The organism is Candidatus Pelagibacter bacterium nBUS_27 (assembly GCF_051200985.1).
GTDB lineage: Bacteria > Pseudomonadota > Alphaproteobacteria > Pelagibacterales > Pelagibacteraceae > Pelagibacter.
The window spans coordinates 1-57,671 of record NZ_CP172845.1; the positions used below are offsets into that span (position 1 = coordinate 1).

51 protein-coding genes and 3 tRNA genes (1 of these 54 running past the window's edge) are annotated in these 57,671 nt (G+C 28.9%); 34 read left to right on the top strand and 20 right to left on the bottom strand.

What is annotated here, in order from left to right; genetic code table 11:
• Positions 1–100: 100 nt before the first annotated feature.
• Together dnaA and dnaN are read left to right on the top strand one after the other, a co-directional pair.
• A complete protein-coding gene (gene dnaA, locus ACIJYG_RS00005) occupies positions 101–1,525 on the top strand; it encodes a chromosomal replication initiator protein DnaA (protein WP_435096913.1) in 1,425 nt (474 codons plus the stop codon).
• On the top strand, positions 1,515–2,627 hold the full coding sequence (gene dnaN, locus ACIJYG_RS00010) for a DNA polymerase III subunit beta (protein ID WP_435096916.1): 1,113 nt from the start codon (positions 1,515–1,517) through the stop codon (positions 2,625–2,627). The genes dnaA and dnaN overlap by 11 nt, the downstream gene beginning before the upstream one ends.
• On the opposite strand, the gene ACIJYG_RS00015 is transcribed toward dnaN, so the two are convergent.
• The 3 genes from ACIJYG_RS00015 to argH form a co-directional block, all read right to left on the bottom strand.
• The gene (locus ACIJYG_RS00015; protein ID WP_435096919.1) at positions 2,624–3,325 is read right to left on the bottom strand and encodes a lysophospholipid acyltransferase family protein; all 702 of its coding nucleotides are present in this window, start codon (positions 3,323–3,325) and stop codon (positions 2,624–2,626) included. The genes dnaN and ACIJYG_RS00015 overlap by 4 nt on opposite strands.
• A gap of 5 nt (positions 3,326–3,330) precedes the next feature.
• Complete coding sequence (gene lysA, locus ACIJYG_RS00020; protein WP_435096922.1) at positions 3,331–4,545, bottom strand: diaminopimelate decarboxylase; 1,215 nt, start codon at positions 4,543–4,545, stop codon at positions 3,331–3,333.
• A 124-nt stretch (positions 4,546–4,669) separates the two neighbouring features.
• A complete protein-coding gene (gene argH / locus ACIJYG_RS00025) occupies positions 4,670–6,061 on the bottom strand; it encodes an argininosuccinate lyase (RefSeq protein WP_435096925.1) in 1,392 nt (463 codons plus the stop codon).
• A 24-nt stretch (positions 6,062–6,085) separates the two neighbouring features.
• Between argH and ACIJYG_RS00030 the strand changes: the two genes are divergently transcribed.
• Positions 6,086–6,595: a TlpA family protein disulfide reductase gene (locus ACIJYG_RS00030; RefSeq protein WP_435096928.1), complete on the top strand. Its 510-nt coding sequence runs from the start codon at positions 6,086–6,088 to the stop codon at positions 6,593–6,595.
• Here the strand turns inward: ACIJYG_RS00030 and ACIJYG_RS00035 are convergent.
• Positions 6,592–6,795: a twin transmembrane helix small protein gene (locus ACIJYG_RS00035; RefSeq protein WP_435088458.1), complete on the bottom strand. Its 204-nt coding sequence runs from the start codon at positions 6,793–6,795 to the stop codon at positions 6,592–6,594. The genes ACIJYG_RS00030 and ACIJYG_RS00035 overlap by 4 nt on opposite strands.
• Positions 6,796–6,844: 49 nt before the next feature.
• Between ACIJYG_RS00035 and ACIJYG_RS00040 the strand changes: the two genes are divergently transcribed.
• Both ACIJYG_RS00040 and ACIJYG_RS00045 read left to right on the top strand, forming a co-directional pair.
• Entirely contained in the window at positions 6,845–7,495 is a 651-nt protein-coding gene (locus ACIJYG_RS00040) for an alpha/beta hydrolase (protein ID WP_435096931.1), read from the top strand.
• 47 nt (positions 7,496–7,542) lie between these two features.
• Positions 7,543–8,112, top strand: a complete 570-nt coding sequence (locus tag ACIJYG_RS00045) for an HNH endonuclease (protein ID WP_435096934.1) — start codon at positions 7,543–7,545, stop codon at positions 8,110–8,112.
• Here the strand turns inward: ACIJYG_RS00045 and ACIJYG_RS00050 are convergent.
• Genes ACIJYG_RS00050 through ACIJYG_RS00060 form a run of 3 tightly spaced genes read right to left on the bottom strand, consistent with a single transcriptional unit; the run spans position 8,109 to position 9,709 of the window.
• A complete protein-coding gene (locus tag ACIJYG_RS00050) occupies positions 8,109–8,642 on the bottom strand; it encodes a demethoxyubiquinone hydroxylase family protein (RefSeq protein ID WP_435096937.1) in 534 nt (177 codons plus the stop codon). The genes ACIJYG_RS00045 and ACIJYG_RS00050 overlap by 4 nt on opposite strands.
• Positions 8,626–9,111, bottom strand: coding sequence for a disulfide bond formation protein B (locus tag ACIJYG_RS00055; RefSeq protein WP_435096940.1), 486 nt, complete (start codon positions 9,109–9,111; stop codon positions 8,626–8,628). Before ACIJYG_RS00055 ends, ACIJYG_RS00050 begins: the two co-directional genes overlap by 17 nt.
• Positions 9,104–9,709: a YqaA family protein gene (locus ACIJYG_RS00060; RefSeq protein ID WP_435096943.1), complete on the bottom strand. Its 606-nt coding sequence runs from the start codon at positions 9,707–9,709 to the stop codon at positions 9,104–9,106. The genes ACIJYG_RS00055 and ACIJYG_RS00060 overlap by 8 nt, the downstream gene beginning before the upstream one ends.
• 63 nt (positions 9,710–9,772) lie before the next feature.
• Between ACIJYG_RS00060 and ACIJYG_RS00065 the strand changes: the two genes are divergently transcribed.
• The 3 genes from ACIJYG_RS00065 to ACIJYG_RS00075 all read left to right on the top strand — a co-directional run bounded on the left by ACIJYG_RS00065 (position 9,773) and on the right by ACIJYG_RS00075 (position 11,561).
• Positions 9,773–9,857 (top strand) — tRNA-Leu (locus ACIJYG_RS00065).
• A 7-nt stretch (positions 9,858–9,864) separates the two neighbouring features.
• Positions 9,865–11,226, top strand: a complete 1,362-nt coding sequence (locus ACIJYG_RS00070) for an AMP-dependent synthetase/ligase (protein WP_435096946.1) — start codon at positions 9,865–9,867, stop codon at positions 11,224–11,226.
• A gap of 35 nt (positions 11,227–11,261) precedes the next feature.
• On the top strand, positions 11,262–11,561 hold the full coding sequence (locus ACIJYG_RS00075; RefSeq protein ID WP_435098865.1) for a hypothetical protein: 300 nt from the start codon (positions 11,262–11,264) through the stop codon (positions 11,559–11,561).
• Positions 11,562–11,929: 368 nt separating this feature from the next.
• On the opposite strand, the gene ACIJYG_RS00080 is transcribed toward ACIJYG_RS00075, so the two are convergent.
• Genes ACIJYG_RS00080 through ACIJYG_RS00095 form a run of 4 tightly spaced genes read right to left on the bottom strand, consistent with a single transcriptional unit; the run spans position 11,930 to position 16,011 of the window.
• On the bottom strand, positions 11,930–12,835 hold the full coding sequence (locus ACIJYG_RS00080) for a CarD family transcriptional regulator (protein WP_435096949.1): 906 nt from the start codon (positions 12,833–12,835) through the stop codon (positions 11,930–11,932).
• Positions 12,792–13,118 carry a ferredoxin FdxA gene (gene fdxA, locus ACIJYG_RS00085; protein ID WP_435096952.1) on the bottom strand — a complete coding sequence of 109 codons (327 nt, stop codon included), beginning with the start codon at positions 13,116–13,118 and terminating at the stop codon, positions 12,792–12,794. The genes ACIJYG_RS00080 and fdxA overlap by 44 nt, the downstream gene beginning before the upstream one ends.
• On the bottom strand, positions 13,118–13,531 hold the full coding sequence (locus ACIJYG_RS00090; protein WP_435096954.1) for a TerB family tellurite resistance protein: 414 nt from the start codon (positions 13,529–13,531) through the stop codon (positions 13,118–13,120). The genes fdxA and ACIJYG_RS00090 overlap by 1 nt, the downstream gene beginning before the upstream one ends.
• 5 nt (positions 13,532–13,536) lie before the next feature.
• The gene (locus tag ACIJYG_RS00095) at positions 13,537–16,011 is read right to left on the bottom strand and encodes a helicase-related protein (protein ID WP_435096962.1); all 2,475 of its coding nucleotides are present in this window, start codon (positions 16,009–16,011) and stop codon (positions 13,537–13,539) included.
• Between the two features lie 173 nt (positions 16,012–16,184).
• Between ACIJYG_RS00095 and ACIJYG_RS00100 the strand changes: the two genes are divergently transcribed.
• From ACIJYG_RS00100 to ACIJYG_RS00110, 3 genes are all read left to right on the top strand, one after another.
• Positions 16,185–17,411, top strand: a complete 1,227-nt coding sequence (locus ACIJYG_RS00100) for a pyridoxal phosphate-dependent aminotransferase (protein ID WP_435097010.1) — start codon at positions 16,185–16,187, stop codon at positions 17,409–17,411.
• A gap of 73 nt (positions 17,412–17,484) precedes the next feature.
• Positions 17,485–18,489, top strand: coding sequence for a TAXI family TRAP transporter solute-binding subunit (locus ACIJYG_RS00105; protein WP_435088470.1), 1,005 nt, complete (start codon positions 17,485–17,487; stop codon positions 18,487–18,489).
• Between the two features lie 74 nt (positions 18,490–18,563).
• Positions 18,564–20,885 carry a TRAP transporter permease gene (locus ACIJYG_RS00110; protein WP_435097013.1) on the top strand — a complete coding sequence of 774 codons (2,322 nt, stop codon included), beginning with the start codon at positions 18,564–18,566 and terminating at the stop codon, positions 20,883–20,885.
• Here ACIJYG_RS00110 and ACIJYG_RS00115 read toward each other — a convergent pair whose 3' ends face one another.
• Both ACIJYG_RS00115 and ACIJYG_RS00120 read right to left on the bottom strand, forming a co-directional pair.
• The gene (locus ACIJYG_RS00115; protein WP_435088472.1) at positions 20,886–21,311 is read right to left on the bottom strand and encodes a PaaI family thioesterase; all 426 of its coding nucleotides are present in this window, start codon (positions 21,309–21,311) and stop codon (positions 20,886–20,888) included.
• Positions 21,312–21,430: 119 nt separating this feature from the next.
• Positions 21,431–21,507 (bottom strand) — tRNA-Arg (locus tag ACIJYG_RS00120).
• Positions 21,508–21,581: 74 nt separating this feature from the next.
• On the opposite strand from ACIJYG_RS00120, the gene ACIJYG_RS00125 reads away from it, so the two are divergent.
• From ACIJYG_RS00125 to ACIJYG_RS00140, 4 genes are all read left to right on the top strand, one after another.
• Positions 21,582–22,769, top strand: coding sequence for an acetyl-CoA C-acetyltransferase (locus ACIJYG_RS00125; protein ID WP_435097016.1), 1,188 nt, complete (start codon positions 21,582–21,584; stop codon positions 22,767–22,769).
• Between the two features lie 128 nt (positions 22,770–22,897).
• Entirely contained in the window at positions 22,898–25,936 is a 3,039-nt protein-coding gene (aceE, locus tag ACIJYG_RS00130; RefSeq protein WP_435097019.1) for a pyruvate dehydrogenase (acetyl-transferring), homodimeric type, read from the top strand.
• The gene (locus ACIJYG_RS00135; RefSeq protein WP_435097022.1) at positions 25,936–27,201 is read left to right on the top strand and encodes a 2-oxo acid dehydrogenase subunit E2; all 1,266 of its coding nucleotides are present in this window, start codon (positions 25,936–25,938) and stop codon (positions 27,199–27,201) included. Before aceE ends, ACIJYG_RS00135 begins: the two co-directional genes overlap by 1 nt.
• A gap of 8 nt (positions 27,202–27,209) precedes the next feature.
• Positions 27,210–28,103 carry a DMT family transporter gene (locus ACIJYG_RS00140; RefSeq protein WP_435097025.1) on the top strand — a complete coding sequence of 298 codons (894 nt, stop codon included), beginning with the start codon at positions 27,210–27,212 and terminating at the stop codon, positions 28,101–28,103.
• Here the strand turns inward: ACIJYG_RS00140 and ACIJYG_RS00145 are convergent.
• Positions 28,100–28,864 carry an undecaprenyl-diphosphate phosphatase gene (locus tag ACIJYG_RS00145; protein ID WP_435097028.1) on the bottom strand — a complete coding sequence of 255 codons (765 nt, stop codon included), beginning with the start codon at positions 28,862–28,864 and terminating at the stop codon, positions 28,100–28,102. The genes ACIJYG_RS00140 and ACIJYG_RS00145 overlap by 4 nt on opposite strands.
• 182 nt (positions 28,865–29,046) lie before the next feature.
• On the opposite strand from ACIJYG_RS00145, the gene ACIJYG_RS00150 reads away from it, so the two are divergent.
• Together ACIJYG_RS00150 and gltB are read left to right on the top strand one after the other, a co-directional pair.
• Entirely contained in the window at positions 29,047–30,486 is a 1,440-nt protein-coding gene (locus tag ACIJYG_RS00150; protein ID WP_435097031.1) for an NAD(P)-dependent oxidoreductase, read from the top strand.
• Positions 30,486–34,991, top strand: coding sequence for a glutamate synthase large subunit (gene gltB, locus ACIJYG_RS00155; protein WP_435097034.1), 4,506 nt, complete (start codon positions 30,486–30,488; stop codon positions 34,989–34,991). Before ACIJYG_RS00150 ends, gltB begins: the two co-directional genes overlap by 1 nt.
• On the opposite strand, the gene ACIJYG_RS00160 is transcribed toward gltB, so the two are convergent.
• A complete protein-coding gene (locus ACIJYG_RS00160; protein ID WP_435097037.1) occupies positions 34,988–35,731 on the bottom strand; it encodes an alpha/beta hydrolase in 744 nt (247 codons plus the stop codon). The genes gltB and ACIJYG_RS00160 overlap by 4 nt on opposite strands.
• A 42-nt stretch (positions 35,732–35,773) precedes the next feature.
• Between ACIJYG_RS00160 and ACIJYG_RS00165 the strand changes: the two genes are divergently transcribed.
• The 11 genes from ACIJYG_RS00165 (at position 35,774) to ACIJYG_RS00215 (ending at position 48,888) form a co-directional block, all read left to right on the top strand.
• A complete protein-coding gene (locus ACIJYG_RS00165) occupies positions 35,774–36,928 on the top strand; it encodes a glycosyltransferase family 4 protein (RefSeq protein ID WP_435097039.1) in 1,155 nt (384 codons plus the stop codon).
• Entirely contained in the window at positions 36,928–38,844 is a 1,917-nt protein-coding gene (gene thrS, locus ACIJYG_RS00170; protein ID WP_435097042.1) for a threonine--tRNA ligase, read from the top strand. Before ACIJYG_RS00165 ends, thrS begins: the two co-directional genes overlap by 1 nt.
• Entirely contained in the window at positions 38,845–39,390 is a 546-nt protein-coding gene (infC, locus tag ACIJYG_RS00175) for a translation initiation factor IF-3 (RefSeq protein WP_028036189.1), read from the top strand.
• Between the two features lie 53 nt (positions 39,391–39,443).
• The gene (rpmI, locus tag ACIJYG_RS00180; RefSeq protein WP_008545827.1) at positions 39,444–39,650 is read left to right on the top strand and encodes a 50S ribosomal protein L35; all 207 of its coding nucleotides are present in this window, start codon (positions 39,444–39,446) and stop codon (positions 39,648–39,650) included.
• 2 nt (positions 39,651–39,652) lie between these two features.
• Entirely contained in the window at positions 39,653–40,009 is a 357-nt protein-coding gene (rplT, locus tag ACIJYG_RS00185) for a 50S ribosomal protein L20 (protein WP_023649116.1), read from the top strand.
• A 43-nt stretch (positions 40,010–40,052) separates the two neighbouring features.
• Positions 40,053–41,120, top strand: coding sequence for a phenylalanine--tRNA ligase subunit alpha (gene pheS, locus ACIJYG_RS00190; RefSeq protein ID WP_435097046.1), 1,068 nt, complete (start codon positions 40,053–40,055; stop codon positions 41,118–41,120).
• Positions 41,117–43,525 carry a phenylalanine--tRNA ligase subunit beta gene (gene pheT, locus ACIJYG_RS00195; protein WP_435097049.1) on the top strand — a complete coding sequence of 803 codons (2,409 nt, stop codon included), beginning with the start codon at positions 41,117–41,119 and terminating at the stop codon, positions 43,523–43,525. Before pheS ends, pheT begins: the two co-directional genes overlap by 4 nt.
• Positions 43,526–43,530: 5 nt before the next feature.
• Positions 43,531–45,339 (top strand): translation elongation factor 4, encoded by a 1,809-nt coding sequence (gene lepA, locus ACIJYG_RS00200; RefSeq protein WP_435097052.1) that lies wholly within the window; start codon positions 43,531–43,533, stop codon positions 45,337–45,339.
• Between the two features lie 2 nt (positions 45,340–45,341).
• A tRNA-Ser gene (locus ACIJYG_RS00205) sits at positions 45,342–45,431 on the top strand.
• A 113-nt stretch (positions 45,432–45,544) separates the two neighbouring features.
• On the top strand, positions 45,545–47,605 hold the full coding sequence (locus ACIJYG_RS00210; RefSeq protein WP_435097055.1) for a DNA gyrase subunit B: 2,061 nt from the start codon (positions 45,545–45,547) through the stop codon (positions 47,603–47,605).
• A gap of 2 nt (positions 47,606–47,607) precedes the next feature.
• Positions 47,608–48,888 carry an ActS/PrrB/RegB family redox-sensitive histidine kinase gene (locus ACIJYG_RS00215; RefSeq protein WP_435097058.1) on the top strand — a complete coding sequence of 427 codons (1,281 nt, stop codon included), beginning with the start codon at positions 47,608–47,610 and terminating at the stop codon, positions 48,886–48,888.
• Here the strand turns inward: ACIJYG_RS00215 and ACIJYG_RS00220 are convergent.
• From ACIJYG_RS00220 to ACIJYG_RS00230, 3 genes are read right to left on the bottom strand one after another with little or no spacing between them, the layout of a single operon-like run.
• A complete protein-coding gene (locus ACIJYG_RS00220) occupies positions 48,885–50,684 on the bottom strand; it encodes a cobaltochelatase CobT-related protein (RefSeq protein WP_435097061.1) in 1,800 nt (599 codons plus the stop codon). The genes ACIJYG_RS00215 and ACIJYG_RS00220 overlap by 4 nt on opposite strands.
• Positions 50,685–51,659 carry a cobaltochelatase subunit CobS gene (gene cobS, locus ACIJYG_RS00225; RefSeq protein ID WP_435097064.1) on the bottom strand — a complete coding sequence of 325 codons (975 nt, stop codon included), beginning with the start codon at positions 51,657–51,659 and terminating at the stop codon, positions 50,685–50,687.
• Positions 51,631–52,176 carry a J domain-containing protein gene (locus ACIJYG_RS00230; RefSeq protein ID WP_435097067.1) on the bottom strand — a complete coding sequence of 182 codons (546 nt, stop codon included), beginning with the start codon at positions 52,174–52,176 and terminating at the stop codon, positions 51,631–51,633. Before ACIJYG_RS00230 ends, cobS begins: the two co-directional genes overlap by 29 nt.
• 21 nt (positions 52,177–52,197) lie before the next feature.
• Between ACIJYG_RS00230 and ACIJYG_RS00235 the strand changes: the two genes are divergently transcribed.
• Positions 52,198–52,458 (top strand): BolA/IbaG family iron-sulfur metabolism protein, encoded by a 261-nt coding sequence (locus ACIJYG_RS00235; protein ID WP_435088492.1) that lies wholly within the window; start codon positions 52,198–52,200, stop codon positions 52,456–52,458.
• Here ACIJYG_RS00235 and aroB read toward each other — a convergent pair.
• Entirely contained in the window at positions 52,447–53,553 is a 1,107-nt protein-coding gene (gene aroB, locus ACIJYG_RS00240) for a 3-dehydroquinate synthase (RefSeq protein WP_435097070.1), read from the bottom strand. The two genes, ACIJYG_RS00235 and aroB, sit on opposite strands and share 12 nt — an antisense overlap.
• Positions 53,540–54,052, bottom strand: a complete 513-nt coding sequence (locus ACIJYG_RS00245; protein ID WP_435097073.1) for a shikimate kinase — start codon at positions 54,050–54,052, stop codon at positions 53,540–53,542. The genes aroB and ACIJYG_RS00245 overlap by 14 nt, the downstream gene beginning before the upstream one ends.
• 57 nt (positions 54,053–54,109) lie before the next feature.
• Here ACIJYG_RS00245 and ACIJYG_RS00250 point away from each other — a divergent pair, with 57 nt between their 5' ends.
• The 5 genes in view from ACIJYG_RS00250 to truA are tightly spaced (at most 23 nt apart) and all read left to right on the top strand, a layout consistent with a single transcriptional unit that may run on beyond the window.
• Positions 54,110–54,292: a hypothetical protein gene (locus ACIJYG_RS00250; protein ID WP_435097076.1), complete on the top strand. Its 183-nt coding sequence runs from the start codon at positions 54,110–54,112 to the stop codon at positions 54,290–54,292.
• Positions 54,267–56,030, top strand: coding sequence for a hypothetical protein (locus tag ACIJYG_RS00255; protein ID WP_435097079.1), 1,764 nt, complete (start codon positions 54,267–54,269; stop codon positions 56,028–56,030). The genes ACIJYG_RS00250 and ACIJYG_RS00255 overlap by 26 nt, the downstream gene beginning before the upstream one ends.
• A 23-nt stretch (positions 56,031–56,053) precedes the next feature.
• Positions 56,054–56,569: a peptide deformylase gene (gene def, locus ACIJYG_RS00260; RefSeq protein WP_435088497.1), complete on the top strand. Its 516-nt coding sequence runs from the start codon at positions 56,054–56,056 to the stop codon at positions 56,567–56,569.
• A 3-nt stretch (positions 56,570–56,572) separates the two neighbouring features.
• Positions 56,573–57,496, top strand: a complete 924-nt coding sequence (gene fmt / locus ACIJYG_RS00265) for a methionyl-tRNA formyltransferase (RefSeq protein WP_435097100.1) — start codon at positions 56,573–56,575, stop codon at positions 57,494–57,496.
• Positions 57,497–57,671, top strand: partial view of a tRNA pseudouridine(38-40) synthase TruA gene (truA, locus tag ACIJYG_RS00270; RefSeq protein WP_435088499.1) — the 5' end (the start) only. The gene runs 566 nt beyond the window's last position; the window shows 175 of its 741 coding nt (coding positions 1–175); it begins with the start codon at positions 57,497–57,499; its stop codon lies beyond the right edge, outside the window.

Below are 57,671 nucleotides of genomic sequence, written 5' to 3' on the forward strand. Positions count from 1 at the left end.
GATTAATTCTACAATCATAGATTTAATTTATTTTTAAAAAAAAATATTAAGTAGTTGCAAATTTTTTTATTTCGTTCTAACTGAGATTTCCTTAAAAGTTATGAATAAATCTACAAATATAAATAATTTAAATAGTTTTAAGTCTGAAAATTTTGATTGGAAATTAGTTCAGTCTGAAATGAAAAATAAGCTAGGACTAGATGTTTATGAAAGCTGGCTTAAAAAAATTACTTTTGTGGATGAATTTAATAATTATTTATTATTGTCTGTTCCAACAAGATTTATTAGAGACTGGATTACATCAAGATACATTGATCAAATTTTGCAAATAATTCGTTTATATAAAAAAGATATTATTAGAATTGAATTTAAAATTGATGACAAAAATACAGATCAAAATCTTGAAAATGTAAATGTTAGTGAGCAATTACCTGATAGAAGTGAAAATGTATCATTTATAAAAGATTCTTATCTGCAGTATAATCGAATTGATCCAAATAAAAGATTCGACAACTTTATAACTGGCACAAGCAATAAACTAGCTTATGAAGCATCGTTAAAAGTTTCAGAAAATATATCGCATTATAATCCACTTTACATTTATGGTGGTGTGGGAATGGGCAAAACCCATTTATTAAACTCAATTGGAATTGAACTTAAAAAAAATAACAAAGTAATGTTTATATCAGCTGAACGGTTTATGTATCAGTTTGTTAAATCGATCAAAGCTAATGATATGGTTAAATTTAAGGAATATTTTAGAAATACAGATATTTTATTAATTGATGATATTCAATTTATAAGTGGTAAAGAGGCGATGCAGGAAGAATTTTTTCATACATTCAATGCATTATTAGATAAAGGTTCTCAAATAATTGTATCAGCTGACAGAGCACCAAATAAACTATCAAGAATTCAAGATAGAATTAAGTCTAGATTTTCTGGTGGTTTAGTTGTCGATATTCAAAAACCTGATCTTGAACTTAGAAAAAAAATTGTTGAAAAAAAAACTGAGGAATTAAATAATTTATATGCAGACCAACTACAAGTATCAAAAGAAATACAAGATTTTATAAGTACTGAAATCACAGCAAGTGTTAGAGAATTAGTTGGAGCAATAAATAGAGTAGTTTCATTTTCTAGAATCTACAACAAAGTTCCAAATTTGGCCGAAACAAAGGTTGTTTTGAAAGATTTGTTAAATCTGGCTGAAAATAAAGTAACAATAGATTTAATTCAAACAACAGTATGTAAATTCTTCAAAATAAGTAAGAATGAAATGCTTTCATCAAGAAGATCCAGATATTTAGTTAGACCTAGACAAACCGCTATATATTTAACAAAAATTTTGACATCAAAATCTTTACCAGAAATTGGAAGAGAGTTTTCAAATAGGGATCATACAACCATAATACATTCAGTTAAAACTATTGAAAAAATTAAAGAAAAAGACCCCGAGATGGTAGATAATATTAATAAATTAAAAAACCAGATATTATATAATAATAAAGATAATGAAATTTAACATAAATCAACAAGATCTTCAGCAGGCATTGAATTATTGCCAAGGTGTAATTGAAAAGAGAAGCACTCTACCTATATTGTCTAATATTTTATTAGACGCAAGTAATTCCAGATTAACAATTACAGCAACAGATTTAGACTTAATATTTATTCATCAACTAAATAATGTTGAAGTATTAGAAGAAGGAAGAACAACAACAACTTCTTCAATTATGTATGATATCATAAGAAAATTCTCTTCTGGAAAAAAAATTAATTTATCTTTGACAGATGTTAGTAAATTACAAGTAGAGTCAGAAAAATCTATATTCAACTTAAATTGCATTAGTGCAACAGAATTTCCATTAACTGATGAAAATTTTAATCAAAATGAATTTACAATAAAATCTAAACAGCTTTTAAAATTATTAAATAAATGTAAATTTTCAGTTTCTAATGATGAAACAAGACATTATCTAAGTGGGATTTATTTTCATCAGACAGAAGTTGAGGATAAAAATTATTTAACAGCTGTAGCAACTGATAGTCACAGAATGTCCATTTCAAAAATAAGATTAGATCAAAAAATTGATTTTGAACCAATTATACTTCCAAAAAAAACTATTTTTCAATTATGCTCATTGCTAGATAGTTATGATGGAGATGTTAAAGTATCTAACATTAAATCAAAGATAAAATTTGAGTTAAATAATAGCATATTGATTTCAAAACTCATTGATGGAAAATTTCCCAATTATATTCAGGTAATACCAAAGAATAATCAAAAAAAACTAGAAATAGATTTAAAGTTATTTTTAAATTCTGTTGATAGAGTTGCCTCTGTATCTTTGGATAAAAAAGATGGGGTTAAATTTAATTTATCAAAAGATACTTTAGACCTTTCGGTCAATAATACAAATAGTGGTGATGGTAAAGAAACATTAAATGTAAAATTTGATCATGATTTAGAAATAAGTTTTAACTCAAGATACTTAATTGATGTTGCTTCGCAATTAGATGGAGAAAGAGTTGAAATATTTTTTAATGACACAGGCTCACCAGCTTTAATAAAAGATCCAGGTGATTTTGATAGTATTTTTGTAGTTATGCCTATGAAGGGTTAGTTTAACAAATTAAGCTCTTCATAAATATTATTTTCTAAAATTTTGATAAAATCCTTCTTTGAGTAACCTGCTATTATTGGTTTTAAGATTGAAATAGTTATTACTTTATTGCTATGTTTTAGACCCTTTTTAGGCCAAACATAACCCGAATTAATAGCAACTGGCTGGCAAGAAATTTTTAATTCTTCATAAATTCTTGATGCACCTTTTTTAAAAGGGGGTCTTTCACTTGGCAGAACTCTAGTACCTTGTGGAAAGATTATTAATGGTCGTTTAGACTCATCAATTATCTTAGAGATATCTTCAAAGAAACCCAAGTTATCCTTGGTAACTTTATTTCTCTTAATTGATATTGATCCAATTTTTTTAAGATACCAACCAAAAATTGGAATTAAAAGTAATTCTTTTTTTAAAATGAAAACTGGTGAATTGAAAATAGTTTGAAGATAAAATGTTTCAAACATTGACTGATGAGATGCAGCAATAAAAAACTTTTCATTATTTAAAATATTTTCTTTACCTTTTATTATTATTTTTGTGGATAAAAAAAACTTTAAACAAAAGCTTGTCCAATAACCCATCAATTTACCACCAAATAAAACAACTTTTTGAGGTAAAAGAAAAGCAGGTAAAAAAAATAATGAAATAATAATTATTCCAGAAAAAAAGAATATTGAAAATATAAAGTTTCTTATCATTAAAGCTACATCAAATCTTTGTGCTTTTGCCTTTTTTTAATAATTCTAATTTTTGATTCTTCAATTAGTAATTCTGCTGGTTTTGGCCTTACATTATAATTTGAGCTTAATGACATCCCATATGCACCAACATCACACATTACAATAATATCTTTTTCCTTTAATTTCTGAAAATTTTTTAATGACGTAAATTTGTCTGTACTCTCACAAATGGGACCTACAAATTCATAGGTTTTTTTTGATTTTCGACTTGTTTTGATTGAGGGTAATGTTTTGTGATTTGCTCCATATAAAGCGGGTCTCATCAAATCATTCATGGCCGCATCTAGTATAACAAAATCTTTCTCATCATTTTCTTTAATGTAAATGACTTTAGAAATTAAAAAACCTATATTTCCGACTATAGATCTTCCTGGTTCAAAAATTATTTTTGTAGAGTGTTTTTTTAAAAATTTTTTGATGGCAATATTGTATTTGGTGTAACTAAGTTTTTTATTATTATCACCATAAGAAATTCCCATTCCTCCACCTAAGTCAATAAATTCAAAGTTATGTTTAGTTTTAACAATAATTTTATCAATCACATTAAGCATTTTTTCATAAGGTTTATGGTTTAAAATTTGACTTCCAATATGAACACTTAAACATTTTAGACTAATATTTTTTGAACCCGTACAGTAATTAACAAGCTCTAAAAATGTCTTTTCATTTACACCAAATTTATTTTCTTTTTTACCAGTTGAAATTTGACTTAAAGTATTTGCATCTGTATTTGGATTTAATCTAATACCAATTTGTACTTTCTTTTTTTTATTTTTTGCTATTCTATCAATTTCTTTGATTTCACTTTTAGACTCAGCATTTATTAATAATATTTTTTTATCAATAGCATACGCTATTTCCTTTGATGTTTTGCCAACACCTGAAAAGACAATTTTTTTTGGATTAATACCTGCTTTAAGAGCCATCATAAGTTCTCCTATTGATACAACATCTGCTCCTAAACCAAATTTTTTGATTTCTCTAATTAAATTTACATTCGTATTAGATTTAATTGCAAAACAGATTAATGGAGAAAAAGATTCAAAATTTTTTTTAAAGTCATTAATATTTTTTTTTAACTGATTATAAGAATAACAATAAGTTGGTGTATCAAATTTTTTAGCAATATCTCGAACTTTTACTTTTTCAATTGTTAGTATTTTTTTGATATATTTCATCAAGCCTTATTGGTAAGGATTTTTATTTCAGCTTTTTGTTTTGGATCTTTATATTCAGGATCTCCTTTTTTTCCACAAGAGATCAATAAACAACTAAGTAAAAAGGTAAAGATAATTTTTTTAATCATTTTTGTTTCTTATATTTTATTATCATTTTTTTAATATTTTCAAAAGCTGTTCCTCCATAAGATTTTTTAGAATTTACAGAATTTGTTAAATCAAACACTTTTAAAACATCGCTAGTTAATTTTGGCTCAATTTTTTTTAATTCTTCTAAACTTAACTCATTAAGTTTCTTTTTTTTCTTTTCAGCCAAATTAACAACAGCAGCTGTTTTTTGATAAGCTTTTCTAAATGACATGGAGTGTTTTTTTACAAGATAATCTGCAAGATCTGTTGCAGTAATGTAGCCCGTATTAGCAAGTTCAAGCATTCTTTTTTTATTAGGGCTAGAATTCTTAAGTACTTCATCAAATATTTTTAGACTATTTATTAAAATGTCATTAGATTTAAAAACAATTTCCTTATCATCCTGAAGATCTTTGAAATAAGATAAAGGCAATCCTTTCAAAATCGTAAGCATAGAGAATAAATTTCCATAACTGCTCCCAGATTTTCCTCTTAAATATTCTAGAAGATCAGGGTTTTTCTTTTGTGGCATTATGGAGGAGCCTGTTACGATTTTATCTGATAAATTTAATAAACCAAATCCATCTGAGCTCCATATGATTAATTCTTCTGCAATTCTTGAAATATGCATTGAACATACAGAAATACTATACAAAAAATCTAAAACAAAATCTCTATCTGAAACAGTATCAATTGAATTATTTGTTGGTCTTTTAAAACCAAGTTTTTTACTAGTATAATTTCTATCTATATTAAAAGAAGTGCCTGTCAAAGCAGCAACTCCTAATGGATTTTCATCTAAGCTATCTAAATTATTATTAAATCTTTTTTTGTCTCTATTAAACATTTCAACATAAGCCATTAAATAGTGGGCAAATGAAATAGCTTGAGCATTTTTAAGGTGTGTAAAACCAGGCATTATGGTGTTAATATTTTTTTCAGCTAATTTTAATGTACTTTTAATTACTTTATCTAAATTAAAGTTAATCTCTTTGGTTGCAGATCTCATCCAAATTTTAAAATCTGTAATAACTTGGTCGTTTCTTGATCTTGCTGTATGAACATAACCTGCTTCATCACCAATTATTTGAAAAAGTCTTTTTTCAATATTCATGTGAATATCTTCATATTTCTTATTAAACTCAAATTTTTTATTCGATATTTCTTTTTCTATTTTATTTAGACCATAGATAATTTTATTTTTAATTCTAAAAGAAATAATTTTTTGTTTAAAGAGCATTTCAACATGTGCAATGGACCCTTGAATATCTTCTAGGTAAAGTCTCTTATCGATATCTAAAGAACTACCTACTTTTTGAAATAAAGTCGAAGAACTTTTTTTAATTCTAGTATTCCAAATTGCTTGGTTGTTTTTATTTTTTCTCATGTTATTTAATTATACCTATTTAACATGAGATTCTTAATATTATTTATTTTTTTGATAACAAATGTTGCGGCAAATGAATTGTCTGAAATAAAAAATATAGTCATACATAAAGACCCAAAAACATACGATAATCTAATTTTTTTAGACAAAAAAGATCAAAAAATTAATATTAAAGATTTTAATGGAAGCTTGGTTTTAATGAATTTTTGGGCAACTTGGTGTGAGCCATGCAAGGAAGAAATGCCATCATTGGATAGACTTCAAAATAATCCAAAACTTAATAATTTAAAAATTTTTGTAATTAATATTGAAAAAGAAAATTTAAAAAAGGTTAATAAATTTTTACAAGAATTGAATATTAAAAATTTAGAACCTTATTTTGACAATCCAATAACTTTAGCAAAAAAACTTTCACTACGTGGAGTTCCAACAACAGTACTTTTTAATACTGAGGGTAAAGAATTCGCAAGGATTATGGGTTCAATAGATTTTGATGATTTAAAATTTATTGAGTGGTTAAAAAATTATAATTAGTTTTTAAAAAAATAAGCAAACGCAACAAGAACAAGTATTGCTATAAATTGCAAAAGAACTCTTAATTGCATTAATTTATTAGAATATTTTTTACTAGTCTCTCCACCTTTAAATAGAGTTCCAATACCTAAAATTAATACAATTCCAACTGCTAATAAAAGTACAATAGATATTATTTTAACTAATATTCCTGAAATCATATAATTATTGTAGTGTGTTTTAAAAAATAAAAAACATAATTAATTGACTATGACATTTTGCCTAAACTCTATAATTATAAAACCAGAAAATGGGAACGAGATCAAAAATGCTATAATCTTACTTCATGGGTATGGTGGTGATGGCAAAGATATAAGCATGCTGTCTTTAAATTGGAAAAGACATATGCCAAATACAGTTTTTATTTGTCCTAATGGACATGAAACTTGCTCAATTAATCCATCAGGATTTCAGTGGTTTGATTTAACTAAGGATGATCCTGAATACATCCTTGAACAATCTATAAAGGCTGAAAATAAAATTCAAAAATTTATTCACGAAATTAAGCAAGAATTTCATTTAACCAATGATAAAATATGTTTATCAGGATTTAGCCAAGGATGTATGATGTCAATTAATGTGGGTTTAACTTCTGAGAAAAAATTTTCATGCATTGTTGGTTTTTCAGGAAAAATTATCGATCAGGATAATCTAAAAAATAGAATAAAAAATTCTACAAATACTTTATTGATACATGGCGAGTCAGATCAAATAGTACCTTCAACAAGTTTATTAGAAGCAAAAGACTTTTTAATTAGAAATAATATTGAAGTTGAGACTCTATTAATTAAAAATTGTGATCATCATATTCCTATGGAAGCATCAAGTACAGCTCTTAATTATATTTTAAAAAAATTTTAATACCTCTTATTATTGATAAAATAACTCAACTAAGTTAAAAATAGTTAATGAATAATTTTTTTGAACAAAATGTTTCATTAGAAAAGTGCCCAGCTTTAGTTCTTAATGCTGATTACAGACCATTAAGCTATTATCCATTATCTTTATGGTCTTGGCAGGATACTGTTAAATCTGTTTTTCTAGATAGAGTTATAATTGTTAGTAATTATGATCGAACAATCAGAAGTCCATCATTTGATATGAAATTACCAAGTGTTATTGCTTTAAAAGATTATATCGTACCACAATCAAAACCTAGTTTTACAAGGTTTAATGTATTTTTAAGAGATAAGTTTTCTTGTCAATATTGTGGAAGCAATGAAGAGCTTACTTTTGATCACTTGTTACCGAGATCAAAAGGAGGTGAAACAAATTGGGATAATGTGGTTACCGCATGTTCTTTGTGCAATGTGAGAAAAGGAGGAAAGTTATTAAAATATTCAGGCATGTCGCTTAATCAAAATCCTTACAGACCTTCAACTGAAGATTTACACAAAAATGGTAAAAACTTTCCACCTAATTTTTTGCATAAAAGTTGGATGGATTATTTATATTGGGATGTTGAGTTAGAGTCTTAAATTTTTTCAGAAATATTAATTGCAATTTTAGAACCAGTTTTAATCATTAAATCTAAAATTGAATATGCACCCTTTTTTGTTGCACCTTTTTCGTATGCTATATCTTTGTGATTTAACTCATCTTGTCTAAATTTAGTAATCTTTTTCTTTAAATTTCTTTCATTGCTTCCAAGCTGTTTTATTTGATTTAAGTAGTGTTCATCAATTACCTCTTCCACAGAAGCTGTACACAGCATTGCCGCTTTTTTACCAAGTAAAGTTGAACCAAAACCTAAACCAACGCCAAGCAAATCCCAAAGAGGCAACAATTTTGTCGGAGGAATTTTTCTTTTTTTAATTTCATTTTCAAAAAATTCACAATGTTCTTTTTCATGTATTTTCATTTCCTCAATAGTTTTTTTTAAACTTTCATCTTTTACAAATGTATTAAGAGCAAGTAATTGACCTTCATATATTTTAACTGCTCCACGTTCACCAGCATGATCAACTCTTATGAATTCTTCAATTTTTTTTTTATCTATTTTTGTCATATTCAAAATACATTTTTATTAAGATAATAGTTATTAAACATGAAATAATTATATTAAATGTTGTAAGTGATAATCCAAAGATTTTAAATGTTACATCTTTGCAACTAACACTTTTTTGTTGCAATTGCTTGAGTATTTCTTCTTTTGATAGAGTTTCAGATGCATTTTGGAGATCACACACAAGTGATTCTTGTATTAAGCCTTGCTCAATACCGAAGTGGTATAAAGATAGTAGTGTTGCACCTAGAAACACTATTATTAATAAGAAAATAAAAAATTTTTCAAAATGATTAAATTTTAAATTTAGAATAATAATAATTATTGAAAAGAAATATGGTATTCTTTCCAATAAACAAAGATTACAAGGTTGATGGCCCAGAACATGCTCAATAAAGTAAGCTGAAATTAATGCAATTAAACTAATTAGAAAAATAGTTTTGAATAAATTTTTTTGAATTAGACTAAGCATTTAACTTGTGAATTAAATATATAATAACAAATATTAAAACTAATAATATGCCAACAATAGTAAACCATTTAGAACCATATTTGCTCATGAACTGTGTAAATAAATGACCAAATCTATATGATAAATAAGCTATGATAAAAAATCTTAAACTTCTTGAAATTAAGCTGACCAATATAAAGCCTAATAAATTAAAACCAATTAATCCGCTTGCAATAGTAAACACTTTATAGGGTAATGGAGTAAAGCCAGCTAGAAAAAGTATCCCTAACCAAGCCAGAAAACCTTCTTCAAGTGTTAGACTATTTTTTAAGGCAGAAACTTTGTTTTCATAGCCATAAAACTCAATTACTCCCATTGCTATATCAAAAAATATAGCACCTAACATGTATCCGAATATACCACCCAAAACTGAAAAAATAGACGCTATTATAAAAATCTTAATATATTTAATCTTTTTAGCAATGACCATTGGAATGATCATAACATCAGGAGGAATTGGAAAAAAAGAACTTTCAGCGAAAGAAACTATACCTAAAAAAAAATTAGAATTTTTATGAGAAGCCAAATCTAAACATTTTAGGTAAAGAGTTTTAAACATTTTTTGGTTTTATTATAATTTTAGTTCTTATACTATTTAAAATATTATTTTATTAATAATTAAGGGCGAATGGCGGAACTGGTAGACGCGCACGACTCAAAATCGTGTTTCGCAAGAAGTGAGAGTTCGATTCTCTCTTCGCCCACCAAGAATTTATGAATATAGATCAATATAATAACCTTTTAGAATTGTTTCATTATCAATTTGTAAAAGAAAAACCTGATCAAATTTTTCTTCAATCACTAAAAGACCATAACTTGAAATTTACTTGGCAAGATACATACCTAAATATTTTAAAGTTGGCTGAAGAATTAGATAAAATTATTGATAATAGTGATCGATGCTTGTTAATTTCAGAAAACAGGCCAGAGTGGATGATTTCCGATTTAGCCATTATGTTATCTAAAGGCGTAACAGTTCCAGCTTACACAACCTATACCGAAAGAGATTATGAATATTTGATAGATGATTGCGAACCATCAGTAATAATTGTTTCTGATGAAAATCAATACAAAAAAATAAAGAATTTTATAAGTAATAAAACATTTATTAAGAAAATAATTTCATTTGAAAGCTTCAAAAACGATCATAAAATAATTTGCATAAAAGATATTTTTAAAAAAAAACAATTTAAAGAAAAGAATTTATTAAATCTTGAAATAAAAAGAAAAGATTTAGCATGTATAATTTATACATCTGGTACACAAGGTAACCCAAAAGGTGTAATGTTAAGTCATGGAGGCATACTAAGTAATTGTGAGGGATCAATTTCATTATTGAATGAAATCATTTCAGTAAAACCAAAATTTCTTACTTGGTTACCTTTATCTCATTCATATGAACATACCGTACAATTTGTTCAGATTGCAATTGGTGCTCAGGTTTTTTATGCAGAAAGTATTGATAAACTAATTAAGAATATGAGTGATTGTAGCCCTGATATAATGACGGCTGTGCCACGGTTTTATCAAAATTTGTATCAAAAAATTGATACAAGCTTTAACAAGACCAAGGGTTTCAAAAATTATCTAATAAATAAAACATTACAGCTAGGTAAAAAGAAACTATTAAAAGAAAAATTTTCCTTACTTGAGTCTTTACAAAATTTAGTTTGTGAAAAATTAGTTAGAAAAAAAATAAAATCTCAATTTGGAGGATCATTAAAAGCTTTTATATCAGGTGGAGGAGCACTTGATAAGGAAGTTGGAGTATTTTTAAACTCAATAGGACTTCCAACGCTGCAAGGTTATGGTTTAACTGAAACCTCTCCAGTTGTGAGCTGCAATCCAATTCACGATATAAGAATTCAAACTGTGGGACCTCCCTTCACAGGAAATCAAGTTAAAATAGCTAATGATGGAGAAATTTTGATCAAGGGAGAAAATGTAATGTTGGGATATTGGAATAATAAGGCAGAAACAGATAAAGTGTTAAAAGATGAGTGGTTATATACAGGTGACATTGGTCATTTTGATAATAGATATTTAAAAATTACTGATAGAAAAAAGATATTATAATTACCCTTGGAGGAGATAATATTTCTCCAGTTAAGATAGAAAATGATCTTGCTAAAATAAATTTTATAGAACAGTCATTAGTATATGGAGATAGTAAACCTTATTTAGTTGCTCTATTAATCTTAAATAAAGAATTTAAAAAAACTTCTAACAACGAAATTGATCGTGAAATAGAAATAATAAATAAAAACTTACCAAAAATAGAAAAGATAAAAAAATTTATTGTTGTTGAAGAACAATTCACAATTGAAAATGGATTAATGACTCCAACGTTAAAATTAAAAAGATTTAAAATAATTAATAAATATAAAAATCAATTAGAAAAACTTTATTAAATATTATTATTAAGTGTGTTTATTATCCGCATAAACATTAATTAAATTGATTAAATAAAATTTTAAATAAAAAATAAAAAATAAAAAATTTATTTAAAAATTCAGTTTTAATTAAAGAATTGACATAACTTACATAAAAAAATAAAAATATAGTATTAGCGAATCAACTTGATTCGTTTAACTTAAACAGGGAGCTAAAGATGCCTAAGAAAAGAAAAAAAGCTGCTAAAAAAACTAAGAAAAAAGCAGCAAAGAAAACTAAGAAAAAAGCAAAAAAGGCTAAAAAAGCTAAAAAAAGAAAAAGATAGTAATTTACTAATCTTTACTAAAAACGCTTCTCATTACAAACTGTATGAGAGGCGTTTTTTTTATTCGTCTAAATTTTCGTCTGGATCAGTTGTAGGCTCTTCAACAGGTAATTCTGCTGTAGGTGATTTTGGTGCAGAAGCTATTGGTTGTACCTGTCCACCTAAATTTCTTTTTAACGCCTTATCAAGTTTCTTTTGTGTATCCTCTAAAGATACATTTAACACAATTTGAAACTCTGATAAAATTCTTTCATATGCTTTTTCAAACAATTGTCTTTCACTATAAGATTGGTCAACCATAAGATCATCCCCTTTATTTAAATCCCTAACTACCTCTGCTAATTCATAAATTTTACCAGAAGAAATTTTAGCTTCATATTCTTGTGCTCTTCTACTCCACATAGATCTTTTAATTTTTGGCTTACTTTTTAAAATGGAAATGCATTTATTAACTTGATTGATTGTTGCTAGAGGTCTCAAGTGAGATTGTTTATTAACTGGAACCATACCGTTGGCTTTATCTTTTTCAAATTTTATGACGTATGTTTCGACATCAATACCACCAATATTTATCTTTTTAAATTCTGTGATTTGACCAACGCCGTGCTTTGGATAAACAATGTGGTCTTTTATTTTATATTCTCTTTTTTCAGTTTCTTGTTTTTTAACTTTTTTTATTTCAGGTTTTATTTCATTACTTTTAGAAATTCTTAAGTTATCAACTTTTGGCTCCTCTTTGGTTTCAGAGGCTTTTGCTGTTTTTTTTATCTTACCTAGTTTAGGAGCAACTTTTTTTAAAACTTTCGTTGTTTTTTTAATTACAACTTTTTTAGTTGTTTTTACTTTTTCTTTTACTAATTTTTTAGCTTTAGCCACTTTTTTAATTGGAACTTTCTTCTTCACTTTTTTCTCAGGTTTAGCTTTAAAGATTTTCTTTAAAATATTTTTCGTACTTATTTTGCTCATTTTTAAATTTTTCATGATCCGTTGGAGGATCTTTTCTTTCACTTATGTTTGGCCAGATTTCTGAATATTTTTTATTGATTTCTAACCACTGTTCACTCCCAGACTCAGTATCTGCTTTAATGGCATCAACTGGACATTCTGGCTCACAAACGCCACAATCTATACACTCATCCGGTTTAATTACAAGCATATTTTTGCCTTCATAAAAACAATCCACTGGGCAAACATCAACGCAGTCAGTTAATTTACACTTAATACATTTATCATTAACTATATAAGTCATTATAATTTTTCTTTTTTAATTCTGTCTTTAATATCGCCCATTGTTGAACTGTCAATATAAAGTAAACCGGCTAGACGTCTCATTAAATTTGTCTCATAAATATCAGCTTCATTGTTAGAGTAAATAATAGACCATAGAGCTTCAATTATTTTAATTTTGTCAGTTTCAGGTAAGTTTTTTACTTCTTTTGTAAAATCTAATATTTGATTTGAATTTTCTTCAATAGTTTTTGCCTCTTGAATAATTTTAGATATACCTTTCTTGTCTGCACCTAATTCTAGAAGAGTTTTTTTAATAATTTCTTCTTCACTTTCAGTATAATTTTCATCAATTTTAGCTGCATGAATTAATAATGCGCATGTTTTAACTAAAAAGTTAATTTCAGTGCCAGGTAAATCTTTTTTAAAAAACATTAGAATTAACTGAGATTTAAATTTTTTAAGATTTTAAATGGATTTTCACTTGAAACTTCTTTTGTTGAATTCTTTTTAAATTTTTTAATTGGATTATATTTAAAAAAAGTTTCATCATTTTTATCAAATATTTTATAATTCATTTTTTGTAAAAGTTTCTTAAAATTATCTTTGCTACAACCTAATAAATTAAGCATTTCTGGTATCATCTTAATTTCTTTTGAATTTGATGAGTTTATGATTAGCATAAATAATCTTTCAAGGATGTCTATTCTTACAAATAGTGTATCAAAATTTTCAAACCCACATAAAAGCATAAAATTTTTATTTCTAAGCTCTTTATCGTCTAAAAAATTTAGACCAAATGTAGGTGGCTTGATATTATAATATTTCTGATGGAAATTTTTCCACAATAATGTTCTTAATGATACTGCTTCTGGCTTAATTAATTGGTATAAAAATACGTGGTATCTTCCAAATTTTACACCCAAATCTCTTAAAATTTTTCTTTCATTTTGACCAAGTGACTTAAGATATTCGGAAACTTGTTCTCTTTTTAATACCCCATTATTTTCATAAAGTTGATAAGCTAAAGCTTTGATTGATGAATTTTTATCTTTAAGATTCTTTAGATCTACTAAGCTTTTAAGAACCAAGTTAATTTTATCTTGTATCCATTTATTTATATAGTCACTAAGTTTTTGTTTTTGAATAGGTTCAATAATATCATCAACTATGAGTTCAAAATTTGGATTTAAATAATCATGCCCAGAAGATAATTTTGCAATTGGAAAATCATTCCAATAAATTTTAAAATCATCATTTAATTCAATCAATCCCGTGTCAATAATAATTTGAATTCTTTTTTCTAGCTCTGGTCCAATAGTCTGTCTTGCGGCTTTTTTTAAAGATTTGATATCTGTTTCTAAAGCACCTTTTTTTAAATCCAGTAACAATTTAAGACCATTTATTTTGCCAATAAATTGGTCATCAATCATTACATCGTTATTACTAAGTATATCTGTTTTGAATTCCATATCTTGTTTTAAACCTCTTGCGAGAACACTTGCTCTTTTATCAATAAATGTTTTGGTAAGTTCTTCATGAAGTCTGTCTGAAAGTTTATCTTCTAGGTGTTTTGTTTTTTCAATCCAATAGTCTTGATTTTCTGTCCAATTATTTTTATTTGAAACATAAGACCAAGTTCTTACATTTGCAATTCTATTTGATAGAGAATCAACATTTCCCTCCAATTTATCAAGCTTTATAAGCTGTAATCTCATAAAATCATCTGTGATTTGGTGTTTTCCACTACTGAGATATTTGAAAACATTTCCTATGACTTCATAATGATTTCCATATGTTTTTTTGACAAAATCAGGAATTTGACAACATTCCCACAAAAGACTAAGTAATTTTTTATCGAAATTTAAATTTAATAGGTTTTTATCTTTTAGAAAATATTTAAGAGCTTTTTCATCTTCACATTCATGAATTTTACGTAACCATCCCATCTGTGGTTTTTCTTCTAAAGATTTTATTAAACTAAAAGTATTATTAAAATTTAAGTTTGAATTTCTCCAAAATAAAGTTCTTATATCTTCAAATTTATGGCTTTCTAATAGCTCTACATCTTCAGCTGTAATCTCTTTACAATCACCAGTAACACCAAAACTACCATCATTTAAATATCTTCCAGCTCTACCAGCAATTTGACCTATTTCAGATAAATTTAGTTTTCTTAATTTTTTTCCATCAAACTTTTTAAGATTAGAAAAATAAACATAATCTAAGTCCATGTTAATGCCCATTCCTATTGCATCTGTTGCTACTAAAAAATCAACATCACCAGATTGGTAAAGTTCTACTTGAGCATTTCTTGTTTTTGGACTTAAAGACCCCATGACAATTGCTGCTCCACCTTTTTGTCTTCTAATTAATTCAGCTATTGCATAAACTTCCTCAGCAGAAAAAGCTATAATTGCTGTTTTTCTATTTATTCTTGAAATTTTTTTATGACCTGCATATGTTAATTTTGACAATCTTTCTCTATTTATAAATTCTATATCACCATCTAATTTAGAAATTATATTTTTGATAGTATTAGAACCCATAAGCATTGTAAGTTTTTCACCTCTCATGTTTAAAAGTCTGTCTGTAAAGATATGACCTCTTTCGTGATCAGCACACATTTGAATTTCATCAACACCAACAAAATCTAAATGTTTATCAATTGGCATGGACTCCACTGTGCATAGGAAATATTTAGCATTGGTTGGAATAATTTTTTCCTCACCAGTTATTAAAGCAACTTTATCTACACTGACTTTTTTTATGACTTTGTCATAAACTTCTCTGGCTAATAATCTTAAAGGAAAACCAATCATGCCTGACTCAAATGAAAGCATAGTTTCAATAGCCAGATGTGTTTTTCCAGTGTTAGTGGGTCCGAGAACAGCAGTAATTTTGTATTTAGTCATTTCTACCTTTGGTGTACTTTTTTTTATACCTACCAGATATTGTTGGTGTTAAAGAACAAAGATAGACTAAAACATGACCGAATCGGAGGATAAAAAGTTCTCATTTTACTACAAGCTATACTTAGATTAGCATAATTAAGATTAATTCTATAATAGTAATTTAAAAAAAAAGAATGCTAAAAAATTTAGTTAAAGATTTAAAACCATCGTCTACTTTACTGATCAATGAAACTTCAAGAAAATTAGAGGAACAAGGAAAAAAAATATATAAATTCGGCTTTGGACAGTCACCATTTAAAGTTCCAGAGGATGTTGTTGAAGAACTTAAAAATAACGCACATCAAAATAAATATCTACCAATGCAAGGTCTTTTGGAATTAAGAAAGGCAGTAGCAAAATATACATCAAAAAGAAAAAATCATGACTATAAATCTGAAAATGTAATTATTGGACCTGGTTCAAAAGAATTAATGTTTTTATTACATGTTATATTTGATGGAGAAATAATATTGCCTGCTCCTAGTTGGGTTTCATACGCTCCCCAAGCAATATTGGGCAGAAATAAAACACAAATTTTACAAACAAAAAGAGAGAATAATTGGTTTCCAACCGCTTCGGAAATTGAGGAGATTATTTTAAAGGATAAAAATAAAAATTATTTATTATTCTTAAATTCACCAAATAATCCATCAGGTCAAATTTGTGAAAATTTAGAGGAAATTGCTGATATTGCTAAAAAGTATAATCTTATTATTTTGTCCGATGAAATATACTCAGAATTAAGTTTTAAAGATAATTATCAATCTATTTCAAATTTTTGCCCTGATAAAACAATTGTTAGTACTGGATTAAGCAAATGGTGTGGAGCTGGTGGATGGAGATTGGGTTATTTTTTAGTACCAGACTCATTAAAACAAATTAGAGATATGATTAATGTCTTAGCCAGCGAAACTTTTTCTGCTGTTAGTGCACCTATTCAATATGCAGCGATAACAGCTTATAATAATGATCACTCACACTATATCAATATATCCAGAAAAATTTTAAGTGCAGTTGGTAAATATGTTTATGAAAATCTAAAATCTAATAAAATTTTGATCAATGAGCCTCAAGGAGGCTTTTATTTAATGCCTGAGTTTTTAAATAAAAAATTTAATACTTCATCAGAAATGTGTGACAGTATATTGAATGGTACAGGTGTAGCCTTGCTACCTGGATCTGATTTTGGTTTTGATCAAAACAAAATGTTGGCAAGATTGAGCTTTACTGATTTTGATGGTCAAAAATTTATGAATAAAATTGATGTAAATCAAAAAATTGATAATGATCTTATAAATGAATTTGCACCTAAAATTATTGAAGGTGTTGATAAGTTAAAAAAATGGTCTGAATCAATATAAAATCTTACTATACATACCTAAACATTTACTGTTAAAATTAATTTATAAAAATAACGATATAGAGGGAGAAATAATGAAAAAAATAATTACATCTCTATCAAGTGCTTTACTGATATTGGTTGCATCTTTGTCTTTAACTGGTGTAGCAAAATCAGCTGAGTTCTTCACGATAGGAACTGGTGGACCTACTGGAGTTTATTTCCAAACAGGTAACGCTATTTGTAAAATGTTACACAAATCAGCAATAAGTGCTGAACATGGAAGAAAAAAAGGTACAGCTAAAGCATATAGGTGTACTGCACCATCAACTGGTGGATCAAATTATAATATTGGTCAAATAGCAGCTGGTGAATTTCAATTTGGTGTAGCTCAGTCTGATTGGCAATATCATGCTGTAAATGGATCTAGCAAATGGGAAGGAAAACAGTACAGTGATTTAAGAGCTGTTTTCTCAGTTCATAATGAGCCTTTTCAAATTTGGGCTAGAAAAAAAGCAAAGATTAAAGATTTTGCTGGATTAAAAGGAAAAGTTGTTAACATTGGTAACCCTGGTTCAGGACAAAGAGGAACTATGGAAGAATTAATGAAAGCAATGGGTGTTGATAATAGTTATTTCAAATCAACAACTGAACTTACATCTTCTGAACAAGTAAAAGCTTTGTGTGATGGTAAAATTGATGCTTTTGGTTATTCAGTAGGTTTTCCTAATGGTGCCATGGAACAAGCTGCAACTTGTGCTGCTAAAGCATCGCCAATAAATTTAACAGGTTCTGAAGTTCAAGGTTTAATAAGTGGTGCTGACTATTATGCACAAGCTATTATTCCTAAAGGAACTTATACAGGTCAGAAAAAAGATGCTACAACTTTTGGTGTAAAAGCTACTGTAGTAACTTCTGCCGATGTTTCTGATGAACTTGTGTATTTAGTTGTAAAAGCTGTGATGGAAAATTTTGATGATTTCAAAAAACAACATCCTGCTTTTGGATTTTTGGAAAAGAAAAACATGATTAAAGATGGTTTATCTGCTCCACTACATCCAGGTGCAATTAAATACTACAAAGAAGCTGGATTAATGTAATCCAATTAAATAATTTAATTAAAAGGCCTGATTTTTATCGGGCCTTTTTTTTATAATAGAGTATCTTTTTCATAATGAATCAAAGTATTAATGAAAATGTAAAAAGTAAGATTAACGAAGATTTGTCACCAACTAGAAATCTTACAGGCTTTCATTTAAAAGTGGTTGCAGCTATTGCAATCATTTGGTCTTTATTTCAACTTTGGTATGCATCACCATTTCCTTTTATGTTTAATGTTGGAATGTTTAAAGGGCTACCAGCTAGAGCTATCCATTTAGGTTTTGCTTTAACTTTAGCATTTTTAATTTTTCCAATTACCAAAAATAAAAAAATCTCAATATTTGATATTATAATTAGTTTGGTTGCTGCTTTTTCATGTCTTTATATATATTTTTTTTATGATCAGCTTGTTGATCGTGGTGGAGTACTTTTAAATTTTCAAATTGGAGACAACATTAATCTTCCAATTGAATTAATAATTGGTAGTTGTGGCATTATAATTTTACTTGAGGCAACTAGACGTGCAATAGGTTTGCCTTTGGTGATTATTGCAATATGTTTTTTATTATTTTCTTACTTTGGTAGATACGCACCAGAAATAATTTCTCATGGTGGGCTTTCATTAAATAGATTAGTTGGTTTTCAGTGGTTAGATCAAGAAGCTATCTTTGGAATTCCAATAGGTGTTTCTGTAGATTTTATATTTTTATTTGTATTATTTGGAGCTCTTCTTGAAACAGCAGGAGGCGGAAAATATTTCCTAGACTTAGCTTTTGCAATGGTAGGAAAAATGAGAGGTGGACCTGCAAAAGCTGCAATTCTAGGCTCAGGAATGACAGGTTTAATTTCAGGCTCATCCATAGCCAACACAGTGACCACAGGAACTTTTACTATTCCTATTATGAAAAAAACCGGTTTTTCAAAAGAAAAAGCTGGTGCTATTGAAGTTTCATCATCTGTTAATGGTCAATTGATGCCACCTGTTATGGGTGCTGCAGCTTTTGTAATGGCAAGTTTTATCGGAGTTACGTATTTTGAAATAGTGAAGCATGCTTTTTTACCAGCAATAATTTCATACGTAGCGCTATTTTATATTTCTCACTTAGAAGCTTTAAAATTAAATTTAAAAGGAATGGATGAAGAAGACGTACCAAATTTGAAAAAAACATTTCTTTCTGGTCTCCATTTTTTGATACCTATTTTTGTATTAATTTATATGCTGGTTTACCTAAGGTTTACCGCTTCCTATTCTATTTTTTACGCAACTATTTCGCTCATTATTGTTAATTTAATTTACCTATCTATTAAAGGTGAGGATTTAAAAAACTCACTTAAAGTTTGGTTTAATCAAACTATTGTAGGTTTTGAAAAAGGTGCCTTAAATATGGTTGGTGTTGGAATAGCTATAGCAACAGCAGGAATAATAGTTGGAGCTGTTGGATCAACAGGATTAAGTACAAACTTAATTATAGTTATAGAGTCGATAGCAAAAGATAATGTTACAATATTATTATTTTTAACTATAATTTTATGTTTGCTATTAGGAATGGGATTGCCAACAACAGCAAACTATGTGGTTGTTGCTTCATTAATGGCGACTGTTTTAGTTGATGTTGGTAATGCATCAGGGTTTATCTTTCCATTAATAGCAGTTCACCTATTTGTATTTTATTTTGGTTTAATGGCAGATGTGACGCCTCCAGTGGGTCTTGCCTCATATGCTGCTGCAGCCATTTCAGGAGGTGATCCTTTAAAAACTGGGCTACAAGCATTTTGGTATAGTTTGAGAACAGGAATACTACCAATTGTTTTTTTATTTAATCATGAATTACTTTTAATAGGAATAGAAAATATTTGGCATGCATTAGTTGTTATTATTACTTCTTTAGCAGGAATATTAGTGTTTACTTCGGCAACACAAGGTTGGTTTATTAATAAATTAAAATGGTATGAAATAATCATTTTTTTAATAATTTCTATCTCATTATTGTCCCCCGAGTTTGTTCTTAATAAATTTTATCCTAAATATAATTATCAGAATATGAGTGTAATTAATTCAGTTATATTAGATCCAAAAAAGGAAGTGCGATTTAAAATTATAAGACCTAGTCCATATGGAGAAAGATATAAATTATTTGTAATTAACAAAAATACTTTTGAAAAAGAATATAATTTAGAAGAATACGGAATTAGTTTAGTGAAAGAAGAGAATAGAATTATCGTTGATAATCTAAAATGGAATGGAGAAGCTAAAAAAAGTGGATTTGAGATGGGTGATTATATAAGTGAATTTAAAATAGAAAATTTAAATAGACCTAATAAGGGTGTTATTTATCCTATTGCAATTTTGCTTTTAATTTTCTTTGGTTATCTGAATTATAGACGAAAAGAATAATTAACCACCTGGACCTAAATTTGAAGGTTTAACTTTTAAAATTTTCCAAACCCCAGAGGCTGAAGTAATGATCTTGTCATTACATCTTAATTCACAAAATAAAAATACAAGTGTATTTGTTTTTTTTAGTATTTTTGTGAATCCCGTTATTTCATCACCTTCTTTAGAAGCGCCAATAAATTTTAAATCTAAAGAAATAGTTACGCAAGGTGCATTGCCAGATGTCCTATGAGCTGCTGTGCCCGCTCCAGCATCTATTAAAGCTGATAAATAACCACCATGAGTTATTCCAGCAGCATTTAAATGATTTTCATTTATAGTAGATTTAAATTCATATTCTGTTTCTGATATTGTTTTAAACAAAACACCCCCATTGTGTTTCATAAATCCTGGCTTAATGCTTATTTGTTCATAATCATTGCTCATAGTTTTTTATAATACAAAAGTTAAAATTAATAAAATTATTAAAACAATTATAAAAAAATAAATAACTGATTTTTGTAATGATGCTTTTAACAACCAATCTAACATTTTAACTCCTTTTTTGGTGGACCGCCCAGAACTCGAATCTGGAATCTCCCGGTTCGTAGCCGAGCGCCTTATCCAATTTGGCCAGCGGTCCTTATTAAATAATTATCTCCATATATCAAAGTTTTTGATGTAATTTAACTTATTAAATATTATGTTGAGCTATCAATGAGCAAAAAACTAGATGATGTTGTTATAACATCTGCACTAAGAACACCTATAGGTGCATATAAGGGATCTTTAAAAAGTATTAGTGCGGATAAATTAGGTGCACTAGTTATTAAAGAAGTTATTCATAATTCAAAAATAAAAGCAGATGAGGTTGACGAAGTAATAATGGGACATGTTCTTACTTCTGGTTTAGGTCAAAATCCAGCTAGGCAAGCATCTATTCGTGCTGGGGTACCTGTTTCAAAACCTGCACATATTATCAACCAAGTATGTGGATCTGGATTAAGAGCTGTAATTTCAGGCTATCAATCGATTAAACTTGGAGAAAACAAAATAATTATTTCAGGTGGGCAGGAAAATATGTCAAGGGCACCACACTCAATATTTTATAGAGAAGATAAAAAATTATTGGAAAAAAAATTAGTAGATACCATGATTAATGATGGGTTATTAGACTCTTTTAATGATTACCATATGGGAGTTACAGCAGAAAATGTTGCTGAAAAATTTCAAATAACAAGAGATGAGCAAGATATCTTTTCATTAAATTCTCAGGAGAAAACTCAAGAAGCAATGAATAAAAATAAATTTAAAGATGAATTAATTAAATTACAAATAAATAATAATGAAGAAAGCTTTGAACTTGATAAAGATGAGCATCCAAGAAGTAATTTAAAACTAGAAGATTTAAAAAAGTTAAAAACTGTTTTTAAAGAAAATGGAACAGTTACACCAGGTAATTCTTCAGGAATAAATGATGGTGCAGCAGCAACAGTATTGATGACAAGAGAACAGGCGGAACATAAATCACTAGAACCATTAGTTAAAATAACTTCCTGGGCCTCTTGCGGTGTTGAACCATCTTTAATGGGTCTTGGCCCAATACCAGCTGTTAAAGAAGCACTTAATAAAGCAAATTGGAGTTTAAAAGATGTTGATCTGTTTGAAATAAATGAGGCATTTGCAGCTCAAAGTATCGCCGTGATTAAAGACTTAAAAATTGATCAGTCTAAAGTAAATGTAAATGGTGGTGCAATAGCATTAGGACATCCTATCGGTGCATCAGGGACTAGAATATTAGTTACACTTATTCATGAAATGATTAAACAAAATAAAACAAAAGGATGTGCTGCACTCTGTATCGGAGGCGGAATGGGTATCGCAATGTGTGTTGAAAGAACCTAAAAAGTGCCAATTTGTTTTATTTTTACAACTTTTTGCTCAATTAAAATACATGTTCTCAAAAAAACCTAATTAATGTGCTAAAATAAAAATCAATAAATTTTTTTTAGGTATATAAAATATTAAAAATAATGAGTGAAAAATTACTTGTCCCTGATATTGGAGATTTTGACGAAGTTGAAGTTATAGAGATTCTTGTAAAACAAGGAGATCAACTAAATATAAATGATCCAGTAATTACGATCGAAAGTGATAAATCGAGTGTTGAAATTCCGTCAACAGTCTCAGGTAAAATAGAGACAGTTGAAGTTAAAGTAGGAGATAAAGTTTCAAAGGGCAGTTTAATCTTAAACATTGTTTCATCAGGTGAAAATAAACAAAGTGCTCCAATCCCAAAAGACACTGAAAGCATCATAAAACAAGCTGAGGTAGCCATGACTAAGAAAGAGGAAGAGATTGTGGTTTCTAAACAACCAACTCAAAAAAAAGAACAATCAATTATTCAAGTAACTAATGGAAATGATATTGATCCTTTAGAAACTCAAGATTGGTTAGAATCTTTGTCGGAAGTAATTTCAAAAGATGGAAATCAAAGAGCTCATTTTTTAATTAAAGAATTAATTAATAAAGCATATCGTGAAGGAGCAAACATTCCTTATACGCAAAATACACCATATATAAATACAATCCCACCAGAAGCAGAGGTTAAATCAAATGGAGACCAAAATATTGAAAGAAGAATTAGGTCTTTAATAAGATGGAATGCAGCTGCAATGGTTGTAAGAGCAAACAAAAAGTTCCCAGAACTTGGTGGACACATAGGAACATTTGCATCGGCTGCTACATTATATGATGTTGGAATGAATCATTTTTGGAGAGCAAAAAATAATAAATTTGGTGGAGATTTAGTTTATTTTCAAGGACATAGTGCTCCAGGAGTATATTCTAGAGCATTTTTAGAGGGAAGATTAAACGAAAAACAATTGGATAGTTTTAGACAAGAAGTTAATTCTGGTGGACTTTCCTCATATCCTCATCCATGGTTGATGCCTAAGTTTTGGCAATTTCCAACTGTCTCAATGGGTCTTGGTCCTATGCTTGCAATTTATCAGGCAAGATACATGAAATATCTTATTAATAGAGGTCTTATAAAAGATGAAGGTCGAAAAGTTTGGGCCTTTTTAGGTGATGGAGAAATGGATGAACCAGAATCTATGGGTGCAATAGGATTAGCTGCTAGAGAAAAACTAGATAATTTAATATTTGTGATTAATTGCAATCTACAAAGACTCGATGGACCTGTACGAGGAAATGGAAAAATTATTCAAGAATTAGAGGGCAGTTTTCGTGGAGCTGGTTGGAATGTAATAAAAGTAATATGGGGTTCGTATTGGGACTCGTTGATAGCAAATGATAAAACAGGTCATTTAGTTAAAATAATGAATGAAACAGTAGACGGCGAATATCAAGCGATGAAAGCTAGAGATGGTGCTTATGTAAGAGAAAAGTTTTTTGGTAAATATCCAGAAACACAAGAATTAGTTTCAAGCTTATCAGATAAAGATATTTGGAGATTAAATAGAGGTGGTCACGACCCTCATAAGGTATACGCTGCCTACGATAAAGCCACAAAAAACCAAGGAAGCCCGACAGTTATTATTGCTAAAACTATTAAGGGATATGGAATGGGTAAGACAGGCGAAAGTGTAAATACCACTCACCAAACAAAAAAATTAGATGTAGATGATTTGTTGTATTACAGAGATCGTTTTGATGTTCCTCTAACAGATGAACAAGTTAGAAATATCGAATATTTTAAACCAGATGAAAAATCACCAGAAATTAAATACTTAAAAGAAAGAAGGTTGAATTTAGGTGGCTATTTACCTGAAAGAACAACTTATGCAAAACCAATTAAAGCGCCATCAAAAGATATTTTTGATTTTATGAAAGTTTCAACTGGTGAAAAAGAGATGTCAACAACAATGGCAATGGTAAGAATGTTTACTAATTTACTAAGAGATAAAAATATTTCACCAAGATTAGTTCCAATCATCCCTGATGAAGCAAGAACATTCGGAATGGAAGGTTTTTTCCAAAAAATTGGAATATATGCACATGAGGGACAAAAATATGAACCAGAAGATGCTGCACAGTTAAGTTCTTATCGTGAAGATAAAAGTGGCCAAGTATTAGAGGAAGGAATTAACGAAGCTGGAGCGATGTCATCTTGGATTGCAGCTGCTACAGCATATACAAATCATGATATAGAAATGATACCAATTTATATTTTTTATTCTATGTTTGGTTTTCAAAGAATAGGTGATCTTGCATGGGCTGCAGGCGATAGTCAAGCAAGAGGATTTTTAATTGGTGCTACTGCTGGGAGAACAACTTTAGCTGGAGAAGGACTTCAACACCAAGATGGACACAGTCATTTAATAGCCTCTACAATACCAAATTGTGTAACTTATGACCCAACTTTTCATTATGAACTAGCTGTAATTTTTCGAGAAGGCCTAAGAAGAATGCATGAGAAGAAGGAAAATGTTTTTTATTATATTACTACAATGAATGAAAATTATTCTCACCCTGAAATGCCAAAAGATAAAAATTGTGAAGAAGGTATTCTTAAAGGAATGTATAAGATTAAAGAATTTAATAAGTTTAAGAAGACAAAAATTCAACTTTTAGGATCAGGCACTATTCTTCGTGAGATGATAGCTGCAGCTGAAGTGCTTCAAAATGATTATCAAATTGATAGTGAAATTTGGAGTGTGACAAGTTTTAATGAATTAAGAAGAGATGGAATGGAGGTTGAGAGATATAATCTTTTAAATCCTGACAAAGAACAAAAAACTTCATTTGTTGAAAAATGTCTAGGAAAATCTGAAGGTCCAATAATGGCAGCATCAGATTATATGAGAATGAATTCAGATCAAATAAGACCATACACTAACAAAAGTTTTTACTCTCTAGGAACAGATGGTTTTGGTAGAAGTGATACTAGAAAAAATTTAAGAAAGTTTTTTGAGGTAGATAAAGAGCACTTGGTTGCTTATAGTTTAAGTGTTTTGGCTAAAGAGCAGTTGATAGCCTCAAAATATGCAGAAGAAGCAATAAAGAAATATAATATTGATGGTGAAAAACCAATGCCAACCAAATTATAATGTCAGAAATTGAAGTTAAAGTACCAAATATTGGAGATTTTAAAGATGTTGAAGTAATAGAGGTCTTAGTTTCAGAAGACCAAATAATTAAAAATAACGATCCCTTGATAACGATTGAAAGTGACAAATCTAGCGTAGAGATCCCTTCTAACTTTGAGGGAAAAATTAAAAATTTAAAAATAAAAGTAGGAGATAAAATTTCAGAAGGTGATTTGATATTAACTTTAGATAGCAAGTCACAAATAATCCAAGTAGCTGAAAAAAAACCAGAAATTGAAAAAGAATTTAAAAGAATTAAAGTAATTAAACCTGAAATAGAACAAACTACAAAAATTCAAAATAGAAATACATCCAACGATATTTCTTATGCAAGTCCAAAAGCTCGAAAATTTGCAAGAGAACTTGGAGTAGATATTAGTCAAGTTGTGGGAAGTGAAAAAGATGGAAGAGTTATTGAGGACGATATTAAAAAATTTGTTTCTTCTAAACCTAAAAATATTGATGAAGTTAAAGAAAATAAGTCAAATAAAATTAAAAATGAATTTGAGCATTCTGATTTTGGAGAAATTGAAATTAAAGATATTCCAAGAGTAAAGAAATTATCCTCAACCTATTTAACTAATTCATGGACAACCATACCTCATGTTACAAATCATGATGAGGCAGATATAACAGAAATGGAAAACTTCAGAAGTTCTCTGACCAATATGTATACAGGAGAAAAAATTAAAATTACTCCTTTAGCATTTATAATTAAAGCATTAGTCGCATCTTTAAAAAAATTCCCAAGTTTTAATTCCTCTATTGATGAAATTGATACTGGAAAAATGACATTAAAAAAATATTTTCATATTGGGATTGCTGTCGATACACCAAATGGTTTAATGGTTCCTAAAATCAGAAATGCTAATAACAAAAAAATTTCATTGCTCGGCAATGAATTAAAAGAAGTTAGTGAACTTTGTAGAAATCTCAAAATCGATAAAAAAGAATTATTTGGTGGATCTATGACTATTACAAGTTTAGGTGGAATAGGTGGGTCATTTTTTACTCCAATTATAAATTATCCAGAGGTTGCAATCTTAGGAGTGGGTAAATCACAAAAAAAGCAAATTTTTATTAATGGAAAATTTGAAACAAGAATAATGTTGCCAATCTCTTTATCTTATGATCATAGAATTATAGATGGTGCTGAGGCAGCACGATTTAATAATGACTTAAAAGAAAATTTAGGTAAAAATTTTGCCTACAAACTAGCTATCTAATATAAGTCATGTCAAAAACTACTTCATTATTAAGTGCCTTGTTATGTACTTTTATTTGGGGCACAACATTTATTGCTCAAGATACAGGTATGGACAACATTGGCCCATTCACATTTAATGCAGTTAGATTTTTTATTGGTTTCCTAGCTATCACGCCGTTAGTTTTGTTATTTGAGTTAAAAAAATTTAAGTCAGAGTTTAAATCTGACATTAAATCTTTCATCAATCTTTCAATTTTAATTGGTTTGTCATTGTTTTTGGGTTCCGCATTACAACAAGTTGCACTTCTTTATACAGATGTTGCAAATGCTGCATTTTTCACAATTTTTTATGTTCCGATGGTTCCAATTATAATTTTTATATTTAAAAAAAAGTCAATTCATTGGAGTGTTTGGCCATCTGTTATTTTGTGTTTAATTGGAGGTTATTTATTGACAAATTTTTATGATGCAACAGTAAGACTTGGAGATAGCCTGGTAATTCTTGGAGCTTTATTTTGGAGTACTCATATTATATTCACAGGAATAATTGTTAAAAAGTATGATCTTCCTTTAACCCTTGGTGCTATTCAAACTCTTATTGTTTCTTTATTTTCTTTTGCAATAGGACTTTTCTACGAAGAGTTTATTTATATTGATATTATGAAAGAAATAAACTCTATCTTATATGCTGGTATTTTATCAGGAGGTTTTGCTTTTGTTTTACAAATCTATGCTCAAAAAAATATAACCCCTGCCCCTGCAGCTATAATCTTTTCTTTAGAAGGAGTATTCGCAACTATTGCAGCTTGGTATATTTTAAATCAAATTTTAGATATAAATAATCTACTTGGCTGCTTTTTTATTCTTTGTGGTGTTTTATTGTCCCAACTGCTACCTTTAGTTAAAAAAAAATATTCTTAATAAATCACAGCAAATAAAATTAATGCTATGATAACTCTATAAATTACAAAAGCATTCATCGAAAATTTATTTATATAAATTAGAAAAAACTTTACTGTTAAAAAAGAAAAAATAAATGAAGTCAATATTGCAATAATTGCCAAATAACTAAATTCAACTGATTGAGAAAATATATCTTTTAAACCTAAAAAACTTGCACCACTTAAAGCTGGGATAGAAAGTAAAAATGATATTTTGCTAGAGTCCAATCTATTAAATCTTAAAATCCTTGCAGCAGTAATGGTTATACCTGCCCTACTAACCCCAGGTATTAATGAAAGAATTTGAAAAATACTTATAAAAAAAATTGATCGAAGATTTAAGTTTGAAGATATTTTTTTATCAAAATGATTTCTATCTGCCACATATAAAACAATTCCAAAGATTAAAGTTGACCATGCAATGACCTTAACATTTCTTAATTCATAAATAATACCTGTTGAATACAAAATATATCCAACAATAATTAATGGAATTGATCCCACAATAATAAGACCTAAAAGTCTCTTATTATTTTTAATATCCATTAAATCCTTTTTGAAATAATGGATAATTGCAAATAAAGACCCCAGATGGAGGCTGATATCTATTAATAATGAGCTAGATTTAAATTCATACAAACTTGAAACTAATATTAAATGTGCCGATGAACTTATGGGTAAAAACTCTGATATACCCTGAATAGCTGAGAGTATTAAAACTTCTATTATGTTTTGAAACATTTTATCTAACTAACTTAAAAAATAATTATTTAAAACAATTCGATTTAGACATATTAGCTATGCAAATGTTAAAAATCCTATAATTTTCAAAGTTATATAAGTTAATAAGGTCATAATAACTGACCTATTTTTTACTTTAATTAATAAAAACAATATATAACTTGCCAGAACAAAAATAATTTATGACTGACAAAATGCTAAAATTTGTAAAAATAGGTCAACAAACTCCACCTAAAAGAGAGAGTGATGTCAGAAAAAAAGACTTCAATGAGATTTATGATGAGTTTATTAGCGGTCAAGCAAAAGAACAATCAAGTAGATGTTCTCAGTGTGGAGTTCCTTTTTGTCAGGTTCATTGTCCATTAAGTAATAATATTCCAGATTGGCTTAAACTTACTGCTGAAGGAAGACTTCAGGAGGCTTATGAACTGTCTCAAAGTACAAACAATATGCCAGAAGTTTGTGGAAGAATATGTCCACAAGATAGATTATGTGAAGGTAATTGTGTAATTGAGCAATCTGGTCATGGAACAGTAACAATTGGTTCAATGGAAAAATATATAACTGATAATGCGTGGGAACAAGGTTGGGTAAAACCTATAAATATTTCTAATGAAAAAAATGAGAGTGTTGGAATAATTGGAGCTGGTCCAGCTGGTTTAGCAGCTGCTGAGGAATTGAGAAAAAGTGGATATAAAATTACAGTTTATGACAGATATGACAGAGCTGGAGGATTATTGATTTATGGAATTCCAAATTTTAAACTTGAAAAAGAAGTTGTTGAGAGAAGAACTAAACTTTTAAGAGATGGAGGAATTGAGTTTATTCAAAATTTTGAAGTAGGAAAAGATGCAAGCTTAGAACAATTGAGAAAAAAACATGATGCTATTTTAATAGCAACTGGAGTTTACAAAGCTCGAGAGGTAGAACTTTCAGGTAATGATTTAAATAATATTTTTCCTGCAATGGATTTTTTAACGGCATCAAATAAAAAAGGATTGGGTGATAAAGTAGAATTATTTGATAAAGGAATTTTAAACGCAGAAGGAAAAGATATTGTTGTAATTGGTGGTGGTGATACAGCAATGGACTGTCTAAGAACATCAATAAGACAAAAAGCTAAATCTGTTAAATGTTTATATAGAAGAGATAAAGAAAATATGCCCGGATCTGCAAGAGAAGTAGCCAATGCTGAAGAAGAAGGTGTTGAGTTTGTCTGGTTATCAAGTCCCAAGGAATTTAGAGGAACCAACAAAGTTGAAAAATTAATAGTTGATCAGATAAAATTAGGTGAACCTGACGAAAGTGGAAGAAGAAAACCAAAAGTTCAACAAGATTCAGATTTTGAGGTAAAGGCTGATATGGTTATTAAAGCCCTAGGTTTTGATCCTGAGGATTTGCCAACTTTATTTGATTCAAGTGAACTACAAGTAACAAAATGGGGAACTGTGAAAACTGATTTTGATACAATGGAAACAAATTTGAGTGGGGTTTTTGCTGCAGGTGACATAGTTAGAGGTGCATCTTTAGTTGTCTGGGCGATTAAAGATGGAAGAGATGCAGCCACTTCAATTAAAAAGCACTTAGAAAATAAGCATTCAAAACAGTCAAAAGTAGCTTAATGAAAAGTTATAAAAAAAATTTTGAAATATTAAAGAAAAACCACGTTTATTCTGAGGAGATGGAGCACGATGCTTGTGGTGTTGGTTTAATTGCATCTACTGAAGGAAAGAAATCACGTAAAGTCGTTGAGTATGGAATTGAAGCTTTAAAAGCAGTTTGGCACAGAGGAGCGGTTGATGCTGATGGAAAAACAGGTGATGGTGCAGGAATTCATATAGAAATACCTAAAGATTTCTTTATAGAAAAAATAGAAGTTACCGGTCACTCCTACGATAATTCAGAAATATGCGTTGGAATGATTTTCTTACCAAGAAATGACTATGCAGCACAAGAGAGTTGCAAAACAATAGTTGAAAGCGAATTAACAAAAAACAATTTTAGTATTTATGGTTGGAGACAGGTTCCAGTTAATCCAAAGGTTTTAGGTGAAAAAGCATTTCAAACAATGCCCGAAATTATTCAAGTGCTTTTTAAGTCTAACAATCCAGAATTATTAAACAAAGATCTTGAAAGAAAGATTTATGAAACAAGAAGAATAATTGAAAATAAAGCATTTCAAATTTCTTTAAATAATTTTTATATTTGTTCTCTCAGTTCAAAATCAATCATTTATAAGGGAATGTTTTTAGCAGAGGCTATTTCAGATTTTTTCTTAGACTTAAAAGATGAAAGATTTGTCTCAAGATATGCAATTTTTCACCAAAGATTTTCTACAAACACTGCACCAAGCTGGAATTTAGCTCAACCTTTTAGAGCTATTGCCCATAATGGAGAAATCAATACATATCGTGGTAATAAAAATTGGATGAAAGTTCATGAGCAAGAAATGAATAGTCCATTGTTTGATGACATAGAAAATTTAAAACCAGTAATTCAACAAGGTGCATCAGACTCAGCGGCATTAGATAATGTTTTTGAATTATTAAATATTTCAGGTCAGCCAGCACCTTTAGCAAAATTAATGTTAGTGCCAGATGCTTGGTCTAAAAAAAATAAAACTTTATCTAAAGATCATCAGCAATTGTTTAATTTTCTAAACAGCACTATGGAACCTTGGGATGGGCCTGCAGCTATTGCTGGTACAGATAATGAGTGGGTAATTGCTGCAAATGACAGAAATGGATTGAGACCATTGAGATATGCAATTACTAAAGATAATTTATTATTTGCAGGTTCAGAAACAGGAATGATTGAACTTAATGAAAAGAAAATTTTAACTAAGGGAAGATTAGGTCCTGGTGAAATAATTGGAGTTAGAATTGAAAAGGGAAAAGTATTTACTAATAGTAAAATTAAAGATTATTTGGCCAAGGAATATAAACACTTTAATTCTCAAATTATTGATTTAGATGAAAAAATTACTATTTCTGGAGAAAAACACTCATTTTCTGGAGATGATTTAAGAAGAAGACAATATACATTTGGAATTAGCCTAGAAGATTTAGAGCTTATTTTGCAGCCGATGGCTGAAGATGCAAAAGAAGCAATAGGTTCTATGGGTGATGATACCCCACTTGCTGTATTGTCAGATAAATACAGACCTCTTTACCATTTCTTTAGACAAAATTTTAGCCAGGTAACAAATCCTCCAATTGATTCATTAAGAGAAAATAAGGTTATGAGTCTAAAAACAAGGTTTGGAAATTTAGGTAATATTCTGGACTTTGATAATTTAACTAAGCAAAATATTTATGTTTTAAATAGTCCAATTTTATCAAACTCTCAATTTGACAAATTTATTAATTTTTTTGGTAAAAATTCGTTAGTCATAGATTGTACTTTTTCTAAAAATCAGTCTTTATTTGAGGCAATAAAACAAGTTCAAAAAGATGCAGAGATAGCTGTAAGACAGGGTGTTACTCAATTAATTTTAAGTGATAAAGGATTATCAGAAATTAATTTGCCCATTCCTATGCTTTTATGCGTAGGAGCAATCAATTCATTCTTAATAGAAAAAAAATTAAGAGGATATGTTTCCATAAACGTCCAATCTGGAGAAGCTTTAGATACACACTCATTTGCTACTTTAATTGGTGTGGGAGCAACCACAGTAAATCCATATCTTGCTTTTGATAGTTTGTATCAAAGACACGAAAAAAAACTTTTTGGAAAATTTAGCTTTGATGAATGTGTGGAGAGATATATCAAATCAGTGAATGCTGGTCTCTTAAAGATTATGTCTAAAATGGGAATTTCTGTTTTAAGTTCTTATAGAGGAGGATGTAATTTTGAAACTGTTGGATTAAGCAGAACAATTGTTGCTGATTATTTTCCAGGTGTTGTATCTAAAATATCTGGGATTGGATTAACAGGAATAGAAAAAAAAATTAGATCTATCCACAAAGAAGCATTTGAAAGTTCTGAAACTATTTTACCAATAGGTGGAATATATAGATACCGTAAAAATGGTGAGACACATCAGTATCAAGGAAAATTAATTCATTTACTACAAAGTGCCGTAGGATCTAACTCTTATGAAGCATACAAGAGATATGCTGATGGAATATATAATTTGCCACCAATAAATTTGAGAGATTTAATTGATTTTAGATCAAAAAAATTGAAAGGACCGATAGAAATTTCAGAGGTTGAGCCTATACAAAATATTCTTAAAAGATTTGGAAGCGGAAGCATGTCACATGGAGCTCTCTCAAAGGAAGCGCATGAAACGCTTGCAACTGGAATGAATAGAATTAAAGGTGCCTCATGTAGTGGCGAAGGTGGAGAAGATGAGAGCAGGTTTAAAGTATTAGAAAATGGAGATAGTGCAAATTCTAGAGTAAAACAAATAGCTTCAGCAAGATTTGGTGTCACTGTAAACTACCTAAATAATTGTAATGAAATTGAAATTAAAATAGCTCAAGGAGCAAAACCAGGAGAAGGTGGGCAATTACCAGGGTTTAAAGTTACAGATGAGATTGCAAAACTAAGACATTCAACACCTGGAGTTACTTTAATATCTCCTCCGCCACATCATGATATTTATTCTATAGAAGATCTTGCTCAACTTATTTATGATTTAAAACAAATAAATCCTAAAGCAAGAATTGGAGTTAAACTTGTTGCTTCATCAGGTGTAGGAACTATTGCTGCTGGTGTTGCTAAAGCGAAAGCTGATATAATATTAATATCAGGACACAATGGTGGTACTGGTGCAACACCACAAACTAGTGTTAAGTATGTTGGAATACCATGGGAAATGGGCTTAACAGAGGCCAATCAAGTTTTAACTTTAAACAACCTAAGACACAAAGTTACTCTTAGAACTGATGGTGGTATTAAAACAGGAAGAGATGTTGTTATTGCAGCGATGATGGGAGCCGAAGAATACGGAGTGGCAACCACTGCTTTAGTTGCGATGGGCTGCATTATGGTTAGACAGTGTCACTCAAATACATGCCCAGTTGGCGTTTGTACTCAAGATGATAAACTTAGAGAAAAATTTACAGGTACTCCAGATAAAGTAGTTAACTTATTTACTTTTATTGCATCTGAAGTAAGAGAAATTTTAGCAAAAATAGGCTTTAAATCATTGAATGATATAATTGGTAGAACAGATCTTTTAATGCAGGTCAGTAAAGCTTCTCCAAATCTTGATGATTTAGATCTGAACCCACTTTTTGTACAGGCAGATAATGGTAACAATAAAAGATATTGTGAAAATCAGGAAATAAATCATGTACCAGATACACTTGATCAAGAAATTTGGCCAGAGATTGAAAAAACTTTAGATAATTCTGGAAAGTTTGAAAAAGAATACATTATTAAAAATACTAATAGAGCTGTTGGAACAAGAATATCTCATCATCTTTATAAAAAATATGGATATGAAAAACTAAATGAAAACTTTTTAGTATTAAATTTCAAAGGATCAGCAGGTCAGTCATTTGGTGCTTTTTCAGCAAAAGGCTTAAAACTTGTTCTTAAAGGAGATGCTAATGATTATGTGGGTAAGGGATTGTCTGGTGCAACAATTTCTATCAAATTGTCTGATGAAAGTAATTTAATTTCAAATGAAAACACCATTATAGGTAATACAGTTTTATATGGTGCAACTTCAGGAAAATTATTTGCAGCTGGACAAGCGGGAGAAAGATTTGCTGTTCGAAATTCTGGGGCGATTACTGTAATTGAAGGATGTGACTCAAATGGCTGCGAATATATGACAGGTGGAACAGTGATAATTTTAGGTGATGTGGGTGATAATTTTGCAGCTGGAATGACCGGAGGTATGGCATTCATTTATGACAAATCAAGAGAATTTGAAAAAAAGGTAAACAAAGAGTCTGTTGTATGGCAAAATGTAGAAACAGATTATTGGAAAACATATCTTAAAGATTTAATCAAAGAGCATTTTGATGAAACAGGGTCTAATTTATCAAAGTTGTTAATTGAAAATTATAATGAAGAGTTAAAGAATTTTGTTCAGGTTTGTCCAAAAGAAATGTTAGACAAGTTAAGTAATCCAATTAGCCTCAAACCAATTATTAAAGAAGTTAGTTAAATAATTAATTTAAGTTCTTTAATTATCGTTTTAAGCCACTTTTGACTAGATAAACTGTGATCACCATCTTTAATAACTACTAATTTTTTTTTCGCTTTTAGAAATATTTTTAAAACTTTTCTTGAATAAGAAACTGGCACCACTTCATCTTTTTGACCGTGAACCATAGTAACATTTATTTTGGAGTCTATTTTTATGTTTAAAACCTTATTTTTTCTACCATCTTTTATCAATTGAAGAGTAATTGGATATTCATAGTTGCCATGTTTTAATTGTAAAATTCCTTTTTGAATAGTTTCGGACTTCATTTTTTTTGTGAATTTTTTCCACATCAAATTTTCTAAAAATTCAGGCGCAGAACCAATGCCCAAAAATCCCTTTATTTGATTTTTAAATTCTTGAAATTGTTTAAGGGCTAACCACGCACCCATACTTGAACCAATAATAGTAAAGTCGTTCTTTTTAACAAATTTTTTAATAAGAGCAGATGTTTCATTGCTCCATTTTGTAATATTACCATTTATAAATTTTCCTGATGACTTTCCATGTCCTGAATATTCAAGTGCTAAAAAACTTAGTTTATTTTGCTTAGCAAATTTTAAAAAGGCATTAGGTTTTTTTCCCTCTAAATCAGACATAAAACCATGTAAAAAAACAATAAAAGGGGCGCCTTTATGAATGTTACAAATAAATCTTATTTTCTTACTTTTTGAAACTTTGTGATATTTGAAATGAGTCATAATCGTTTATATGTTTAATCTAATATTATATAATCATATCAAATGTCATCTAATTTAAAAGTTTTACAAGTCATACCAAAATTAGGTTATGGAGGAGCTGAGACAGGCTGTTATGACATTGCTCATTATTTACCAGAAAATGATTGTAGATCTTATATTGTAACTAGTGGTGGAGAACTTCTTAAATTTATTGATAAAAAAAAAGTAAAAATAATAAAACTTCCTGTTCATAGTAAAAATCCATTAATTATATTTATAAATTTTTTAGCTTTAATTGGTGTGATATTAATTAATAATATTTCAATTGTACACGCTAGAAGTAGAGCTCCTGCTTGGTCATGTTTGTTAGCAGCAAAAATTACTGGCAGAAAATTTGTTACCACATTTCATGGGACCTATAATTTTAACAGTAAAATTAAAAAATTTTATAATTCTGTGATGGTTAGGTCAGATTTAATTATAGCAGGATCTAATTTTATTTTTTCTCATATAAAAGAAAATTATACAAAATATTTTGATGCTAAAAAAAAACTTTTAGTTATCTTTAGAGGTATCAACGTTGATTATTTTGATCCAACTACCAAACTAGATAGTGATGAAAAAAAATTATTAAAAAAATGGCAAATTGAAAAAGATAAAAAGATAATTCTCTTGCCTGGAAGGCTAACAGGATGGAAAGGACAAGAAGTTTTTATAGAAGCAATTAATTTAGTTAATATCGAACTTGGGTATGAGGCTTTTTATGCTGTAATACTTGGAAGTGATCAAGGTAGAGATTTATATAAAAAAAAACTTATCAGACTTACAGAGCAACATAGATTAAATAATCAGGTAAAATTTATTGATCATTGTAATGATATGGCTTTAGCTTACAAAATTTCAGATATAGTGATATCTGCATCAATTGAGCCGGAGGCTTTTGGAAGAGTAGCTGTTGAAGCTCAATCAATGGAAAAACCAATACTAGCAAGTGATATTGGCGGGTCTAATGAAACTATAATTGACGAAAAAACTGGTTTTTTATTTGAGTCTAACAACGCAAAATCATTAAGTGAAAAAATTTTAAAAGTACTTTCTATGGATGAGGCATCATTACAATCGATTGGTAAAGAAGGAAGAAAAAACATAATTCAAAAATTTAATGTTGAAAAAATGTGCTTTTCTACTTATTCAGAGTATAAAAGAATATTAAATTAATGCCTATAATTACATTACCAGATGGAAATAATTTAACATTTCCAGACAAAGTTACAGGTCTAGATGTAGCTGAAAAAATTAGTAAGTCACTTGCTAAACAAGCCATGGTTATAAGTGTTGATGGTGATTTAAAAGATTTAGATTTTTTAATAGAAAAAGATTGTTCTATTAAAATTTTTACGTCTAAAAATCCTGAGGGCCTAGAAACAATAAGACACGATACAGCACATATATTAGCAATGGCAGTACAAGAATTATTTCCAGGAACACAAGTTACTATTGGGCCAGTTATTGAAAATGGTTTTTACTATGATTTTGCAAGAAAAGAACCTTTTACTGAAGATGATTTAGAAAAAATTGAAAATAAGATGAAAGAAATTGTGGATAGAAATGAAATCACAAAACGAGAAGTTTGGGAGAGAAATAAAGCTATTTCACATTTTAAAGAAAAAGGAGAAACTTATAAAGCAGAGTTAATCCAAGCAATCCCGGAAAATGAAGATGTGTCTATTTATTTTCATGGAGACTGGCATGATCTTTGTAGAGGACCACATCTTTCTTCAACTGGTAAAATTGGAAAATTTTTTAAACTTACGAAAGTTTCAGGAGCCTATTGGAGAGGCGACTCTAACAATGAAATGTTGCAAAGAATATATGGTACAAGTTGGGCAACTCAGAAAGATTTAGATGAATATTTAAAAAGAATTGAAGAAGCTGAAAAAAGAGATCACCGAAAACTTGGAAAAGAAATGGATTTATTTCATTTTAGAGAAGAAAGTCCAGGTTCAGTATTTTGGCATGAAAAAGGATGGGCTTTATTTCAAAAATTAATTAATTATATGAGAGCCAGGCAGGATGTTGCGGGCTATAAAGAAGTTAATACACCAGAGATATTAGATAGACAATTATGGGAAAAATCTGGTCATTGGGAAAAGTATGGTGAAAATATGTATACATCAGAAACACCAGATGAAAAAGTATTTGCAATTAAACCTATGAATTGTCCTGGACATATTCAGGTATTTAATCAAGGTTTAAAAAGTTACAGAGATCTACCTTTACGTATTACAGAATTTGGAAAGGTACATCGTTATGAACCATCAGGAGCGTTACATGGCCTATTAAGAGTAAGAGCATTTACACAAGATGATGCTCATATATTTTGCTCTGAGGATCAAATTACAAGCGAATGTCTAGAGGTCACTAATTTAATTTTAGATATTTATAAAGATTTAGGTTTTGAAAATGTAATTCTTAAATATGCAGATAGACCAGATATAAGAGTCGGTGAAGATGAGGTTTGGGATAAAGCAGAAGCTTCTTTACTTGAAGCAGTCAAAGCATCTAAGTTAGAATATAGCATTAATAAGGGTGAAGGTGCATTTTATGGCCCAAAAATTGAATTTGTATTAAGAGATGCAATAGGTAGAGATTGGCAGTGTGGAACTTTGCAAGTCGATTTAAACTTACCTGGTAGATTGGATGCTTCTTATGTTGACAAAGATGGAACTAAAAAAGTACCTGTTATGCTTCATCGAGCGCTATTTGGTTCTTTAGAAAGGTTTATAGGTATTCTTATAGAAAACTATGCGGGCAAATTTCCTTTTTGGATTTCCCCATTACAAACAGTTGTGATACCAATATCAGAAGAATTTGATGATTATGCCATCGAAGTGTCAAAAAAAATTAAACAAGCAGGAATGAGTTCAAACGTTGATTTAAAAAAACATAATTTAAATTACAAAATAAGAGATCATTCATTAGCAAAAATACCTCTTTTATTAATTTGTGGTAAAAAAGAAGTTGACTCTAACTCGGTAACGATTAGAAGATTAGACACGAACAAACAAGAAAACATGGATTTAAATTTATTCTTAAAAACTTTCTCTGCTTTAAACAAAGCATCTTCAAACTAAGTGGCAGATTTTAAACAAAATTATTTTCAAAGAAGAACAAAAGATAGAGGTCCTAGGTCTAATAATAGAATCTCGTCTCCTGATGTTCAGGTTATAGCTAGTGATGGTGAAAACCTTGGTGTGATGAATACTAATGAGGCAATCTCAATGGCAAAAAATCAGGGATTAGATTTAATAGAGATAGCAGCTAATGCAAACCCGCCTGTTTGTAAAATTATGGATATGGGTAAATTTAAATATGATGCCCAAAAGAAAGCAAATATTGCCAAGAAAAAACAAAAAATTGTTTTATTAAAAGAAATTAAAATGAGGCCTGTTACAGAGACCCATGATTATGATTTTAAGGTTAAAAATGCAAAAAAATTTATAGCTAAGGGAGATAAAGTAAAATTTACCGTTAGATTCAAAGGCCGTGAATTACAACACTCTCATTTAGGAAAAGAATTGATGGACAAGATCAAAGAGGACATGAAGGATATTGGCAAGGTAGAATTGCATCCTAAATTTGATGGTAAGCAAATGATTATGGTAATTCAGCCTTTATAGGGCTTAATATAGGTTGTAAATGTATATCAATCTTTGTATAACACCGCAGAATTATGCCAAAATTAAAAACAAAAAGCTCAGCTAAAAAAAGATTCAAGATATCTGCAAAGGGTAAAGTTATGACAGCCCAAGCTGGTAAAAGACACGGCATGATTAAAAGAACGAATTCTCAAATAAGAAAATTAAGAGGCACAACAACTATGTCTAAGCAAGATGGCAAAATTGTTAAATCATACATGCCTTACAGTTTAAGAGGTTAATAATGGCAAGAGTAAAAAGAGGCGTAACTAGCAAAGCAAAACATAAAAAAGTTTTAAAAGCTGTCAAAGGTCAATGGGGCAGAAGAAAAAATACGATCAGAGTTGCAAAGCAAGCGATGGAAAAAGCGATGCAATATGCTTACAGAGATAGAAGAAATAAAAAAAGAGATTTCAAATCATTGTGGATACAAAGAATTAATGCTGGTGTAAGAGCCGAAGGTTTGACTTATTCTAAATTTATCAATGGCCTAGGAAAATGTGGCATTACAATTGATAGAAAAATTCTTGCTGAAATTGCTTACGACAGTCCAGAAGCATTTAAAACAATTGTACAAAAAGCTCAATCAGCTTTAAATTAATCTTCGCTATTGTTTTTATTTCTTAAGGAAATAATCTATCAATATGTCAGACATAAAAAATATTAAAAATGACTATTCGACTAAGCTTAATAAAAATCTAAGTTTAGAAGAAATTAATCAAATCAAGACAGAGTTATTTGGTAAGAATGGTCTGATTTCTTCTCAATTCAAAAACATTGGATCTATACCAGAGATAGACAGAAAAAAATTTGCATCAGATCTAAATCAAATTAAGAACGAGTTACAAAATTCAATAACCAATAAAATTAATGAAATTGAATCAAAAAAAATAAATGAAAAATTAGAAAAAGAAAAAATTGATGTAACTCTTCCTGAGCGATCATTTGTTAGAGGTAAAATTCATCCTGTTTCACAAACTATAGATGAAATCTCGTCGATTTTTTCTGAGATAGGTTTTAGTGTTGAAGAGGGTCCAGATATTGAAAATCAATATAATAATTTTACAGCGTTAAACACTCCTGACAATCATCCAGCAAGAGATATGCATGACACATTTTATCTTGATGAGAATAAAGAAATTTTATTAAGAACTCATACATCGCCAGTTCAAATTAGAACAATGTTAAAAGACAAACCTCCATTTAAGATTATTGCACCTGGAAGAACTTATAGATCTGATAGTGATCAAACACATGCACCAATGTTTCATCAAGTAGAGGGTTTACATATAGATAAAGATATAAATATGGGACACCTAAAAGGTTGTTTAAATTATTTTATTAAAGAGTTTTTTGAAGTTGAAAAAATTAAAATGAGATTTAGACCAAGCCACTTTCCATTTACTGAACCATCAGCAGAAGTAGATATTGGTTATGAAATTAAAGATGGAAAATTAGTTATAGGAGAAGGCGATCAATGGCTTGAAATTTTAGGCTGTGGAATGGTTCATCCTAATGTTTTGAAAAATGTAAAAGTCGACCCATCAAAATATCAAGGATATGCATTTGGAATTGGGATTGATAGATTAGCGATGCTTAAATATGGTATTAATGACTTAAGAGCTTTCTTTGATTGTGATTATAGATGGTTAAATCATTTCGGTTTTGATCCTTTGGATGTACCAACAAATTATAGAGGCTTGAGTCGATGAAAATTACATTTGATTGGTTAAAAGATCATTTAGATACAAAATTAAAAGAAGACAAGCTTTTAGAACAGCTAACAAGTGTTGGGCTAGAAGTTGAAAGCGTAGAAAATTTATCTGCTGGTCTTGAATTGTTCAAAATAGCAAAAATTTTAAAGACAGAAAAACACCCAAATGCAGATCGACTTAAAGTCTGCGATGTTGATGTGGGAGAAAAAGAAATAAAAAAAGTTGTATGTGGTGCGCCTAATGCAAGAGAGGGATTGATAACAATATACGCTCCTCCTGGGGCTGTTGTTCCAAAAAGTAAAGTAAAGTTAGTGATAGCCAAGATTAGAGATGTTACTTCATATGGAATGCTTTGTTCTGAATCCGAATTAAATTTATCTGACGAAAGCGATGGAATAACAGAATTATCTTCAAAAAAATTTGAAAAGAGTATTGGAAAAAGTTATTTTTCAGAATCAAGCTCTAATCTTATAGATCTGTCAATTACCCCTAACAGACCAGACTGTCTTGGTGTGAGAGGAATAGCAAGAGATCTTGTTGCTTCAGGTTTTGGAAAATTAAAAGATTTAAAAGAGAAAAAAATAAAATCAAAATTTAAACAAACTGTAAAAGTAAAAATTGATAAAGAAAAAAACCAAGGATGTAGTGCATTTGGAAGTTGCTTAATTACTAATGTAAAAAATGTTGAAAGCCCACAATGGTTAAAAGATAAATTAGTTTCAATTGGTGAAAAACCAATTTCAGCAATAGTTGATATTACAAATTATGTTATGTTTGATATCAATCGTCCATTACACGCTTATGATGCTGAAAAAATTGAAAAAGGTATCATAGTTCGAAATTCAAAATCTGGAGAAGAATTTACAGCTTTAGATAATAAAAATTACAAACTAGAAGATGGAATGTGTGTAATTAGTGACAGTAAAGGTGTATTGGGATTAGGTGGAATTATTGGAGGTACAAGGTCTGGTACAGAACTTGATACTAAAAATATTTTATTAGAGTCAGCATATTTTGAACCTAGATCAATTAGAAGCACATCAAAAAAACTTAATATAGATACAGATGCAAAGTTTAGGTTTGAAAGAGGTATTGATCCATTATCAATTGAAGATGGTTTAAATAAAGCGTCATTATTAATTAAAGAGATTTGTGGTGGAGAAATTAGTAAAATTGATATTCAAACAATTGAAACAAACAAAATAAAAAACATCAAATTTGACACTGATTTATTTGAAAAAATAACTGGATTTAAAATTTCAACTAAAGAAATGATTAAAATCTTAGAAGATCTTGGTTTTAAAATTAAAAAAGAAAAAAAATATTTAAAATTAACAATTCCAACATGGAGACCGGATATTTCACAAGAAATAGATATTGTCGAAGAGTTAGTAAGAATAACTGGTTATGATAAGATTGAAATTATAGATCCAATAAAAGAAAGAACCAAATCTACTTTAACTCAGACTCAAAAGTTATTTCATTTTTTACAAAGAGCGGTTGCTTCAAAAGGTTATCTAGAGGCAATAACATGGTCATTTACTGACTCAAATTATAACGATCATTTTAAAAATAAGAATAAAGAAATTAAAATTGTAAATCCCATAAGTTCAGAATTAGGAGTTTTGAGAAACTCAATATTTTCAAATTTAATCATGTATATGAATAAAAATCTGGACAGAGGTCTTAAAGATTTATCAATATTTGAAATAGGACCAATTTTTACTGGTTCAAACCCAGGTGAACAAAATACTGTGGTCTGTGGTTTGTCAGCAGGTAAAAGATCAAGATTATCATGGATTGAAAATGAGAGAAATGTTGATGTATTTGATGTTAAAAGAGATGTGGTTCAATCTTTAGTCGAAGCTGGATACAATTCAGATAAATTTTTTATAGATAGCGAAACACCAAATTATTACCATCCAGGCAAGTCAGGTAGATTATTTTTAAATCGAGGCAAAGATCAAGTAGCAGCTTATTTTGGTGAGATTCATCCAAATATTATAAAAATGATAGATATTAAAACAGAGTCTTTAGTGGGTTTTGAAATTTTTCTAGATAATTTAAAATTACCAAAAAAAACATTAAAAGACCAAAAAACTAAATTTGAAGTATCAGATTATCAAAAATCTGAGAGAGATTTTGCTTTTATAGTTGATAAAGAAGTTAAAGCTCAAGATTTAATTAATGCTGTTTCAAGTGTGGATCAAAAACTGATTAGTAATATTAAAGTTTTTGATGTTTATGAAGGTGAAAATATTCCAGAAAATCAAAAATCAATAGCAATTAGTGTGACCATACAATCATCTGAAAAAACATTGAATGATAGTGATTTAGAAAACATCAACAATTCTATAATTAAAACAGTTGAAAACAAAACTGGCGCTAAGATACGATCTTAAAGCAAATGAGTAATATCGATAACATTAGAAACTTTGCAATTATTGCGCATATTGATCACGGTAAATCTACAATAGCAGATAGAATAATTCATAGCTGTGGAGGGCTCACAGAAAGAGAAATGAAAGCTCAAGTATTAGACTCAATGGATATTGAGCGTGAAAGAGGAATTACAATTAAAGCTCAGACAGTAAAACTTAATTACAAAGCAAAAAATGGTAAAAATTATATTTTAAATATTATTGACACTCCTGGTCATGTAGATTTTAGTTACGAGGTTAGTAGATCTCTTTATGCCTGTGAAGGTTCAATCTTAATAGTTGATAGTACTCAAGGGGTAGAAGCCCAAACACTTGCAAATGTTTATCAGGCTTTAGATATAGATCATGAGATAGTACCAGTTTTGAACAAAGTTGATCTTCCAGCATCAGATTTAGATAGAACAAAAAAACAAATCGAAGAAGTAATAGGTATTGATACAGAAAGTGCGATTCCTTGTTCAGGGAAAACAGGCGAAGGTATTGATGATATTTTAGAACAAATTATTACAGTCTTACCTAGTCCTAAAGGTGAAAGTTTAGGCGATTTAAAATGTTTATTGGTTGATAGCTGGTACGATACTTACCTTGGAGTTGTTATTTTGGTTCGAGTAATTGACGGTAAAATTTCAAAAAATATGAAAATTAAAATGATGTCTACAAATCAAGAATATATTATTGAAAAAGTTGGGGTATTTACGCCAAAAGCGACAGATATTAATGAGTTAAATGCAGGTGAAATAGGCTTCATAACAACTGGAATAAAAGTTTTATCTGAAACAAAAGTTGGTGACACTATATGTGATGCTGCCAAACCATTAAAAGAAGCCTTGCCAGGTTTTAAGCCAAGTAAACCCGTGGTGTTTTGTGGATTATTTCCAGTAGATAGTTCAGAATATCAAAAATTAAAAGATGGATTGGCTAAACTACAATTAAATGATGCAAGTTTTTCATTTGAACCTGAATCTTCTTCAGCTTTAGGATTGGGGTTTAGATGTGGGTTTTTAGGATTACTTCATTTAGAAATTGTTACAGAAAGACTGGAAAGAGAATTTGATGTGAACTTGTTAACAACTACGCCAGGAGTTGTATATAAAGTTTATATGAATAATGGAGATATTGTTGATCTACACAATCCATCAAGCTTACCAGACCCAACATTAATAAAATTAATTGAAGAACCGTGGATAAAAGCAACAATAATTACACCAGATGAATATTTAGGTTCGATAATAAAGATGTGTCAGGATAAAAGAGGGGTGCAAACTAATTTAAGTTATTCTGGAAACAGAGCAGTTGTAAATTATGAGTTACCTTTAAACGAAGTAGTTTTTGATTTTAATGATCGTTTAAAATCGATGACTAGTGGTTATGCTAGTTTTGATTATGAAATTATTGAACATAGAGAAGGTGATTTGGTAAAACTAGGAATTCTAGTTAATGCAGAACCAGTTGATGCATTAGCAATGATGATACATAAAGATTTTGCTCAAAGAACAGGAAGAGAAGTTTGTGAAAAGCTAAAAGATTTAATACCAAGGCATAATTTTATGATACCTGTTCAAGCTGCAATAGGAGGAAAGATAATTGCTAGAGAAACTATTAAGGGTTTTAAAAAAGATGTTTTAACAAAAATTCATGGTGGTGGAGCTACAGACAGAAAGAGAAAGCTTCTTGAAAAACAAAAAAAAGGAAAAGCTCGATCAAAACAATTTGGAAGAGTAGAAATTCCCCAGGAAGCATTTATTGGTGTTCTCAAGATTTCAAAAGAGAAATAATTGGAGAGGTGGCCGAGCGGTTGAAGGCGCACGCTTGGAAAGCGTGTAAAGGAGCAATCCTTTCATGGGTTCGAATCCCATTCTCTCCGCCATCAAATAAGCAAGATTTTACAGGCTAAATTTGTCTTTTTTTGACTTTTTAAGTAAAGATAAATCAGCATTTTTTTTAAAAAATGTTATAATTTATTCTTTCCTAAATTAAAAAATGACAAATAAAAATACATATCAAGCAGACTCAATTAAGGTTTTAAAAGGGCTTGAGGCGGTCAGAAAAAGACCAGGAATGTATATTGGGGACACGGATGATGGAACTGGTTTGCATCATATGGTTTATGAGGTCGTTGACAACTCTATAGATGAAGCTTTAGCAGGTCATTGTAAAAATATTAATGTAAGAATAAATTCTGATGGAACTATCACTGTTAATGATGATGGTAGAGGAATTCCTGTTGATATGCACAAGGGAGAAAAAAAATCAGCAGCAGAAGTTATTATGACACAACTTCATGCTGGCGGTAAATTTGATCATGATTCTTACAAAGTTTCAGGTGGACTTCATGGTGTTGGAGTTTCTGTTGTAAATGCATTGTCTGAAACATTACAATTAGAAATAAGTAGAGATGGAAAAAAACATTTTATAGAATTTAAAAATGGTGAAGCCAAAGCTCCTTTAAAAGTCACAGGAAATTCTAAAGAAACTGGAACTCAAATTACATTTTTACCCTCAAAAGAAATTTTTTCCTCTATAAAATTTAGTGCGAATATTCTTATAAAGCGTATGAGAGAGTTAGCTTTCTTAAACAAGGGTATTAAAATAATTTTTACAGATGCTAGTTTAAAAAAAGAAAAAGTATCCCAATTTAAATTTGATGGTGGTGTACTTGAATTTGTAGATTTTCTAGATGAAAAAAGAGAAAAACTACAAAATAAAAATGGAAATGATTTATTTAAAAAACCAATTTATATTGAGGGAAAAAAAGACAATATTGAACTTGAGTGTTCTTTGAAGTGGAATGCAAGTTATGCTGAAGATATTTTTCCTTACACTAATAATATTTATCAAAAAGACGGTGGAACACATTTGTTAGGTTTTAGAAGCGCATTAACAAGAGTTGTTAATAAATATGCGAATGAAAATAATCTACTTAAAAAAAATAAATTAGCAATTTCAGGAGATGACATTAAAGAAGGTCTTACTTGTGTGTTATCTACAAAAATTCCTGATCCAAAATTTTCTTCTCAGACAAAAGATAAGCTAGTTTCATCAGAGGTTAGAATGATTGTAGAAACTGTTGTAAATGAAAAATTATCTATATGGTTTGATCAAAATCCTTCGATCGCTAAAATAATTTTAGCAAAAGTTATTCAAGCAGCAATGGCGAGAGATGTGGCTAGAAAAGCTAGAGAGAATGTAAGAAGAAAAGGTGCTCTAGAATTAAGTGGTCTTCCTGGAAAATTAGCTGATTGTCAAATTGGAAAACAAGATGGCACAGAATTGTTTATTGTAGAGGGTGATTCAGCGGGAGGTTCTGCAAAACAAGGTAGAAACAGGTCTAATCAAGCTGTTTTGCCTTTAAGAGGTAAAATTTTAAATACTTATGTAGAAGATTTAGCTTCTAAAAAGAATGGTAATGGTGATGGTTCAGAGCAGCAAAGAACAAAGGCTTTATCAAAAATGATTTCATCTAATGAAATTGTTACATTAATTAATGCATTAGGCTTAGATCCAAAAGTACAAGAAATAGACTTAAAAGATCTTAGATATGGAAAGATTATTATTATGACCGATGCAGACGTAGATGGATCTCATATTAGAGCTCTTTTATTGACTTTTTTCAATAACAAACCATTTAATAAATTGATTGAAAATGGGCACGTGTATTTAGCTCAACCACCATTATTTAAAATAAATAAAGGATCAAAAGGAATTTATATTAAAGATGAAAAAGAATTAGAGGATTATATTGTTAATAATAATAAAGAATTAAAAAAAATTAAAAAAGGATCTAAAGAATTTATTAAAGAATTAGATTTAGAAAAATCAAAAATGAACATACAAAGATTTAAAGGACTGGGTGAAATGAATCCAGAAGAGTTGTGGAGCACAACGCTCGACCCTGAAACAAGAAATCTATTACAAGTGCAGTATTCAAAAGATCTTAAGAAGGATCAGAGTCTGATACACACTTTAATGGGAAATGATGTTGCTTTGAGAAAAGATTTTATAATTTCTAATGCAATTAATGTGCAAAATCTTGATATCTAATAATGAAGTTCTTTGAAACTTCAAAATATCACTTCTTTAAAAAATCAACTTATATAAGCCTTAGATGGATTGGTATTATTGGGCAACTAGTATCAATTAACTTTGTATATTTTTTCTTAAATTTTAAGTTTGATTTTATAATTTCTAATCTGGTTATATTCTTAGGTATTTTAAGTAATTTATTTTTAATATTTATTTATAAAAAAACACAATTATCAGATAGATCAGCTTTTATTTTTTTAGTAATAGATATATTACAATTAGGAGCTTTACTCTATCTAACAGGGGGTGTCACCAATCCGTTTGTTATTTTTTTATTAATTCCAAGTGTTTTTTCATCATCAAATCTAAGTTTCAAAACTAATTTTCTATTAGTATTTCTATCAATAATTATAATCTTTATACTTACATTTTATTCATTAGATTTGCCCTCTCCCATGAGTAATCACTTTCATGTAAGTCCGTATTATTTTTACTCAATTCCAATTGCGTTAATAATAGCTTTAATTTTTTTAAATTATTTAGCGATGTCGTTTGGAACACAATCTAGATTAAGAAGAGAAGCGTTGGCAAAAATGGAAGAAGTTATGGCTACTGAACATGAACTTTTGTCATTAGGAGGACAAGCTGCAGCTGCAGCTCATTCACTTGGAACACCTTTGTCCACAATTAAGATTATTGCTCATGATCTAGAGAAACAATTCAAAGAACAAGAAGATGTTAAAAAGGATATAGAATTATTATCCAGCCAAGTAGAAAGATGTAATGATATTTTAAAACGCTTAACTTTAAATCCAGTAGAGGAAGATAATTTTATTGATAAAGATCTTACAATGAGAGATTACTTGGGTGAAATTATTTTGTCATTCAGGCAGATAAGTAAAAAAAATTTTATTTTCAATTATGATCAATTTTCAAATATAAAAAAGATAACAAAATCAATAGAAATCGTTTATGGTTTAAGAAATTTTATTGGAAATGCTAATAAATTTTCTAAAGAAACAATCTATATAAATTTAAAAAGTGACAGTGAAATTACAGAAATTATAATTGAAGATGATGGAAATGGATATCCAAAGGATGTCTTGTCAAAAATTGGAGAACCATATTTAAGATCAAAAGACACAATTGATAAGTCAAAAACAGGATTAGGATTAGGATTATTTATTGGTAAAACGCTTTTAGAAAAAAATTTTGCTTCAATTAATTGTAGAAACTCCCAAACAAGAAGTGGAGCAGAGGTTATTATTAAATGGAATAATAAAGATTTATTTAATCTTTAGTGAAATTTTTTTTTAGTTTCAAACAAAGTGCTTAACTGGGATACCATAACATCTCCTAATTCATTTACATCGGTAATTTTTATTGCTTTATCATAATATCTTGAAACATCATGACCAATGCCAATCGCTAGTACCTCAATTTCAGTTTTGTTTTCAATAAATTTTACCATTTTTTTAAGATGTTTTTCTAAAAAATCACCTGAATTTACTGAAAGTGTAGAGTCGTCTACTGGTGCACCATCAGAAATTACCATCATAATTTTTCTTTCTTCTTTTCTTTTTTTAATCCTATTGTAAGCCCACGAAATAGCCTCTCCATCAATATTTTCTTTTAATAAACCTTCTTTTAGCATTAGGCCTAGATTATTTTTAGCTTGTCTCCAGTGGGTATCTGCACCTTTATAAATTATATGTCTTAAATCATTTAATCTACCAGGGGTTTTGGGTTTAGAGTTCTTATTCCAAAGTTCTCTGCTTTGGCCACCTTTCCAGTTTTTTGTTGTAAACCCTAATATTTCAACTTTAACAGAACATCTTTCTAAAGTTCTAGATAATATATCTGCACATATTGCAGCTATTGTAATGGGTCTTCCTCTCATTGATCCAGAATTATCTATTAACAAAGTTACGATTGTGTCTTTAAAATCCAAGTCTTTTTCTTTTTTAAACGATAATGAGTTATAGGGGTCCATAATAATTCTTGGCAATTTTGAACTATCAAGTAGTCCCTCTTCTAAATCAAAATTCCATGCTCTATTCTGTTTTGCAAGCAATTGTCTCTGTAGTTTATTTGCAAGCTTTGTTATTACATCTTGAAAACCAACTAATTGTTGGTCTAGTGTTCTTCGAAGTTTTGCTGCTTCTTCTGCATTTTCTAAATTTTCAGCTTTTGTTACTTCATCATATTGAGTTGTAAAAATTTTATAATCTAAATTGATATTATCAAGATTTTTTTGAACAATTTGTTCTGAGCTCTGTTCATCAGACTCAGTATCTGAAAGTTGTTCATCAAGATTAAATTCATCTACATTATAGTCAGCGTCTAAAGTGGCTTGAGTTTCTTGATCATTATTTTCATCTTTATTATCTTCTTGATCTTTATCTTGGTCATCATTTGATGGATTGTCTTGTCCTTGATCTTGATTATCTTCTTTCTTTTCTTCGTCTTCTTCACTTTGAAAAATATCCATCTCTTCTAAAATTTGGGAGAATCTTGATCCATAGTTGTCTTGATTTTCTAGATTTTCTTGCAAAAATTTTTTATGTTTTTCTATCGATTGTTCAAAGTCTTTTTCCCAAAAATTTAACATTTTTGTTGTTAAAGGGTTTAATTTTATTTGATGAAAATTTTTAAGCATATATAGCTCAAATGCTTCAGTTACAGGAACATCTTCTTTTGTTTTTAATTGATCCTTCCTTTTTGTATTTATTATATGTGAGTAATTTTGTTGAAAATTTTTTTCAATACCTTTAAGCATTTTACCGCCTAGAGCCTCATATCTTATTTTTTCAGCTATACTATAGAGTGATCTTGATGAAGTGTTAGTAGGAAGGTTTTTTTTATAAATGAATTCATTAGAAAATTTTTTTTTTAAAGCAGAAGAATCTGTTTCTGCTCTCAATTTAATGAAGTCACTTGGTTTTGTTAAATTATCAATTTCAACAGATTGTAAATTTTGTTTCTTTTCATTTTCAGATGATTTGTTGATTAAATCAAAATCATCAGAAATTACTTTTGCTGTTGAAGTTAAGGCTAGTCTAAATTTTTCTTTTAAATTATCTATCTTATCGTTCATTTAAATCTGAATATTCATCAACGACTCTGGAAGCTCTTCTCCAAAGCATCTTTGATAATATTCTGCGATAGTATTTTTTTCAATTTCATCACACTTGTTTAAAAAAGTTACTCTAAAAGCGTACCCTGTATCTTTAAAAATTTCTGAATTTTCTGCCCAATGTAAAACTGTTCTAGGGCTCATTACTGTTGATATATCACCTGCAATAAATCCTTTTCTGGTTAATGAGGCTACTTTTATCATATTGGCAACTTTTTCTTTACCCTTGGCGTTATTAAGGTTCTTATTTTTTGCCAGAACTATATCTAGCTCTCTTTCAAGACCTAGGTAGTTTAGAGTAGTAACAATATTCCATCTATCCATCTGCCCCTGATTTATTTGTTGGGTTCCATGATAAAGGCCCGTTGTATCTCCTAGGCCAACAGTATTTGATGTTGCAAATAATCTAAAAAATTTATTTTGTTTAATAACTTTATTTTTATCAAGAAGAGTAAAATTACCTTCAGCTTCCAAAACTCTTTGGATTACAAACATTACGTCAGGTCTTCCAGCATCATACTCATCAAAAACAAGTGCTACTGGATTTTGTATTGACCAGGGCAAAATACCTTCATTAAATTGAGTAACCTGTTTCCCATCCTTAAGTACAATTGCATCTTTTCCTATTAAGTCTATTCTACTTACATGGCTATCTAGATTTACTCGAATACATGGCCAGTTTAATCTTGCTGCAATTTGTTCAATATGAGTTGATTTTCCAGTACCGTGGTATCCTTGAACCAGCACTCTTTTATTGTAGGCAAAACCAGAGATTATTGCCATCGTAGTATCTCTATCAAATTTATAACTTTTATCTATTTCAGGAACATATTCATTTTTTTTTGAAAAAGCTTCCACTTCCATTTCGGAATCAATACCAAAGGTTTGTTTTAATGAAACTTTTATATCAGGTTGAATATTTAGATTTGGTGTCAATTTTTTCTCTATATGTATTTTTAAGCTGTGTATAAGCTAAAGTAATTAATTTAAGTTTTTCCTCATATTTTTTGTTACCAGCATTTATATCTGGGTGATATTTTTTGACAAGCAATTTGAACTTATCCTGCACCTTTTTCCATTTCAGTCCTACAGAAACTCCTAATATACCGAAGGCTTTGATATCTTTGTGATTAAATTTAAATTGACGCATATGATCGTACTCACCATTAATCTTATCTTTATCTAGCTCGTCTCTCAAAGTATTGTTCCAAAGAACTTTAAAGAAATTATCTGAAGAACTAAAACTTTGGGTTGGTTTATGCCAAATCATATCTGACTTTAAAAAATTTAAAACCTGGTCATCATTCATACCTGAAAAATAATTCCAATTTTTATTGAACTCTTTCACATGCTCTAAGCATAGCATTCTATACTTTTTGCTATTATCTTTTTCTACTGGTGCTCTGTAATCACCAATTTCGTTACAATTATTCCAGTCGCAAATATTTTTCATGATGTATAATAGTTTCAATTTATGGATATAAACGAGTTAATTACAATTGTAAAAAAAAAACTTACTGACCAAATTGATTTTGAAAGTATAAAAATTGAGGACAAATCATTTCTTCATAAAAATCATATCGGCAATCAAGAGGGCAAATTTCATCTAAAAATTATTTTAAATTCAAGTGAATTAAAGATTTTGAGTAAAATCGAAAGTAATAAGAAAATCTATAAAATTTTAGATAAAGAATTAAAAGAGAATATTCATTCAATACAAATATTAATTTCTTAACTCATTTTTTAGAAATACACTCAAACTATATTTTTTATATGTTTTGTTTATAATGGGTAATCCAATTCTTTTTAATAAAACTAAATTAATTTTATCTGAGTTATTTTTTTTATCTTTAATCATGAAAGATAATATTTTATTTAAATCTTTAATTTTAAAAAAATTTTTCATTTTGGACGGTAAATTTGCTCTAGAAATATGATTTATGATCAAATTATAGTCATTTTTTTTAAGCAAATTATTCTTTAGACTAAAACTCAACGCACTTTTCATACCAAGTATTACAGCTTCGCCATGATTGAGTTTTTTTGAATAACCTAAAGAAGCTTCGTAAGCATGTGCAAAAGTATGACCAAAATTTAAAATTTTTCTAAGATTTTTCTCTTTTTCATCTTTTTCGACAACACTTTTTTTAATATTACAGCTTTCATAGATCGCTTTTTCAATGGATGGAGATGAAAGTTTTAAAATTTTATCACTATTTTTATCTAAAAAATTAAAAAATTTTTTATTAGCAATCAAAGAATGTTTTAAAATTTCGCCGTAACCACAAATCACTTCTCTTTTGGGCAGTGTTTTTAAAAATTGAATATCAGATATAACTAAATTTGGTTGATAGAAACTTCCTATTAAATTTTTTCCATATTTTGTGTTAACACCGGTTTTACCTCCAATGGAAGAGTCGACTTGCGATAATAGGGTAGTTGGAATGTTTATGAATTTTAAACCTCTTTTAAATAGACTTGCTGCAAAACCACTTATATCACCTGTAATTCCTCCACCAATGGAAATTACGCAATCCTCTCTTGAAAAATTTTTATTTAATAAAATATCTAAGATCTTATTTACACTGTTTAAATTTTTGTTAATTTCATTAGCTTTGAAATTATGAACATAAAGTTTTTTTTGATTTAAAGATTTTTTGATTTTTGACACTGATTGTTTTGAAATATTTTTATCAACAACAAGTAAACATTTTTTAAAATCTATTGAATTTTCTTTTATAATTTTTGATATATTTGATATTAAATTTGAACCAATAATAATTGAATAGTTTTGAGTTTTAGTATTTATTTTTAACTTAATAGGTTTCATAATTTTTTATAACATTTTTAACAATATTATTTTTTGATAGTTTATCACATTTAATTTCATATAAAGCTTTTGAATAAATGTTAGATCGTTTTTTTATTAAATCAATCAATTCATTTTCTGTGGAATTATAAGCAAGAGGTCTTTTTTTATTATTTTTAATTCTATCAAGTAATATTTTATTATCCCAGTTTAACCAAAAAGAAATATGATTTTTTAATATTTCTTTTCTAATGACGTTGTTCACAAATGCTCCTCCACCAAGAGATACTACAGTTGAATGAATCTTTAGTATCTTTAAAGTAATTTTTTCTTCAAATTTTCTAAAATAGTCTTCACCTTTTATCTCAAATATTTCTGATATCGATAGGCCTAATTCTTTTTCGATTTCTTTATCAACATCTATGAAATCTAATTTTAATTTTTTTGCAACTAACAAACCAATAGAACTCTTCCCAGATCCCATCATACCTAAAAACACAAGATTTTCTTTTGATTTCATAAGTTTCTTTATTGAAAAAACACAAATATGTCTTAATTTGAAATTAGTTAAAGTTATATGCAATTTAATAAAAATACAAGTTCAGGCAAAACCAGTTTTATTGGTCTAACCATCAAATCTATTATTGGTCTTGCAGTAATCATGGGGATTATGTTTTTTATTAATAAAGTTGATTTTCCAGCTCCAAAAAAAGAAATAGAAAAAATTATTCCAAATGAAAATTTTAAAATTGTTAAATAAGAAAAATTTATCAATTATAATTGTTTCTTTATTGTTATCTTTTTCCACAATTGCTGAGGAAAAACCAATCGATATTTGGAACCTAGATAAACAAGAAGTAGATACTGTATCTGAAGAAAAAATAACAGTCGAAAAAACTGAAGAGGTATCACAAAGCAGCATCTATGAAACACAAACAGATAAAAACAAAGACTCTATAAAACTAGACGAAGACTTAACATCAAAAACAATTAAAATTGCTGGATTATATGATCCACAGGATTATGGTCTGAGTATTAGTATGTGGTCAAATTCTGATGGCTTAAAATTAAAAAAACTTTTTAAAAACATTGATAAATATAATCTTTCAAAAGATGCATCTGAAATTTTAAATATTTCATTATTAACAAATGCTTATTATCCAAATCAAAATATTACAGATAAAGAGTTTATAAAATTTAAAACAAATTGGTTAATAAAAGACTCTAACCTAGAATTAATTGAAGAATATCTTATTAAAAATCAAATAACAAATTTGCATCCAGAATTGATGAAATATATGGTTGATAATTATTTGTCTCAATCGAATGTAAAAAAATCATGTGAAATATTTTCAAAAATTAATGAACCTTTAGAAAATGAATATTTATCAAAATTCAATCTATATTGTTTAATAAACTATGGAAAAAATGAAGAAGCTCAATTAATTTTAGATTTAAAAAAAGAATTAGGCTTTGAAGATGAATATTTTGAAAATAAAGTTAATTATTTGTTTGGATACATAGATGAAGCAAATAAAGAAGTCTCTGAGAATTCTATTTTAGATTTTCATTTAGCCCATAGAACAAATCCTGAATTTTCATTTGAACCAAAAAAAGACACTCCTAAATTAATTTGGAAGTATTTATCAACATCTAATTTATTATATAGAATTCAAGATTTAGAAATTACCGATATAGATAAAATTTCTACTATTGAAAAAGCCACCCATGATAAAAATTATTCAGAAGAAGAGTTGTTTGAGTTTTATAAGCGATTTCAATTTAACATAAATCAGCTGTTAAACACCAAAGAGTCCTATAAATCCTTATCCTCTATTGAAGGTAAAGCCCTAGTATATCAAAGAATACTTTTAACAGAAGAACCAAAACTAAAACTTGAACTGATGAAAATTTTGAAAGATATTTTTGAGTCTGAGGGTATTGGTAATGCATTTGAATTAAAGCTAGGAAAATTTTTAAAAAAAATTGATGAAACAGATGTACCTTCTAATTTTACTACTTTTTATAATCAGCATATAAAAAATGATGAAATTATTAATAAAAAAATTAAATATAATAATAAAATATTACATCAATCAAAGTTAGTAAATTATTTTAATGGGGATTATGCTAAATCAAAAATTGAAGAAGATCTAAATAAGTTTTTAAAAAAAATAAAAAAAGACAAAAAATATTTCTTATCAAAGAAAGATATAATTTTCCTCGAAGCATTAAAATCTGACGGAATTGAAATCTCAAAAAAATATGAAAATCTTTATGAAATTAACAAATCAGAGATGCCGACAGATATCCAAAAAATGATAGATAATAAAGAAATTGGAGCAGCGCTACTTAGAATTATAGAGGTTATTGGACCAGAAAAAATTGAAGATATAGATGATGATACAGTATATTTTATAATTAATACGCTGAATCAATTAAATGCTGACTTAATTAGGAATAAACTTTTATTAAAAGTTCTTCCTTTTAAAGTTTAGAAATTATAATAAAATAATTCATCATGGCTGTTAAAACTATAATCACTGAACCTAATAAATTACTTAGACAGATTTCAAAACCTGTTGAAAGTGTAGGTAAAGAAGAACAGCAACTTATGGATGATATGCTAGATACTATGTATGATGCTAACGGTATAGGGCTTGCAGCAATTCAAATAGGTGTCCCAAAAAGAATTATAGTAATGGATATTAGTAAGGATGAAAAAAAAGAACCAAAATATTTTGTAAATCCAGTTGTTGTGAATAAAGACCCAATTAAAAATACACATGAGGAAGGATGTTTGTCAGTACCAGAACAATTTGCGGAAATAGACAGACCAAGTAAATGTAAAGTAGAGTATTTGGACTACAATGGAAAAAAACAAATGTTATTGGCTGATGGATTGCTTGCAACATGTATACAGCATGAAATGGATCACTTAGAGGGAATACTATTCATTGATTATCTATCAAAATTAAAAAAATCTATGATCATAAAAAAACTATCTAAATTAAAATCAAATACTGCGATTCTTTAATTTATGGCAAAAAAGATAGTTTTTATGGGTACACCAATGTTTGCTGTGCCTATTTTAAAATCATTGTATCAAAATGGTTATCCAATTTCAGACGTGTACACACAGCCTCCTCAAAAATCACAAAGAGGACAAAAAATAAATAAATCACCTATACAAGGAATTGCAGAAACTTTAAATTTAGAGTTTAGAACTCCAAAATATTTAAAAGATAACAAGGAGGAGTATGAATATTTTAAAAGTATAAATGCTGATTTAGCAATAGTTGTTGCGTACGGACAAATTATTCCAAAAGAATTTTTAAGTTTAACTAAAAAAGGATTTATTAACATTCATGCATCTCTTCTACCCAAGTGGAGAGGGGCAGCACCTATACAAAGATCTATAATGAATTTAGATAAAGAAACAGGGGTTAGTATTATGAAAATAGCTGAACAGCTTGACACAGGTCCAGTGTGTAACACTTACAAAATAAATTTAGAAAATAATTTAAATGCAAGTGATATAGCTGATAAATTATCTTTAATAGCTGCAGAAAAAATATTAGATAATATTGACAATATATTGGATGATAAAGCTAAATTTATTAATCAAGATCATTCAAAAGCAACATATGCATCTAAAATTCAAAAAGCCGAAGGAGAAATCAATTGGAAAGATAATTCAAAAATTATCATTGGAAAAATAAATGGTTTGTATCCCACACCTGGTGCTTTTTTTATATACAAGGGCGAAAGATACAAAATTCTAAAAGCAGAAATTGGTAATGGGATTGGAAAACCAGGCGAGGTTGTTTCAAATTATTTAGAGGTTGTTTGCGGTGATAAACAAACAATAAAAATCAAAGAAATCCAAAGACAAGGAAAAAAGCCTCAAAATATTGGTGAATTCATGCTTGGATCTCAAATAAAACAAGGTGCAGTTATCTAAATGGCTAGGTATCAACTGCTTATTGAATATGTGGGTACAGATTTTAGAGGTTGGCAAATTCAAAAAAAAGGATCAACTATTCAAGGTCTTATACAGCAAAAATTGACAAAGCTTCTTAAAGAAAAAATAATCTTAAATGGATCTGGTAGAACAGATACAGGCGTTCATGCAATTG

Bases quoted from the DNA above. Each gene is read 5' to 3' on its own strand.
- dnaA (WP_435096913.1), top strand. From the start codon at position 101: ATGAATAAATCTACAAATATAAATAATTTAAATAGTTTTAAGTCTGAA.
- dnaN (WP_435096916.1), top strand. From the start codon at position 1,515: ATGAAATTTAACATAAATCAACAAGATCTTCAGCAGGCATTGAATTAT.
- ACIJYG_RS00015 (WP_435096919.1), bottom strand. From the start codon at position 3,325: ATGATAAGAAACTTTATATTTTCAATATTCTTTTTTTCTGGAATAATT.
- lysA (WP_435096922.1), bottom strand. From the start codon at position 4,545: ATGAAATATATCAAAAAAATACTAACAATTGAAAAAGTAAAAGTTCGA.
- argH (WP_435096925.1), bottom strand. From the start codon at position 6,061: ATGAGAAAAAATAAAAACAACCAAGCAATTTGGAATACTAGAATTAAA.
- ACIJYG_RS00030 (WP_435096928.1), top strand. From the start codon at position 6,086: ATGAGATTCTTAATATTATTTATTTTTTTGATAACAAATGTTGCGGCA.
- ACIJYG_RS00035 (WP_435088458.1), bottom strand. From the start codon at position 6,795: ATGATTTCAGGAATATTAGTTAAAATAATATCTATTGTACTTTTATTA.
- ACIJYG_RS00040 (WP_435096931.1), top strand. From the start codon at position 6,845: ATGACATTTTGCCTAAACTCTATAATTATAAAACCAGAAAATGGGAAC.
- ACIJYG_RS00045 (WP_435096934.1), top strand. From the start codon at position 7,543: ATGAATAATTTTTTTGAACAAAATGTTTCATTAGAAAAGTGCCCAGCT.
- ACIJYG_RS00050 (WP_435096937.1), bottom strand. From the start codon at position 8,642: ATGACAAAAATAGATAAAAAAAAAATTGAAGAATTCATAAGAGTTGAT.
- ACIJYG_RS00055 (WP_435096940.1), bottom strand. From the start codon at position 9,111: ATGCTTAGTCTAATTCAAAAAAATTTATTCAAAACTATTTTTCTAATT.
- ACIJYG_RS00060 (WP_435096943.1), bottom strand. From the start codon at position 9,709: ATGTTTAAAACTCTTTACCTAAAATGTTTAGATTTGGCTTCTCATAAA.
- ACIJYG_RS00070 (WP_435096946.1), top strand. From the start codon at position 9,865: ATGAATATAGATCAATATAATAACCTTTTAGAATTGTTTCATTATCAA.
- ACIJYG_RS00080 (WP_435096949.1), bottom strand. From the start codon at position 12,835: ATGAGCAAAATAAGTACGAAAAATATTTTAAAGAAAATCTTTAAAGCT.
- fdxA (WP_435096952.1), bottom strand. From the start codon at position 13,118: ATGACTTATATAGTTAATGATAAATGTATTAAGTGTAAATTAACTGAC.
- ACIJYG_RS00090 (WP_435096954.1), bottom strand. From the start codon at position 13,531: ATGTTTTTTAAAAAAGATTTACCTGGCACTGAAATTAACTTTTTAGTT.
- ACIJYG_RS00095 (WP_435096962.1), bottom strand. From the start codon at position 16,011: ATGACTAAATACAAAATTACTGCTGTTCTCGGACCCACTAACACTGGA.
- ACIJYG_RS00100 (WP_435097010.1), top strand. From the start codon at position 16,185: ATGCTAAAAAATTTAGTTAAAGATTTAAAACCATCGTCTACTTTACTG.
- ACIJYG_RS00105 (WP_435088470.1), top strand. From the start codon at position 17,485: ATGAAAAAAATAATTACATCTCTATCAAGTGCTTTACTGATATTGGTT.
- ACIJYG_RS00110 (WP_435097013.1), top strand. From the start codon at position 18,564: ATGAATCAAAGTATTAATGAAAATGTAAAAAGTAAGATTAACGAAGAT.
- ACIJYG_RS00115 (WP_435088472.1), bottom strand. From the start codon at position 21,311: ATGAGCAATGATTATGAACAAATAAGCATTAAGCCAGGATTTATGAAA.
- ACIJYG_RS00125 (WP_435097016.1), top strand. From the start codon at position 21,582: ATGAGCAAAAAACTAGATGATGTTGTTATAACATCTGCACTAAGAACA.
- aceE (WP_435097019.1), top strand. From the start codon at position 22,898: ATGAGTGAAAAATTACTTGTCCCTGATATTGGAGATTTTGACGAAGTT.
- ACIJYG_RS00135 (WP_435097022.1), top strand. From the start codon at position 25,936: ATGTCAGAAATTGAAGTTAAAGTACCAAATATTGGAGATTTTAAAGAT.
- ACIJYG_RS00140 (WP_435097025.1), top strand. From the start codon at position 27,210: ATGTCAAAAACTACTTCATTATTAAGTGCCTTGTTATGTACTTTTATT.
- ACIJYG_RS00145 (WP_435097028.1), bottom strand. From the start codon at position 28,864: ATGTTTCAAAACATAATAGAAGTTTTAATACTCTCAGCTATTCAGGGT.
- ACIJYG_RS00150 (WP_435097031.1), top strand. From the start codon at position 29,047: ATGACTGACAAAATGCTAAAATTTGTAAAAATAGGTCAACAAACTCCA.
- gltB (WP_435097034.1), top strand. From the start codon at position 30,486: ATGAAAAGTTATAAAAAAAATTTTGAAATATTAAAGAAAAACCACGTT.
- ACIJYG_RS00160 (WP_435097037.1), bottom strand. From the start codon at position 35,731: ATGACTCATTTCAAATATCACAAAGTTTCAAAAAGTAAGAAAATAAGA.
- ACIJYG_RS00165 (WP_435097039.1), top strand. From the start codon at position 35,774: ATGTCATCTAATTTAAAAGTTTTACAAGTCATACCAAAATTAGGTTAT.
- thrS (WP_435097042.1), top strand. From the start codon at position 36,928: ATGCCTATAATTACATTACCAGATGGAAATAATTTAACATTTCCAGAC.
- rpmI (WP_008545827.1), top strand. From the start codon at position 39,444: ATGCCAAAATTAAAAACAAAAAGCTCAGCTAAAAAAAGATTCAAGATA.
- rplT (WP_023649116.1), top strand. From the start codon at position 39,653: ATGGCAAGAGTAAAAAGAGGCGTAACTAGCAAAGCAAAACATAAAAAA.
- pheS (WP_435097046.1), top strand. From the start codon at position 40,053: ATGTCAGACATAAAAAATATTAAAAATGACTATTCGACTAAGCTTAAT.
- pheT (WP_435097049.1), top strand. From the start codon at position 41,117: ATGAAAATTACATTTGATTGGTTAAAAGATCATTTAGATACAAAATTA.
- lepA (WP_435097052.1), top strand. From the start codon at position 43,531: ATGAGTAATATCGATAACATTAGAAACTTTGCAATTATTGCGCATATT.
- ACIJYG_RS00210 (WP_435097055.1), top strand. From the start codon at position 45,545: ATGACAAATAAAAATACATATCAAGCAGACTCAATTAAGGTTTTAAAA.
- ACIJYG_RS00215 (WP_435097058.1), top strand. From the start codon at position 47,608: ATGAAGTTCTTTGAAACTTCAAAATATCACTTCTTTAAAAAATCAACT.
- ACIJYG_RS00220 (WP_435097061.1), bottom strand. From the start codon at position 50,684: ATGAACGATAAGATAGATAATTTAAAAGAAAAATTTAGACTAGCCTTA.
- ACIJYG_RS00230 (WP_435097067.1), bottom strand. From the start codon at position 52,176: ATGAAAAATATTTGCGACTGGAATAATTGTAACGAAATTGGTGATTAC.
- ACIJYG_RS00235 (WP_435088492.1), top strand. From the start codon at position 52,198: ATGGATATAAACGAGTTAATTACAATTGTAAAAAAAAAACTTACTGAC.
- aroB (WP_435097070.1), bottom strand. From the start codon at position 53,553: ATGAAACCTATTAAGTTAAAAATAAATACTAAAACTCAAAACTATTCA.
- ACIJYG_RS00245 (WP_435097073.1), bottom strand. From the start codon at position 54,052: ATGAAATCAAAAGAAAATCTTGTGTTTTTAGGTATGATGGGATCTGGG.
- ACIJYG_RS00250 (WP_435097076.1), top strand. From the start codon at position 54,110: ATGCAATTTAATAAAAATACAAGTTCAGGCAAAACCAGTTTTATTGGT.
- ACIJYG_RS00255 (WP_435097079.1), top strand. From the start codon at position 54,267: ATGAAAATTTTAAAATTGTTAAATAAGAAAAATTTATCAATTATAATT.
- def (WP_435088497.1), top strand. From the start codon at position 56,054: ATGGCTGTTAAAACTATAATCACTGAACCTAATAAATTACTTAGACAG.
- fmt (WP_435097100.1), top strand. From the start codon at position 56,573: ATGGCAAAAAAGATAGTTTTTATGGGTACACCAATGTTTGCTGTGCCT.